Origin of the sequence: Streptomyces millisiae (genome assembly GCF_031845425.1) — a bacterium.
Taxonomy (GTDB): Bacteria; Actinomycetota; Actinomycetes; order Streptomycetales; family Streptomycetaceae; genus Streptomyces; species Streptomyces millisiae.
In genome coordinates this window covers 1-51108 of record NZ_JAVREM010000048.1, presented here as the reverse complement: position 1 = coordinate 51108, position 51108 = coordinate 1, and the positions used below count along the sequence as shown (strand labels likewise).

Here is a 51108-nt window from a genome sequence, read left to right as displayed (position 1 = left end):
ATACGCCATCGTACGTTGCCCGGCCCCGGCCGGCGCCGGTGGCCCGGGCCGCCCGGGGCCGGGCAACGTACGATGGCGTATGAGGCCGGCGCCGTGCCCGCACGCGGCCGGCACCCCCGGTAGGGGCCCGCCGCCTCGTCCTCACGACACCTGGAGAAGCCCCCAGCCATGCCTACGCGCCATGACATCCGCAATGTCGCCATCGTCGCCCACGTCGACCACGGCAAGACCACGCTGGTCGACGCCATGCTGCGGCAGGCTGGAGCCTTCGCCGCGCACCAGCACGTCGACGAGCGCGTGATGGACTCCAACGACCTGGAGCGCGAGAAGGGCATCACCATCCTCGCCAAGAACACCGCCGTCAGGTACCACCCCAAGGGCGGTGGCGAGCCGGTCGTCATCAACATCATCGACACCCCCGGCCACGCCGACTTCGGTGGCGAGGTGGAGCGCGGCCTGTCGATGGTGGACGCCGTCGTGCTCCTGGTCGACGCCTCCGAGGGGCCGCTGCCGCAGACCAGGTTCGTGCTGCGCAAGGCGCTCCAGGCCCGGCTGCCGGTCATCCTCTGCATCAACAAGACCGACCGCTCCGACGCCCGGATCTCCGCCGTCGTGAACGAGACCTACGACCTGTTCCTCGACCTGGACGCCGACGAGGACCAGATCGAGTTCCCCATCGTCTACGCCTGCGCCCGCGACGGCATCGCCTCGCTGACCCAGCCGGCCGACGGCACGGTTCCGGCGGACAGCGACAGCCTGGAGCCGTTCTTCTCCACGCTGCTGGAGACCGTCCCGGCGCCGGTCTACGAGGAGGACGCGCCGCTGCAGGCGCACGTCACCAACCTGGACGCCGACAACTTCCTGGGCCGGATCGCGCTGTGCCGGATCAAGCAGGGCACGCTGCGCAAGGGCCAGACCGTGGCGTGGATGCGGCGTGACGGCAGCACGCAGAACGTCCGCATCACCGAGCTGCTGATGACCGAGGCGCTGACCAGGAAGCCCGCCGAGGTGGCGGGGCCCGGCGACATCTGCGCGGTGGCCGGCATCCCGGAGATCATGATCGGCGAGACCCTGGCCGACCCGGAGAACCCGGTCCAGCTGCCGCTGATCACCGTCGACGAGCCGGCGATCTCGATGACCATCGGCACCAACACCTCGCCGCTGGTCGGCCGTGGCGGCAAGGGCCACAAGGTCACGGCCCGGCTGGTCAAGGACCGTCTCGACCGCGAGCTGATCGGCAACGTGTCGCTGCGGGTGCTGCCGACCGAGCGCCCCGACGCCTGGGAGGTGCAGGGCCGCGGCGAGCTGGCGCTGGCCATCCTGGTGGAGACGATGCGCCGGGAGGGCTTCGAGCTGACCGTGGGCAAGCCGGAGGTGGTCACCCGCGAGATCGACGGCCGGGTGCACGAGCCCGTCGAGCGGATGACGATCGACGCGCCGGAGGAGCACCTGGGCGCGATCACGCAGCTGATGGCCAGCCGCAAGGGCCGGATGGAGACCATGACCAACCACGGCTCAGGATGGGTGCGGATGGAGTTCCTGGTGCCCTCGCGCGGCCTGATCGGCTTCCGCACCGAGTTCCTGACCGAGACCCGCGGCACCGGCATCGCGCACAGCATCTTCGAGCGTCACGAGCCGTGGGCCGGCGAGCTGCGCACCCGGAGCAGCGGCTCGCTGGTCGCGGACCGGTCGGGCGTCGCCACCCCCTACGCGATGATGAACCTCCAGGAGCGCGGCACGATCTTCGTCGAGCCGGGCACCGAGGTGTACGAGGGCATGATCGTCGGCGAGAACTCCCGCGCCGACGACATGGACGTGAACATCACCAAGGAGAAGAAGCTCACCAACATGCGGGCCGCCTCCGCCGACACCACGGAGAACCTGGTGCCGCCCCGGAAGCTCTCGCTCGAGCAGTCCCTGGAGTTCTGCCGCGAGGACGAGTGCGTCGAGGTGACGCCCACCGAGGTTCGCATTCGCAAGGTGGTGCTCGACCAGCGGGATCGCGCCAGGGCGGCCTCGCGCGCCAAGCGGCAGTAAGCCCCGTCGTGTCGGGCGACGGCGGTCGGTCGAGCGGGGCGGTGGGCCGTCCCCGTTTGGCCGGAAATCTCCGTTGCCCGGCGCGGCCGTCAAGTGAATTGACGTGTCCCAGCTAAGACCCTTCGTCCGGTATCCGGACCCTTCGGCTTGATCTGCGTCACATCGGTCCGGATACCGGAGAGTATCGGGCCCCCGTTTGTCCCATTTTGGGCGTTGTCACCTTCCCATCTTCATCAAAATGAAATGGGCCATCGGTGGATGAGACGAAGGTTTATGCGCAACAGTTGTGGGCATTGCGAACCGGACGCGGGTAGACCTCCGCGGACCGGGGTTCCTTATGCAGTGAAAGTGGACTCCAAGGAGGCAACCCATGCGTGGTGCGCGCAGCGCCAAGTGGGTCGTGAGTGCGATAGTCGTGGCCATGGCGGCGACCGCCTGTGGTAGCGACAGCGACGACAACGGCGGCGGGGGTGGCTCCGGTGACGTCAACGCCGATGGCATCGTCCGGATCGACGGCGGCGAGCCGCAGAACCCCCTGATCCCGACGAACACCAACGAGCAGTACGGCGCCCTGGTGATCCAGAACGTCTGGTCCAAGCTGCTCGACTTCGACGACAACGGCGAGATCTTCATGGTCGCCGCCGAGTCCGTCGAGCCGAACGAGGACAACTCCGTCTGGACCGTCACCCTCAAGGACGGCTGGACCTTCCACGACGGCACCCCGGTCACCGCGCAGAGCTACGTGGACGCCTGGAACTGGGCCGCCAACATCCAGAACGAGCAGAACAACAGCTTCTGGTTCGCGGACATCGTCGGCTACGAGGACGTGCACCCCGAGGAGGGTGACCCGACCGCCGACACCATGTCAGGGCTTCAGGTCGTGGACGACACCACCTTCACCATCGAGCTGAGCAACCCGGTCTCGTACTACGACTACAAGCTCGGCTACGACGCGTTCACCCCGCTGCCCGAGTCGTTCTACGACGACCCCGAGGCGTTCGGCGAGCACCCGATCGGCAACGGCCCGTACCAGTTCGAGTCCTGGACCAACAACCAGTCCATCGAGCTGACCCGCTACGACGACTACGCCGGTGAGGACGCCGCCCAGAACGGCGGCATCGAGATCATCGCCTACACCGGCCTGGACGCGGCCTACCAGGACCTGCTCTCCGGCAACCTGGACGTCATCCGCCAGGTGGACCCGCGCGACCTGCCCGTCTACCAGGACGACCTCGGCGACCGCGCGATCGCCCAGCCCTACAACGGCATCCAGACCATCGTCCCGGTTTGGTACAACTGGGAGGACACCGACCCGCGCGTCCTCCAGGGCGTCTCGATGGCGATCGACCGGGAGACCATCACCACCACGGTGCTGAACGGCTCCCGCACCCCCGCCGACAGCTTCGTCGCCCCCGGCGTCTACGGCTACCAGGAGGGCGCCTCCGGCGGCATCACGGACTACGACCCGGAGCGTGCCCGTGAGCTCGTCGAGGAGGGTGGCGGCATCCCCAACAACGAGATCACCATCCAGTACAACGCGGACGGTGGCCACCAGGAGTGGGTCGAGGCGGTCTGCGGCAACCTGATCGAGAACCTCGGCGTCGAGTGCGTCGGTGACGCCAAGCCGGACTTCGCGACCGACCTGGAGGCCCGCGAGGCCGACGAGGTCGTGAGCATGTACCGCGGTGGCTGGTTCCAGGACTACCCGCTGATCGTCAACTTCACCAAGGAGCTCTACGCCTCCTACGCGCAGAGCAACTACGGCCGCTTCAACAGCCCCGAGGTCGACGAGCTCTTCGCCCAGGGTGACGCCGCCGCCACGCTGGACGAGACGGTCGCCGCCTACCAGGAGGCCGAGCGTGTCCTCTGGGAGGAGATGCCCGCCATCCCGCTGTGGTACCAGAACGTCAACGGTGGTTACTCGGAGAACGTGGACAACGTCCGCTTCAACTCCGCGGGCCAGCCGGTGCTGACCGAGATCACGGTCAACAACTGAGCCGCACGGTCAGGCACCAGCAGCGTTAAGGGGGCCGACGGGCCGTTCCGGGAAGGGAACGGCCCGTCGGCCCCGCCGACTGACATGGAGGAACCATGGGGCGCTATGTCGTACGACGACTGCTCCAGATGATTCCGGTGTTCATCGGGTCCACGTTCATCATCTTCATGATGATGTACGCCCTCCCCGGTGACCCGGTCCGGGCCCTGTGGGGCGAACGCGCCCCGGACGAGGCCCAGATGGCCGCGATGCGCGAGAGCCTCGGCCTGGACGACCCGATCCTGGTCCAGTACTGGAACTACCTCACCGGACTGCTCCAGGGCGACTTCGGCACCCAGATCGCCAGCAGACGCGAGGTGATCGAGGTGATCTCCGACGCGCTGCCCGCCACCCTGCGCCTCACCGCGCTGGCCTTCCTCATCACCGTCGTGGTCGGCGTCGGCATGGGCCTGGTCGCCGGTCTGCGGGCCGGCAGGTTCTCCGACCGGGGGATCCTCTTCGTCACGCTGCTGCTGATCTCCGTGCCGGTCTTCGTGCTCGGCCAGATCTTCCAGACCTACCTCGGCGTCCGCTGGGGCTGGGTCACCCCCACCGTCCAGGACTCGGAGAACTGGGGGCAGTTGTTCCTGCCGGCGATCGTGCTGGCCTCGCTCTCCTTCGCCTACGTCGCCCGGCTCACCCGCACCTCCATCGTGGAGAACCGGCGCGCCGACTACATGCGCACCGCCAAGGCCAAGGGGCTCACCCAGCGCCGCGCCGTCGGCGTGCACCTGCTGCGGAACTCGATGATCCCGGTCGTCACCTTCCTCGGCGTCGACCTCGGCAACCTGATGGCCGGCGCCATCGTCACCGAGGGCATCTTCAACATCCACGGCATCGGCGGAGCCGTCTACCGCGCGCTCAACAGCCGCGAGGGATCGACGGTGGTGGGCATCGTCAGCTTCATCATCCTCGTCTACCTCGTCGTGACCCTGCTCGTCGACCTGCTCTACGCGGTCCTGGACCCGAGGATTCGCTATGCCTGAGCCCAAGGAAGTGAAGGCAGCCACCAACGACGTGGCCATCCCGGACCAGGCGGGACCCGTGCCCGTCGCCGTCGTCGAGGGCGCCACCGTCGTGGAGGCCGGGCCCGCGCCGGGCAAGCCGCGCAGCCTGTGGACGGACGCCTGGCACGACCTGCGGCGCAAGCCGAGCTTCGTGATCTCGGCGCTGATCATCCTGGTGCTGCTGGTGATGGCGGCCTTCCCCGGCCTGTTCACCAGCGCCAGCCCCCGGGCCGGCGACCTGAGCAACTTCTACCTCCAGGAACCGCAGCTCACCCACTTCTTCTCGCCCGAGTGGCTCGGCTACAACCAGCAGGGCCAGAGCGTCTACGCCCGGATGATCTACGGCACCCGCGCCTCGATCATCATCGGCATCTCGGTCACCGCGATCGTCTTCGTCTTCGGCAGCCTGGTCGGCATGCTCGCCGGCTACTTCGGCGGGGTGCTCGACACCCTGCTCTCCCGGCTCACCGACATCTTCATGGGCATCCCTTTCCTGCTGGGCACCATGGTCATCCTGGTCTCCTTCGACACCAGGACCGAGTGGACCGTCACCTTCGCGCTGGCGTTCCTCGGCTGGACCACCATCGCCCGCGTCATGCGCGGCTCGGTGATCTCCGTCAAGCAGTCCGACTACGTGGCCGCCGCCCGCTCACTCGGCGCCGGCACCTGGCGGATCCTGCTCCGGCACATCCTGCCCAACGCCATCGCCCCGGTCATCGTCGTCGCGACGATCGCGCTCGGCGGATACATCACCTCCGAGGCGGTATTGTCGTATTTGGGTATCGGGCTCTCGGAGCCGGCGATCTCGTGGGGCGGTGACATCAACCGGGCCCAGGACCAGATCCGGGTGGCGGAGCACATCCTGCTCTACCCCTCGATCCTGCTGAGCATCACCATCCTGTCCTTCCTGATGCTGGGTGACGCCGTGCGTGACGCCCTGGACCCCAAGCTGCGCTGAGGGAGAAACGCGCGTGTCGATCGAAATGACCAAGGCGGAAGTCCCCGGGGTGCCGCTGCTCGAAGTGCGGGACCTCCACGTGGAGTTCCGCACCAGGGACGGCGCGGCCAAGGCCGTCAACGGCGTCAGCTACACCGTCGACGCCGGCGAGACCCTGGCCGTGCTCGGCGAGTCCGGCTCCGGCAAGTCCGTCACCGCCCAGACCATCATGGGCATCCTGGACACCCCGCCCGGGAAGATCACCGGCGGCCAGATCCTCTTCCGCGGCGAGGACATGCTCGCCATGTCCGAGGAGCAGCGGCGCCGGATCCGCGGCGACAAGATCGCCATGATCTTCCAGGACGCGCTCTCGGCGCTGAACCCGGTCCTCTCCGTCGGCTTCCAGCTGGGCGAGATGTTCCGGGTGCACCGGGGCATGTCCCGCAAGGAGTCCAAGGCCAGGGCCATCGAGCTGATGGACCGGGTCCGCATCCCGGCGGCGAAGGAGCGGGTGAACGACTACCCGCACCAGTTCTCCGGCGGCATGCGGCAGCGCATCATGATCGCGATGGCGCTGGCCCTGGAGCCCGACGTGATCATCGCGGACGAGCCCACCACCGCCCTGGACGTCACCGTCCAGGCCCAGGTGATGGACCTGCTCGCGGAGCTCCAGCGCGACTTCAACATGGGCCTCATCCTCATCACCCACGACCTGGGCGTCGTCGCCGACGTCGCCGACAAGATCGCGGTGATGTACGCCGGCCGCATCGTGGAGAACGCCCCGGTGCACGAGCTCTACAAGCGGCCCGCGCACCCCTACACCAAGGGCCTGCTGGACTCCATCCCGCGCCTCGACCACAAGGGCCAGGAGCTCTACGCCATCAAGGGCCTGCCGCCCACCCTCACCGCGATCCCCTCCGGCTGCGCCTTCAACCCGCGCTGCGCGCAGGCCAGGGACGTCTGCCGGAGCGAGGTCCCGCCGCTGGTCGACGTGACGGAGCAGGACGGCGGCCCGATCGGCGGCCGGACCAGCGCCTGCCACTTCTGGAAGGAGACGATCCATGGCTGAGCCGACCCGCGAGCCCATCCTCCAGGTGCGCAATCTGGTCAAGCACTTCCCACTCACCCAGGGCATCCTCCTCAAGCGGCAGATCGGCGCGGTCAAGGCCGTCGACGACGTCTCGTTCGAGCTGTACCAGGGCGAGACCCTGGGCATCGTGGGCGAGTCGGGCTGCGGCAAGTCCACCGTCGCCAAGCTGCTGATGAGCCTGGAGAAGCCCACCTCGGGCCAGATCCTCTACAAGGGCGAGGACATCTCCAAGCTCTCGAGCCGCGCCCTGAAGGCCGTCCGCCGCAACATCCAGATGGTCTTCCAGGACCCGTACACGTCGCTCAACCCCCGCATGACGGTCGGCGACATCATCGGGGAGCCCTTCGAGATCCACCCCGAGGTGGCGCCCAAGGGCGATCGGCAGAAGAAGGTGCGCGAGCTCCTCGACGTGGTCGGGCTCAACCCCGAGTACATCAACCGCTACCCGCACCAGTTCTCCGGCGGTCAGCGCCAGCGCATCGGCATCGCCCGCGGCCTGGCCCTCAACCCGGAGATCATCATCTGCGACGAGCCGGTCTCGGCGCTCGACGTCTCGGTCCAGGCGCAGGTCATCAACCTGATGGAGCGGCTGCAGGACGAGTTCGACCTGAGCTATGTCTTCATCGCCCACGACCTCTCCATCGTCCGCCACATCTCGGACCGGGTCGGCGTGATGTACCTGGGCCGGATCGCCGAGATCGGCACCGACAGGGAGATCTACGACCACCCCACCCACCCCTACACCCAGGCCCTGCTGTCGGCCGTGCCGCAGCCGGACCCGGCGGCCCGCGACGCCCGCGAGCGCATCATCCTCACGGGCGACGTGCCCTCCCCGGCCAACCCGCCCTCGGGCTGCCGCTTCCGCACCCGCTGCTGGAAGGCCGAGGCCCGCTGCGCGGAGGAGACCCCGCTCCTGGCCATCCCCGCCCGCTTCGAGTCCGCCGACACGGGCGCGGCCCACCCCTCGGCCTGCCACTTCGCCGAGGAGAAGGACGTCGTCCACGCCTGACGCCGCTCTTTTTCCCGTCCGCCCACCCGCCATCGGCGGGTGGGCGGCGGTGCGACGCCTGGCCCGCACCGCCTTCCGCGCGGACCAGGCCCGCGGCGTCCGCCGAACGACGCGCTCAAGCACCGCCGCCAGCCGGCCAACGCGCCCGGTGGCGTCGGTCACCCGCTCGATCTCGTCGCCTTCGTGTCCAGGTGAGCTCCGGGCTTGCGGGCGTTGGGTGTGACATCCGCCGTTGTCTCGTTTTCCCGCTTCGGCTCTCTGACCCATGGGCACGCTCCCGCCATGGGCTTACTCACGACCAAGGCGTACTGGACGGACGCTCCCGACTTGCCGGGCCTCAAGATCCGCCGGGATGACAACAGGAACCGAAGTGAGATCAGGTGGGGCACGCCCGTCGACGGCAGCAACCAGAGCGGCTACGACTTCGAGGGTCTTGGCACCAGTGGGGAACTCGGTGGGGACGATTTCCCGCTGGGCGTTTTCACGCACCACAACTACCCGATTCTGTTGGGCTCCTTCGAGAAGTTCTCGCTGACCCTTCAACTCCAGGTGTACTTCCAGGCCCATGACCTCCTGCATGAGTGCAGGCTGGTCTTCGACCATGACGAGACGCCCAACGTGGGTGCGCACTGGCACGATCAGGTCACGCTGCCGGACGTCCACCCGGACGACGCCGTCGTCCACGTCAACGGCGTCGAGTACACGGTGACCATCACCGGCTTCCTGGTGGGTGACGGGCCGCACAAAACAAAGCAGCGCACTTTCGACACCCCCGAGAACGACGAGTTCAGCGCCAAGATCTTCGCCCAGTTCAAGCAGACGGGTCCGTCGGGATCCTGAGCGGAAACCCGCTCAGCGACCCAGCACGTGGTCCACGTCGGCCAGTTGGGCCGCCGTCAGCGGTCCCTTCGCGAGCGCGCCCGCGTTCTCCTCGGCCTGGGCGACCGTGCGGAAGCCGGGAATGGGGATCGTCCGTGGGCTGCGGGCCCAGATCCAGGCGAGGGCGCCCTGCGCGAGGGTGCGGCCGTCGCTCGTGAGGATCTCCCGCAGCGCCTCGACCCGCCGGAGCCAGTCCGGGTCGGCGCCGGCGTTCGCGGTGAACCCCGGCAGCCAGTCGGGCGGGGAGTTGCGGATGTCCCCGCTCTCCAGGGCGCGTCCGGCGGCGTGCTTGCCGGTGAGCAGGCCCATGGCCAGCGGACTGCGGTTGACGCTGGCGAGGTCCGACTCCGCGCAGAGGGCCAGCAGTTCGGGCGCGTCCTGGAGGATGTTCAGGCGGTGCTGGACGGCCGTGCAGTGTGGGCCCGCGGCGAAGACGGCGGCCCGGGCCGGGTCGTCCGTTGACCAGGCGTAGGCGCGGATCAGGCCGTCCCGCACGAACTCCTCGCAGGTGTCCCGGAGTCGGGCGGCGCGTTCGGGGTCGGCGTCGGAGATGTGCAGCTGGTAGAGGTCGACGTGGTCGGTGCCGAGGCGCCGCAGGGAGGCGGTGAGGGCGCGGCGGGCGTGCTCCGGGGAGTCGTCCTGGCCGGTCCTGGTCCTGGTCCGCTCGTCGAAGAGGTTGCCCCACTTGGTGGCGACGACGACCTCGGCACGGCGCCTGCCGAGGGCGCGGCCGAGCACCCGCTCACTGTGGCCCGTGCCGTACGCGTCGGCCGTGTCGAAGAAGGTGACGCCGAGGTCGAGCGCGCGGTGGATCGCCCGCACCGACTCGTCGTCGTCCACCCGGCCCCAGCCCAGGGGCTTCCCGTCGGCGGACTGCCACTCGCCGCCGATGGCCCAGCAGCCGAAGCCGAGGGCGCTCACCTCGATGCCGCTGCGGCCGAGTGTCCTGCTGTACGTGTTGGTCGCCATGGTCGCGGACCCTAGACCTTGGAGTGGACACCAGGACAACCCTCGTCAGCGGCCGCCCGCCTCCCGGGCCGCGTGCTCGACGCGCTCGCGGTGGCTCTCCCAGTAGCCGCGGTCGCCCGGCGGCATGTTGTCGTTGCCCTTCACCATGCCGGCCGCGCCGTCGACGAGCTCCCGGACGATGTCGGCGTGGCCGGCGTGGCGCTGGGTGTCGGTGATGACATGGACGGCGACGCGGTGCAGGGTCACCTCGCGCCGGTCCTCCGGCCACCAGGGCACCCGGCCGACCGCGTCGAGCGGCAGCGCCTCGATCGTGGCGTCCGAGTGGGCCCAGGCCCGCCGGTAGAGGTCGACGACCTCCTCGCGCGACTCCTCGGCCGTGGCCCACATGTCGGCGTTGGCCTCGGCGTTCTCCCGGTAGTAGGAGGGGGTGGGCTCGGCCACGAAGTAGGGGCGGTCGAAGGTGTCGCCGAAGTACCCGAACTCCACGCCGGCGACGTGCTTGACCAGGCCGAGCAGGTTGGTGCCGGTCGGGGTGAGGGGGCGGCGGACGTCGTACTCGGAGAGGCCGTCCAGCTTCCACAGCAGGGCGTCCCGGGCGGACTGGAGGTACCGGAGGAGGTCGGCCTTCGCGCTCTGTTCGTTCACGCGGGGCAGTCTCGCAGCCCCCACTGACAACCGCCGCCCCCTCGGGTCAGTGCTCCTCGGGCGCCGGCTCCAGGACGAAGACCGGGATCTCGCGGTCCGTCTTCTTCTGGTAGTCGGCGTAGTCCGGGTACGCCTCGACGGCCCGGGCCCACCACACGGCCTTCTCCTCGCCGGTCACCTCACGCGCCAGCATGTCCTGCCGCACCGGGCCGTCCTGGAGCTCGACCCGGGGGTCGGCCACCACGTTGTGGTACCAGACCGGGTGCTTGGGGGCGCCGCCGAGGGAGGCGACCACGGCGTAGGAGCCCTCGTGCTCGACGCGCATCAGCGGGGACTTGCGGAGCTTGCCGCTCTTCGCTCCCACGGTGGTGAGGATGACGACCGGCAGGTCCTTCCGCTTCTCGTCGTTCGGACCGACCACGGCTTCCAGCGTCGTGCCCCGCGTACCGCCGGAGCTCTCGTACAGCTCCACCTGGTCACGGACGTACGGCGCGGCGCTCGGTTCGTACTCGCCCTTGAGTGGCATCTCGTCCCTCTCGACGGTTCTGGGGTCTTCACCGAGCGCAACACGACGGGTCGGCTCGGTCATTCCCGGCGGCGCGGCCCGGCTTCCAGGGACGACGGCGGGCCGGGTCAGCCGGCGCGCGACGGCGGCGGCGAGGAGGAACGTGGCGGCCTCGTAGGCCAGCGCGTGGGTGAACGCGCGTGCCGGGTCGTCGGGGGTGGCGGAGTGGACGAGGCCGGCCAGGGTGATGCCGACCGCGCCGCCGAGTTGTTGGGCGGTGGGCAGCAGGCCGGCGACCGAGCCGACGGCGGCCGGGTGGGCGCGGGCGAGCACCGTGGTGAAGGCGTGCGCCGTGAAGAGGCCGAACGCCGCGCCGCCCGGCACGAGGGCCGCGACCAGCGCCCAGCGGGGTGAGCCGAGCGCGGTGGCGCAGGCCAGGGCCGCCATGGTGGCGGCCAGCGTCGCGGCGGCCGGGACGAGCGGGGGACGGCGGCGCGAGAGGCGGGGCGCGGCCCGGCTGCCGAGCATGGCGGCGGCGGCGAAGGGGGCGGCCGTGAGGCCGGCGGCCAGCGGTGAGTAGCCGAGGCCGGACTGCAGGTGGAGGAAGAGCAGGTAGGTGAACGACGGCACGCCGGCGTTGAAGACGAGGACGAGGAGGGCGCCGGTCCGCGCGGTCGGATCGCGCAGCAGGTCGGGGTGGAGCAACGGCTCGCGCCCGGGGCGCCGTTGGAGCGCGGCGAAGCCGGCGAGCGCGGCGGCGCCGGCGGCCAGGCTGGCCCAGGACCAGGCGGGCCAGCCGGCGTCCCGGCCGACGGCCAGCGGCAGGATCAGCAGCCCGAGCCCGGCGGTGGCGAGCGTGGCGCCGGCCGCGTCGACGCGCTGCCGTCCGGCGCCGCGCGTCGCCGGTAGCCGGGTGGCGCCGGCGAGCGCGGCCAGGCCGAAGGGGAGGCCGGCGAGGAAGACGGCGCGCCAGCCGAGGCCGAACACGTCGGCCTGGAGGAGCAGGGCGCCGAGCAGCGGCCCGACCAGGGAGGCGGTCCCCATGGTGGCGACGAGCAGTCCGAGCGCGTGGGCTTGGCGCGCCGCCGGAACCGTCGTGCGGATGAGGGCCAGCACCTGTGGGGCCAGCAGGCCGCTGCCGGCCCCCTGCACGAGCCGGGCGGCGACCAGCGCGCCGGCCGAGGGGGCCGCCGCGTCGGCCGCCGCGCCGAGGAGGAAGACGGCGAGGCCGACGGCGAGGAGCCGCCGGTAGCCGAACCGGTCGCCGAGCCGGGCACCGGTGATCAACAGGCAGGCGTAGGTGAGGGTGTAGCCGGCGAGGACGAGGCGGACGGTGCCCTGGCCCGCGTCCAGGTCCGCCTGCAGGGCGGGGGCGGCCACCTGGACGCTCGTGACGTCGAGCAGTTGGACGAAGGTGGCGGCGAGCAGCACCGGCAGCGGGGTCGCCACGTCTCAGACCCAGCCGTCGAGCGCCGCCAGGAACCCGTCGGGGTTGTCGACATGGGTGAAGTGGCCGGTGCCGGGCACGGTGCGCAGCGTGAAGCCGACCTCCGCGAAGTGGTCGGCGAGCGGGGGCGGCACGAGGTCGCTGGGGTCGGCGAGCAGCACGAGCGAGGGCACGACGGGGAACACCGGCACATAGGCGGTCTCCAGGTAGGCCATCCGGGTCGTGTCCGGGTCCCAGTCGCGCAGTTCGGCCAGCCGGGCGCGGACCGCGTCGTCCGGCCAGGTGGGATGCGCGGCGCGGACGTCGTCGGCGGTCCACGGCTTGAAGGCGCGGAAGGCGGGCTGGAAGGCGCCGTAGCCGACGCCGTTCCACGGGTACCAGGCGGGGTCCTCGTAGACGGCCCTGGCCGGGCGCAGCCGGTCGGCGATCATCGCCAGCAGCACGCCGCCGAGCGAGTGGCCGATGGCCAGGTCCGGCCGGGCGGGCAGCGCGGCGAGCAGGTCGTCGGCCCAGCGCTCCCGGCTGTAGGGGCCACGCGGGGCGCCGCCGTGGCCGGCCAGGTCGGGGGCGAGCACCCGGTAGCCGCGGGCGGCGAGCCAGGGTGCCACCCGCCACCAGGTGGCCGAGCTGCCGGAGAGGCCGTGGATCAGCACCGCGGTGCGGTCCCCGACTCCCCACTCCGTGACGTGCGGTCGGTCGATCGCCATGAGCTCCTCCACCATTCGTGACTTCGACGACTCTCGAAATGAGCGGTCGGCGGAGACGATAGACAGTAGTTCGATGGCTGTCAAAGCCTCGAAGTGCGGGGTACGGTGGCGGCATGCGCGCGCTCCACCATCCCGACCTCGCCTCCGTCGAGCTGGCCACCCTGCTCAACGCGCTCGCCGACCCCGTACGGCTCCAGGTCGTCGGTCAGCTCGCCGCGGCCGGCGGGGTGGTGTGCGGCGGCTTCGACGTCCCGGTGAGCATGTCCACGCTCTCGCACCACCTGAAGGTCCTCCGCGAGGCCGGCCTGGTGCGGGTCACCCCGCAGGGCAGCTTTCGCCAGCACGAACTGCGCCTCGCCGAGATCGAGGAGCACTACCCCGGCGTCCTCCCGCCGATCCTGGCGGCGGCGCGCCGCGGCGAGCGGCCGTGAGCGCGCCGCCGCCCGGGGCGCGGGGCAGACCCTAGCGGCCGTCGGGACGCGGCCGGTGGTGGACGTACTCGACGCGCGTGCCGTCCGGGTGGCGCGCGGAGAAGCCGGCGCCGGTCGGGACCGGTTGGAGCGGCTGGAAGATCTCCGCGCCGGCCGCGAGGAGCCGGTCGTGGTAGGGCCGGACGTCGTCCACCAGCAGGGTCCCGGTGGTGGGGCGGAACGGGGTCAGGTCCTCGGCCGAGCCCTCGATCAGCAGGAAGGAGCCGACCATCGCGAGACGCAGCGTCTGGAAGGAGAAGCGGCCGTCCGCCGGGGTGCCGGTCAGCCGCTCGTAGAACGCGATGGCGGCGTCGAGCCGGCCCGGCTCGAGGAAGACCCGGATGAAGACCCGGGGCTGGGCGAGGGTGGACGAGTCGTTGCGGGTGCGCCAGAACAGTTCGTTGGTTTCTTCCGTCATGTCGGCAGCCTCACCCGGTCGGCGACGGTCAGGAAGGTCACCCTTTATGGGGGTGAGGAGGACTCACAGGATCGTGGACACGGACGTCACCGCGGTGCGGCGCGAGCTGGGCGCGCACCTGCGCGCCCACCGGGCGCTGATCGGCCCGGAGCAGGCCGGCCTGCCGGCCGGTGGCCGGCGTCGGGCCGCCGGGCTGCGGCGGGAGGAGGTGGCCGCGCTCGCCGGGGTGAGCGTGGCTTGGTACACCTGGCTGGAACAGGGCCGGGTGGCCGTGTCGCGGCAGGTCGTCGACGCGGTCTGCCGGGTCCTGCGGATGTCGCCGGCCGCCCACCGGCACGCGCTCGAGCTGGCCGGCTTCCGGTCCCCGGCGCTGCCGGAGGTGGTGGACGGGGTCGTCAGGCCCGAGACGCGCGCCCTGATCGACGGGTGGCCCGACAGCCCGGCGCTGGTGCTCGACGACCGGCTCGACCTGCTGGCCTGGAACGCGGCGCACCGCCGGCTGTGGGGCGACCCGGCGGCCCTGCCCGCCGAGCGTCGCAACCTGCTGCTCTTCCTGGCGGCGGCCCGCGACCGGCTACCGCCGGAGGGCGCCGAGCCGCTGCTGCGCGGCCTCTACCAGCACTTCCGCGCCAGCACGGGGCACGACCCCGAGCACCCGCGCACGGCCGAGATCGTGCGGCTGCTCACCGCCGGACGACCGGACGTCGCCGCCTGGTGGCAGTGCCGCGCCGTGACGGACTTCCCGCCCACGACGGTGACCGTGACCGGCGCGGGGCGGCTGACGTTCACGCTGCTGCGTCCGGTCGCGGACCCGGGCCGTCAGCTGCTGGTCCAGACCCCTTCCGGCGCCCCGCTCAGAACGTGATGACGGTGGCTTCCTCGAGCGTGAAGCGGGCGAACTCGTCGCGGGCGACCGAGAGGCTGAGGCCGCGCCGCAGCAGCTCGGCCTCGGTGCCGTCGGCGCGGGCCGCGTTGACGCAGGCGCCGACCGGCACGCCGGCGGCGATCAGCTCGGCTATCTGCCGGCGGTAGGTGGTCGCCGCCTCCGAGGCGTCGTCGGCGGCGAGGCGGCGCTGGGCCGGGCCGAAGCAGAAGACCTCGAGCTCGACGTCGTTCTCCGCGGCGACCTCCTGGATGCGCCACGCGAGGCGGGTTCCGGTCACGATCGACTCGTCGTCGTCGCGGAACACGTGGATGACCGTCTTCGGCATCGGCCTCACCTCTCAGTCGCCGGGGGACCCCCGACCGTAGCATCCGTCTCGCATCGCGGGATGATCGGTCTCGACATGTGGGCGCGCCGAGGGTTCGGGGTAGGGTGTGATCATGCTTTGACGCCGGCCCGGTCGACCCCGGGCGCCCCCGTGACTCCTTCGTATGTCGCGTTTCCGATCCCGTGACCCACGAAGGAGACCCTTCTCATGACCACGTCGACCCCGATCGACGTCCCCGACGAGTTCGCCGCGGCCTACGGCGGCGAGGACGCCGGGCGGCTGGCCTGGCTGGCGGACCTGCCCCGGCTCGGTGGCGAGCTGATGGAGCGTTGGGGCCTGCGCCCCGACGGCCCCTCCGCCTTCGGCATGGCCTCGCTGGTGCTGCCCGTGCTGCGGAACGACGGCACGCCGGCCGTGCTCAAGCTCCAACAGCTCCGCGCGGAGACCGTCGACATCGCCACCGGCCTCCGCGCCTGGGACGGCGACGGCATCGTCCGGCTGCTCGAACACGACGAGGCGAGCAGCTGCCAGCTCGTCGAACGACTCGACGCCGCCCGGCCGTTGTCGTCGCTCCCCGACGAACGCGAGGCCGTGCGGATCCTCGCCGAGCTGCTGGCCCGCCTGACCTCGGTGCCGGCGCCGGCCGGCATCCGCCGGCTGGCCGACGTCGCGGCCGCCATGGTGGAGCAGACCCCGTCCGCCGTGCCGGCGCTCGTCGACCCGGCCGAGCGGGCGCTGCTGCGTGACTGCGCGGCCGCCGTCGCCGAACTCGTCGACGAGGCGGGCGACCGGCTGCTCCACTGGGACCTGCACTACGACAACGTGCTGGCCGCCGAGCGCGAGCCCTGGCTGGCCATCGACCCGGAGCCGCTCGCCGGCGACCCCGGCTTCGACCTGCTGCCGGCCCTCGACAACCGCTGGGCGGAGGTGGTGGCCGGCGGCGACGTCGCCCGCGCCGTCCGCTACCGCTTCGACCTGCTGACCGAGGTCCTCGGCCTGGACCGCCGGCGCGCCGTCGGCTGGACCCTGGGCCGCGTCCTGCAGAACTCCCTGTGGGACGTCGAGGACGGCAAGACGGCCCTCGACCCGGTCCAGCTCGCCATCGCCGAGGCGTTGCGGCGCTGACGCGCTGGTCGCCGGCCGTCACCCGCCACGCCCCGCGAGGGCGTGGCGGGCGCGCCCGCGTCGGTCAGCGGCCCTGGCCCAGGACCACCGTGCGCCAGGTGAAGCCGTCCGCCGAGAGGCGGTAGTGGCCCGGGTTGGTGAGGTCGGTGAGGAGGAAGCCGGCGGGGGTGACCTCCGGGCGTTCCGGCGGTGCGCCGGGGCGGGAGATCGCCCAGTCGCGGCCGGCGTTGACGCTGCGGTAGACGGCGTCCGAGGCGTACATCAGCAGGCTGCCGTCGGCCGCGGCGATGGGCGTGCCGAGGACGATGTGGGGGATGGTGCCGGGGCGGTAGGTCCAGACGGGCTCCCAGCTGACGCCGTCGTCCACGCTGCGGTGGATGGCGAGGACGCCGGTGCCGTCGCCGGCCCGCGCCGTGCCGCTCTCGAAGACGTACAGCGCGTCGGGTCCGGCCGTCAGGGTCTGGGAGGTGACGCCGGCGGTGGTCGGGAGCGGCAGCAGCTCCCACGCGCGGCCGCGGTCGCGGCTGACGGCCAGGGCGCGGCGGCCGGTTTCCGGGTCGACGCCGGAGGTCCAGAACGAGCCGTCGGGCAGGATGCCGGGCCAGCCCGGGTTGTCGAGCGGGGGCTGGGCGGCCAGCAGCCGGTACTCGGCGGTGTCGGGCATCAGCACCGCGAGCCCCGTCTGGCCGGCCGTGAGGATCGCGCCCTCCGGGATCTCCTCGGCGGTGCCGGCGGCTCCGGTGGTCTCGGCCGGCCGCCAGCTGCGCGCGCCGTCCGTGGTCACCCAGTGCCGCTCGACGCCGTCGTCGAGGACGGCGGAGAGCCGGGCGACGCCGGGCCCCGCGGCCTCCAGTGAGTGCGGGACGTCCCGGCTGTCACCCGCCGGGATCGGCGTGTCGCGGACCTCCCAGGCGGCGCCGTCCTCCAGGACGGCGACCCGGTACGCGCAGCGCTCCGACCGCTCGGATCCGGGGAGTCCCGCGGTGTCCTCGGCGCACTCGGTCACCAGGGCGAAGGCGTTCGTCTCGTCGACGAGGCGGAGCGAGAAGGCCTGCCCGGGAAGCTCGGTTCCCGAGGGCACGGCGGGCGGCTCGGCGGACGGGTCGGTCGTGGGGTCGAGGGAGGGCGGGGGCGTCTCGAAGCCCTCGCGGTCGTCGTTGCGGTCCTGGGCGCTGCCCCCGGGTGTGGTGCAGCCGAGCAGGGTGGCGGTCGCGGTGAGGAGAACCATCGGTAAAACGATTAACCCGCTGCGCATGCTCGGTAGATACCCATGCGCGGCGTCCGGCAAATGGGGGGTTCTGGGCAACTCTCCGCGCGGATCAGGCCAGAAAGAGAGGTTATAGCGAGAGCAAATGATCTTATGTGCCCAATGCGGCTTTCCGGCATCCGAGGAGGCACCGTATGCGCCGAACGCCACGCCTCGCTCGGGTCGCCGCCAGCGGCACCCTGGCACTGGCCGCGGCGCTCGCCGGCGCGGGCTGCGGGAGCGGCTACGGCTCGGGCGGCGGGCCCGACGGGGTGGTCAGGGCCTCCTGGGGCGACCCGCAGCACCCGCTCGAGCCGGCCAACACCAACGAGGTCCAGGGCGGCAAGGTCCTCGACATGATCTTCCGGGGGCTGAAGCGCTACAACCCGGAGACCGGCCGGGCCGAGGACGCCATGGCCGAGTCGATCACCACCGAGGACCAGCGGAACTTCACCGTCCGGATCAGGGACGGCTGGACCTTCCAGGACGGCACCCCGGTCACCGCCCACTCCTACGTGGACGCCTGGAACTACGGCGCCCACGTCGACAACGCCCAGGTCGCGAGCTACTTCTTCCAGTTCATCGACGGCTACGACGAGGTCCACCCGGCCGACGAGGGCGCCGCGGCCACCGCCGACACCCTCAGCGGGCTGCGGGTCGTGGACGACCACACCTTCACCGTCCGGCTCAGCGAGCCGTTCTCGCTGTGGCCCGACACCCTGGGCTACGCCGCCTACGCCCCGCTGCCCCGCTCGTTCTTCGAGGACCACGACGCCTGGCTGGCCAAGCCGGTGGGCAACGGCCCGTACCGGATCGACGAGTACCACGAGAACCAGTCCATGAAGCTGGTCAGCTACGAGGAGTACGCGGGCCAGGACCGGCCCAGGAACAAGGGCGTCGAGCTCCGCGTCTACACCGACAACAACACGGCCTACACCGATCTCCGGGCCGGCAACCTCGACCTGGTCGACGACGTCCCCGCCGCCCAGCTCGCCAACGCGGAGGTCGACCTGGGCGACCGGTACCTCAACCGGCCCGCCGGCATCATCCAGACCGTCGCCTTCCCGCTGCACGACGAGCGCTGGCAGGGCGAGGACGGCCTCAAGCTCCGCCAGGGCCTGTCCATGGCCATCGACCGGGAGGCCATCACCTCCCGGATCTACCACGGCACCCGCACCCCCGCCTCGGACTACACCTCGCCCGTGCTCGGTGAGGACGGTGGCTGGCAGCAGGGCCTGTGCGGCCAGGTCTGCGAGTACCACCCGGACCGCGCACGGGAGTTGATCGAGGAGGCGGGCGGCCTGCCGGACGGCGGGATCACCCTGACCTCCAACGTGGACACCGGCTCCCACCGGCAGTGGATGGACGCGGTCTGCAACAGCGTCAACAACGCCCTGGACGACGGCGGCGCCTGCACCGTGGAGCCGGTGCCGACCTTCGCGGACTTCCGCAACCGGGTCAGTGACCAACAGGTGTCAGGAATGTTCAGATCGGGCTGGCAGATGGACTATCCGCTGATCCAGAACTTTCTCCAACCGATCTACTACACCGACGCCTCCTCCAACGACTCCGGCTACAGCAGCGACGAGTTCGACGAGCTGGTGGACCGGGCCAACGCCAGCGCCGACGAGGCCGAGGCCGTCCGCGCCTTCCAGCAGGCCCAGGAGGTGCTGGTGGGCGACCTGCCGGCCATCCCGCTCTGGTACCAGAACGGCACCGCGGGACACTCGGAGCGGGTCAGCGACGTGCGGCTCAACCCCTTCTCCGTGCCCGTCTTCACCGACATCCGGGTGAGCTGAGGCGGCATGGCGCGCTACCTGGTCAGACGACTCGTCCAGACGATCCCGGTGTTCGTCGGGGCCACCTTCCTGATCTTCGTCATGGTCTACGCGCTCGGCGACCCGGTCACCGCGCTCTTCGGCGACCGCGGCCCGGACCCGGCCATCGCCGCCGCGCTGCGCGCCGAGTTCCACCTGGACGAGCCGCTGTGGCGGCAGTACGTGCTCTACATGGGCCGGATCCTCTCCGGGGACTTCGGCACCGCCTTCAACGGGGAGCCCGTCACCGAGCTGATGAGCCGGGCGTTTCCGATCAGCTTCCGGCTGATGGTGATCGCCCTGGTGCTCGAAATGGTCATCGGGATCGCGCTCGGCGTCATCACCGGGCTGCGGCGCGGCCGGCCGCTCGACACCTCGGTGCTGATGCTCACCCTCTGCGTGATCGCCGTCCCCACCTTCGTCCTCGGCACCACGGCCCAGTACCTGTTCGGCGTCCGACTCGGCTGGGTCAGCCCGGCCGTCAGCCCCGACCCCACGGTGCGCGAGCTGCTGCTGCCCGGGCTGATCCTCTGCCTGGTCTCGCTCGCCTACGTCACCCGCCTCACCAGGACCTCCGTCGCCGAGAACGCCCGCGCCGACTACGTCCGCACCGCCGTCGCCAAGGGCCTGCCGCGCCGCCGGATCACCGTCCGGCACCTGCTGCGCAACTCGCTGATCCCGGTGGTCACCTACCTCGGCGCCGACATCGGCACGCTGATGGCCGGCGCGATCGTCACCGAGCGGATCTTCAACATCCAGGGCGTCGGCTACCAGCTCTACCAGGGCGTCCTGCGGCAGAACTCGGCCACCGTGGTCGGTTTCGTGGTGGTGCTGGTGCTGATCTTCCTGCTGGCCAACCTGCTCGTCGACGTCCTCTACGCCGTGCTCGACCCGAGGATCCGCTATGCCTGATGACCTCCCGGTCGGGCCAGCCACGTCCGGCCCCCAGCCGTCCGGCTCACCGCCGGATCCGGCCGGCTCGCCGCCGCCCGGCCTGGCGGCCGGCTCGGCGCCGCCGTCGCCGGACGGCCCGGGAGCAGCCGGCGTGCAGCCGCCCGGCCCGGGGGCCGGTTCGTCGTCGTCGCCGGACGGCGCGGCGTCCGGCTCGTCGTCGCCGGACGGTCCGGCGGGAGCCGGTGCGTCGCCGGAGCCGGTTGGTTCGCCGCCGTGCGGTCCGGCGGCCGGCTCGCCGTCGTCGCCGGACGGCCCGTCTGCGTCGGAGACCGGCCGGTCGCCGGGGGTGGCTGGCTCGCCGTCGTCGCAGGCTGGCCCGTCCGGTCCGGCAGCAGCCGGCCAGGGGGCCGGCTCGTCGTCGCCGTCGCCGCCGTCGTCCGGTCCGGCGGGAGCCGGTGCGGCGCCGGAGCCGGCTGGCCCGCGGCCGCCCGGCCTGGCGGCCGGCTCGCCGTCGTCGCCGGACGGCACGGCGGGAGCCGGTGTGCCGCCGGAGGCGCGGGGGTTGTGGGCGGATGCCTGGCATGACCTGCGGCGCAACCCCGTCTTCGTGGTCTCCGCGCTGCTGATCCTCTTCCTCACGGTGATCGCGCTCTGGCCGGGGCTGATCGCCACCCAGGACCCGCAGCGCTGCGAGCTGGGCCGCTCGCTGGAGGGCCCGAGCGCGGGCCACTGGTTCGGCTTCGACACGCAGGGCTGCGACGTCTACACCCGCACCGTGCACGGCGCCCGCGCATCCATCGCGGTCGGGATCTGCGCCACCCTGGGCGTGGCCCTGCTCGGCTCGGTGGTCGGCGGCCTCGCCGGCTTCCTTGGCGGCTTCTGGGACGAGGTGCTCTCCCGGCTCACCGACGTCTTCTTCGGCATCCCGATGGTGCTCGGCGCCATCGTCTTCCTGTCCATGGTCACGCTGACCGGCATCTGGCCGGTGGTCGCGATCATCGCGGCGCTCAGCTGGCCGCAGATCGCCCGGATCGCGCGCGGCGCGGTGCTCGCCGCGAAGGAGCACGACTACGTGCAGGCCGCCCGCTCGCTCGGCGCCGGCACCCCCCGGCTGCTGCTGCGGCACATCCTGCCGAACGCCATCGCGCCGGTCATCGTGATGGCGACGATCATGCTGGGCACCTTCGTCGCCCTGGAGGCCACGCTCAGCTATCTGGGCGTGGGCCTCAAACCGCCCAGCGTCTCGTGGGGCGTGGACATCTCGGCCGCCTCCGACGGCATGCAGTTCCGCAACGCCCCGCACATCCTGCTCTACCCGGCGGCCGCGCTCAGCGTCACGGTGCTGGCCTTCATCATGCTCGGCGACGCCGTCCGGGACGCCCTCGACCCCAAGCTCAGGTGAAAGGCGCTGACCGCCCATGCTGCTCGAAGTCCGGGACCTGCGTGTGGAGTTCGACACCCGGGACGGGGTGGTCCGGGCGGTCGACGGGGTCAGCTACGCGGTGGACGCCGGCGAGACCCTGGCCGTGCTCGGGGAGTCCGGCTCCGGCAAGTCGGTGACCGCGCAGGCCGTGATGGGCATCCTGGACAGCCCGCCGGGGCGGATCACCGGCGGCCGGATCCTCTTCCGTGGCGAGGACGTGCTCGCCATGTCCGAGGAGCGGCGGCGCCGGATCCGCGGTGAGCGGATGGCGATGATCTTCCAGGACGCGCTGTCGGCGCTGAACCCGGTGCTCTCGGTGGGCTTCCAGTTGGGCGAGATGTTCCGGGTACACCGGGGCATGTCCCGCAAGGAGTCCAAGGCCAGGGCCATCGAGCTGATGGACCGGGTCCGCATCCCGGCGGCGAGGGAGCGGGTGAACGACTACCCGCACCAGTTCTCCGGCGGCATGCGGCAGCGCGTCATGATCGCGATGGCGCTGGCCCTGGAGCCGGACGTGATCATCGCGGACGAGCCGACCACGGCGTTGGACGTCACGGTGCAGGCGCAGGTGATGGACCTACTGGCCGAGCTCCAGCGGGACTCCGCCATGGGGCTCGTCCTCATCACCCACGACCTGGGCGTGGTCGCCGACGTCGCCGACAAGATCGCGGTGATGTACGCCGGCCGCATCGTGGAGAACGCGCCGGTGCGTGAGCTGTACGAGCGGCCCGCGCACCCGTACACCAGGGGCCTGCTGGACTCCATCCCGCGCCTCGACCACAAGGGCCGGGAGCTCTACGCGATCAGGGGCCTGCCGCCCACCCTCACCGCGATCCCGCCCGGCTGCGCCTTCAACCCGCGCTGTCCCGCGGCGCGCGAGATGTGCCGGGAGGACCCGGTGCCGCCGCTGGTGCGGGTGAGCGGGCCGGACGGCGGCCGGAGCGGGGGCCGGACCAGTGCCTGCCACTTCTGGAAGGAGACGGTCGGTGGCTGAGCCCATCCTCCAGGTGCGGAACCTGGTCAAGCACTTCCCGCTCACCCAGGGGGCGTTGTTCAGGCGCCAGGTGGGCGCGGTGCGCGCGGTGGACGGCGTCTCCTTCGACCTGCGGCCCGGCGAGACGCTGGGCGTGGTGGGGGAGTCGGGGTGTGGGAAGTCCACGGTGGCGCGACTGCTGGTCGGTCTCGAACGCCCCACGGCCGGCGAGATCCGCTACCGCGACGACGACCTCTCCCGGCTGTCGCGGCGGGCCCTGCGCGCGGTGCGCCGGAATATCCAGATGGTGTTCCAGGATCCCTATACGTCGCTGAATCCGCGCATGACGGTCGGGGATATCGTCGGTGAGCCCTTCGAGATCCATCCCGAGGTCGCGCCCAAAGGCGAGCGAAGGCGCCGGGTGCGTGAGTTGCTGGACGTGGTCGGGCTCAATCCGGAGTATGTCAACCGATATCCGCACCAGTTCTCCGGCGGCCAGCGGCAGCGCATCGGCATCGCCCGCGCCCTGGCGCTCAAACCGGAGATCATCATCTGCGACGAGCCGGTCTCGGCGCTCGACGTCTCGGTGCGCGCCCAGGTGATCAACCTGATGGCGCGGCTCCGGGGCGAGTTCGGGCTCTCCTGTGTCTTCATCGCCCACGACCTGTCGGTGGTGCGGCATATCTCGGACCGGGTCGCGGTGATGTACCTGGGAAAGATCGTGGAGATCGGGTCGGACCGGGAAATCTACGAGCACCCCACCCACCCCTACACCCAGGCCCTGCTTTCCGCGGTTCCGGTGCCGGATCCGGAGGCGGCCCGGCGGGGCGAACGGATCATCCTGCGGGGCGACGTGCCGTCACCGGCCGATCCGCCGACGGGATGCCGTTTCAGAACCCGGTGCTGGAAAGCGACGGAGATCTGCGCGACGGCGCCACCGCCGCTGGCCGTGCCTCTGGCGTTCGCGGACGCGACCGGCGCGCGCCGTCACGAGTCCGCCTGTCACTACGCCACTTCGGAGTAGCCGGGCGCCGTCGTGCAACCGGGGCGGTGGACTCTCGGCCACACCGCCCCGGTCTACGGCACCCGCACGGCCGTACCGCCTCAGTCTGGGCCGTTCGCATATCGGTATAGGGTCTGGGGTGTTGCCTCCTTGTTAACACCCCTGGGTCCGTACTTGTCCGCTCATTTCCGAAAGCGCGCGACGCCGTCAAGCACGTTCCTGTGTCAATCCGCGTAACCTTGGCTCACTAATTGACCGTCATAGGTTGATACCACTGCTACCCCTTGACGGCTAACTCGGTGCCTTGCGACAGTCCCGCTCTACACGCATCGCACCGTGGGACCACACGTCGGGGGGACTGATGTCCAGCCAAACCGAGGCCATGGCGGCCGAACTGGTAGGGCGTTCGCCGGGTCAGCTCATGTGGCGTCGTTTCCGACGGGACCGGGTCGGCGTCATTTCCGCGTGCGTGGTGCTCCTCTTCTTCGCGATCGGCCTGCTCGCGCCGCTCATCTCCGCCCTCTACGGCAAGGACCCCTACACCAGGTACGGGCAATTGGAGCCGGGGCTGCTCAACGAGTACGGCTATCCCGTCAAACCCAACGGCGGCATGGACGGGGAATTCTGGTTCGGAATAGAACCGGGCACCGGCCGTGACGTGTTGACCCTGCTTCTCTACGGAATACGCACCTCGCTGCTCATAGCCCTCGCCGTCACCGTGCTCGCCGTCCTCACCGCGATCGTCCTGGGCATCGCGGCCGGCTATCTCGGCGGCCGCTGGGACTTCGCCATCAGCCGGGTCATCGACCTTCTGATGGCCTTTCCGCAGCAGCTGTTCTTCGTGGCCTTCCTGCCGATCGTCACCACCCTCTTCGTGGACCCCAGGGAGGAGACACCCACCTACGTCAAGGTGGTGTCCATCATCGTCGTCCTCTGGGTGCTCGGCTGGATGACCCTGGGGCGCATCCTGCGCGGCGCCGCGCTCACCCTGCGGGAGCGCGAGTTCGTCGAGGCGGCCAGGGTGAGCGGCGCCTCCCCGTGGCGGATCATCCGCAAGGAGCTGCTGCCCAACGTGGTCTCGCCGATGCTGGTCCAGGCCACCTACATGCTGCCCAGCTTCGTGACCACGGCGGCCGCCCTCTCCTTCCTCGGGGTGGGCCTGACCGAGCCGACGCCCGACTGGGGCCGGATGTTCGCCACCGCCGCCGAGGTCTACCGCAGCGACATCACCTACATGTTCTTCCCCGGGGTCTCCATGGTGATCTTCGTGGTCGCCTTCAACCTCCTGGGAGATTCGGTCCGGGACGCGTTCGACCCCAAGACCGTCCGCTAGCCCCGCGACCGCCGCACCGTCGCCTCCGCGAGCCAAGCCGACCAACGAAACGGGCAGGTGGGAACGTACCGATGAGCACCACAGCACGGCCCAGAGCACGCATCGCCGGGGTGGCCCTGGCCATGACCGGGGCGCTGGTCCTCAGCGCCTGCAGCAGCGGCGGGGGCGGGGGTCCCGCGAGCGAGGAGGAGAGCGCGGGGCCCGAGACCTCGGCCGCGATCTCCTTCGGCGACGCCGAGGCGTCCACCGGACCCGCCGAGGAGGTCCCGGGCGCCACCCCGGGAGGCACGATCAACGTGCTCCAGGAGACCTCGCCCGACCACCTCGACCCCGCCCAGATCTACGTCGCGCACGAGTCCAACATCGCCCGGCTGATCCACCGCGGCCTCACCTACGTGCGCCTCGACAACGACGGCGACTACACGGTGGTCGGCGACCTGGCCACCGACTCCGGCACGGTCTCCGACGGCGGCCGCACCTGGACGTACACCCTCAAGGACGACATCTACTTCAACGACGGCACGCCGATCACCTCGGCCGACATCCGGCACACCATCGAGCGGACCTTCGCGCCGTTCATCACCCAGGGCCCCAGCTACATCCAGCAGTGGCTGGCGGGCCCGGACGCCGGCGACTACCGCGAGCTGCTGCCCGAGGGGCCCTACGAGGGCGACCACCTGCCGGACTCGCTCCTGGAGACCCCGGACGAGCGGACCATCATCTTCCGCTTCGCCGAGCCCCAGAACGACCTGCCCTACGCCCTCTCCATACCCGGCTACGCCGTCGTCTCGGCCGAGGGCGACACCCAGCAGGCGTACGACCAGGACCCGGTCACCTCGGGCCCCTACGAGATCGAGGACTTCCGGCCGGGCCGCTCCATGACCCTGGTGCGCAACGAGTACTGGCAGCCGGAGACCGACCCGGCGCGCAACGCCTACCCGGACAGCTACGAGATCTCCTTCGGCCACAGCCTGGAGGACTCCACGGCCCGCCTGATGGCCGACAACGGCGAGAACCAGTACGCCACCAGCTTCAACAACGGCCTCGACGCCGGCAACGGGCCGACCGTCATGGAGGACCCGGAGCTGCGGGAGCGGCTGGTCGACGGCTACCAGCCGTACGTCGGCACCCTCGCCATCAACCTGGACCGGGTCACCGACCTGCGGGTGCGGCAGGCCATCGCCTACGCGGTGCCGCTCAACGGCGTGCTCAACGCCTACGGCGGCAGCATCGGCGGCCAGTACGCGGGCGGCAACATCTCCCCGCTGCTGCCCGGCTACCAGGAGGACTACGACCCCTGGGGCAAGCTGGCCAACCCGCAGGGCGACGTGGAGCGGGCCCGCGAGCTCCTGGAGGAGGCCGACGCGGTCGGCTACGAGCTCAACTACATCCACCACACCGCGCCCCAGGACCAGCAGGCCGCGGTGGCCGTCGCGGACGCCCTGGAGTCCGCCGGCTTCGAGGTCAACCGCACCGAGGTCCCGCCGGAGACCTACTACGACACGATCGGCGTCGTCGACAACGGGGCGGACATCTACCGCAACAGCTGGGGCGCCGACTGGCTCTCCGGCGCCACCGTGATCCCGCCGCAGTTCGACGGCCGGCAGATCGCGGACGGCGGCTCCAACTACAGCCACCTCAACGACGAGCACGTCAACGAGGAGATCGACCGCATCCGGGCGATCACCGACCCGGCGCAGGCGGCCGAGGAGTGGACCGCGCTCAGCCAGTACATCCAGGAGGAGTTCGTGCCCTTCGTGCCGACCTTCTACTACCGGCAGACCATCCTGCACGGCTCCCGGATCGGCGGCGCCACCTTCAACGACGACCTCGGCACCATCGACATGCAACGGCTCTACGTGATCCAGGACTGACCCCGCGGGTGCCGGGCCGGGGCCGCGCGCCCCGGCCCGGCACCCGCCACACGCCTCCCGAGGCCGCTAGCGAAGGCTGCTACCGACGATGCTCCGCTTCCTCATCCGGCGAACGCTCGGCGCCGTCGCCATCCTCCTGATCATCAGCGCCGTCACGTTCTTCCTCTTCTACGCGATACCCCGCAACCCGGCGCTGCTCGCGTGCGGCAAGGGCGTCTGCACCCCGGAACAACTCGCGGTCGTGGAACGCAACCTGGGCATCGACCAGCCGGTCCCCGTGCAGTACTGGGAGTACATGGTCGGCATCTTCGCGGGCCGCGACTTCCCCGCCGGACACTGCCCGGCGCCCTGCCTCGGCTTCTCCTTCCGCAACAACACCCCGGTCCTCGACACCATCCTCGACCGGCTGCCCACCACCGTCTCGCTCACCATCGGCGGCGCGGTGGTCTTCCTCACCCTGGGCCTCGCGCTCGGCATGCTGGCCGCCTGGCGGCAGGGCGGGCTGCTCGACAAGACCATGAGCTCCACCTCGCTGGTCCTCAGCTCGATGCAGATCTACTTCCTCGGCCCGCTGGCCCTCGCCGCCGTCGTCTACAACACCGAACTCCTGCCCCAGCCACGGTACGAGCCGTTCACCGAGGACCCGCTCGCCTGGTTCCAGGGCCTCCTGCTGCCCTGGCTGGTGCTGGCGACCATCTTCACCGCCAACTACACCCGCATGGCCAGGGCCACGCTGATCGAACAGCTCCAGGAGGACCACGTCCGCACCGCGCGGGCCAAGGGCATGGGACCGCGCACCGTGTTCTTCCGCTACGCCTGGCGCGGCTCGCTCATCCCCATCGTCACCATCTTCGGCATCGACCTCGGCTCCCTCTTCGGCGGCGCCATGATCACCGAGTACACCTTCGCGCTGCCCGGACTCGGCCGGCTCGCGGTCGACTCCGTGACCCAGTCCAACCTCCCCATGCTGATGGGCGTGATGCTCTTCGCCGCCCTGATGATCGTCCTGTTCAACATCGTCGTCGACGCCTGCTACGCGCTCATCGACCCGCGCGTGCGGCTCGCCTAGGAGCTGACCGACGTGACCACCACCAGGCAGGAGGCGGGCGGCCCCTTCCTCTCCGTGCGCGACCTGCGCGTGCGCTTCGCCACCGAGGACGGCGCGGTCAAGGCCGTCGACGGGCTCTCCTTCGACCTCGAACGCGGCCGCACCCTCGGCATCGTCGGCGAGTCGGGCTCCGGCAAGTCGGTCGCCAACCAGGCCGTCCTCGGCCTGCACAACCCCGACAACACGACGATCTCCGGCGAGATCCTGCTGGACGGCGAGGACCTCACACGGGTCGGCGAACGGCGACTCGAGCGGCTCCGCGGCAACAAGGTCGCCATGATCTTCCAGGACCCGCTCACCGCGCTCTCGCCCTACTACACCGTGGGCCGGCAGATCGGCGAGCCGTTCCGCAAGCACCGCGGCGCCAGCAAGCGCGAGGCCCGCGAGCGCGCCGTCGAGATGCTCGCCAAGGTCGGCATCCCCAACCCGCGGCGCCGAGTCGACGACTACCCGCACCAGTTCTCCGGCGGCATGCGGCAACGCGCCATGATCGCCATGGCGTTGGTCTGCGACCCGGACCTGCTCATCGCGGACGAGCCCACCACCGCGCTCGACGTCACCGTGCAGGCCCAGATCCTCGACCTGCTGATGGAACTCCAGCGGGAGTTCGGCTCCGCGATCATCATGATCACCCACGACCTCGGCGTGGTCTCCCGGGTCTCCGACGACGTGCTGGTGATGTACGCCGGCCGCGCCGTCGAACGCGGCCCGGTGCGCGAGGTGCTGAACCGCCCACAACACCCCTACACCTGGGGGTTGTTGAGCTCCATGCCCCGGCTGCACGGCGACGTGGACCAGGAACTGGTGCCCATCACGGGCGCCCCGCCCAGCCTGCTCACCCCGCCCCCCGGCTGCCCCTTCGAGCCGCGCTGCGCCTTCCCCGACGAGGTGGCCGGGTCCCCCTCCGGCCCCCACCGCTGCGGCACCGAGCGGCCCGCGCTGCCCGAGGGGCGGGGCGCCGCCTGCCACCTCACGGGCGAGCAGCGCCGCGCCCTGTTCACGACGCGGATCCGCCCCCGACTGCGCTGAAGGACCCACGCACCCATGAGCGACGACAGCACCACAGAACTGATGACCGTGCGCGGTCTGACCAAGTACTTCCCGGTCCGGGGCGGCTTCCCGATCCGGCGGACCGTGGGCGCCGTCAGGGCCGTGGACGGGCTCGACCTCACCGTGCACGCCGGGGAGAGCTTCGGCCTGGTCGGCGAGTCCGGCTGCGGCAAGTCCACCACGGGACGGCTGCTCGCCCGGCTGGTCGACCCCACCGCCGGCACCATCGTCTACCGCGGCCGGGACATCACCACCGCGGGACGGCGGGCCATGGCGCCCATCCGCTCCGAGATCCAGATGATCTTCCAGGACCCCTACTCGTCGCTCAACCCCCGGCAGACCGTGGGCACCATCATCGGCGGCCCGATGGAGATCAACGGCATCGACCCGCCCGGCGGCCGCGAGCAGCGGGTGCGCGAACTGCTGAGCACCGTGGGCCTCAACCCCGAGCACTACAACCGCTTCCCACACGAGTTCTCCGGCGGCCAGCGGCAACGCATCGGCGTGGCACGGGCGTTGGCCCTCGAACCCAAACTGATCATCGCCGACGAGCCCGTCTCGGCCCTCGACGTCTCCATCCAGGCCCAGGTGGTCAACCTGCTGCGCCGGGTGCAGCGCGACCTCGGCATCGCCTTCCTCTTCATCGCCCACGACCTCGCCGTGGTGCGGCACTTCTCACAGCGGATCGCCGTGATGTACCTCGGCAAGATCGTCGAGATCGGCGACCGCGAGGCGATCTACGAGCGCCCCAGGCACCCCTACACCCACGCCCTGCTCTCCGCCGTGCCCGAGATCGACCTCGAGGACCCGGCCGACGGGAGCGAGGGCGCGCGGCCACCGGCGCGGGAGCGCATCCGGCTCGAGGGCGACGTGCCGTCGCCGACCAACCCGCCCTCCGGCTGCCGCTTCCGCACCCGGTGCTGGAAGGCCAGGGAGAAGTGCGCCACCGAGGAACCGCCGTTGGTCGCGCTCTCCGCGCGGGCCCCCGGCCACCTCACGGCCTGCCACTTCCCCGAGGAGGGCACGACGCTGGCACCTTCCACCTCGGCCGCCCCGCCCTTCACGCCCTGATCAGGAGACGATCATCTCCACGCCGGGGGCGTGCGCCCCTCCGCTGCACCCGTGCACCGAGACATGCTCAGGGAGATGATCGTTATGATCCATCGCGCGTGGTGGGTAAGACACTTCCAAGCAAGAACGGAAGCGTCCGTCGGCCTGCCCTGAACCGGGCACGACTACATGGAGGTGATCTTGAGTGGCGCTCTCCGTATCCGCGGTGTTGCTGCTCGCGGTCATTGTCGTACTGCTGGTCAGGAGGGCCGGCCTCAACGTCATGCACGCCATAGTGTGCGTGCTGTTCGGCTTCTACCTCTCGAGTTCCAACATGGCTCCGACCATCAACGACTTCACCAACGGCATCGCGAACATGATCAGTTCCCTCAGTTTCTGAGGCACGCGCCGGCCGCCGGCGGACCCCCCGGGGGGTTCCGGTCGCCACCGGCCGGCGACGTAAGCTCGCCCGCATGAGTTCCGGCCAGGCGGGTGTGCTTCTGGTCCACGCGCACCCCGACGACGAGTCGATCAACAACGGCGTGACCATGGCCGCCTGCGTCGCAGCCGGCGTCCGGGTCACGCTCGTCACCTGCACGCTCGGCGAGGAGGGCGAGGTCATCCCGCCCGCCCTCACCCACCTCGCCGCCGACCGGGACGACCGGCTCGGCCCGCACCGGGCGACCGAGCTCGCCGCCGCCATGCGCGCCCTCGGCGTCCGCGACCACCGCCTCCTCGGCGGCGCCGGCCGCTGGCGCGACTCGGGAATGCTCGGCCTCCCGCAGAACGACCACCCCGACGCCTTCTGGGGCGCCGACCTCGACGCGGCCGCCGCCGACCTCGCCGCCGTCATCGACGAGGTGCGCCCCCGGGTCCTCATCACCTACGACCCGAACGGCGGCTACGGCCACCCCGACCACATCCAGGCCCACCGCGTCGCCATGCGCGGCGCCGAGGTCGCCGACCACCGGGTCGAGCGGGTGCTGTGGAACTGCGTGCCGCGCGGCGAGGCCGAGACCCGGCTCGCCGCACTGCGCGCCACGGGCCCCGGCCGCTTCGCCGGCGTCGCGGAGGTCTCCGACATCCCCGGCGTGGTGGCCGACGACCAGGTGGCGCTCGCCGTCCCGCCGACGCCCGCGACCCTGGCCGCCAAGCGGGCCGCGATGGCCGCGCACGCCACCCAGATCGAGGTCGAGGGCGACGTCTTCGCCCTCTCCAACGGCCTGGCGCAGCCGCTGTGGGCGACCGAGTACTACCGGCTCGCCGCGGGCACCCCGCTGCCGCCCGGTGCCACCGACGTCCTCGCGGGACTGACCGGACTCACCGGACGCACCGGCCGTGACGGGGAGGCGGCGTGAGGATCCTGGCGTACCTCGGGCTCGGCCTGCTCGGCGCGCTGGCCGGAGTGGCCGGCTCGCTGCTCCAGGGCGGCCTGGTGCCGCTCGGCCTGCTGCTCGCCCTCGGCGGCGCGGCCGGCCTCTTCTGGGGCGGCGCCCTGCTCACCCGCACCAGGGCCGGCGCCGGCTTCCCGGCCGCCGGCTGGGCGATCGCGGTGCTGCTGCTGACCGTGAGCCGCCCGCAGGGCGACTACGTCTTCGCGGCCGGCGCCGGCAGCTACCTCTTCCTACTCGGCGGCATGACCCTGGCCGTGGTCTCCGCGGCCCTCGTGCCCTCGGACCGTCCGCTGCCGCTCTTCTCGGCCGAGGCCATGGCCCGGCCCTGGCCCGGCAGAACCGGCCGGAACGAGGACAAGTCGCCGCGAAGGTAGCCTTGTTGGGCCTCGCGTGGGGGAGGCCGCGGTGAACCGCGCGGCCCGCCATCACGTGTACGCATGTGCCAATCCTGTGGTGGGGCCGTTCCGTGGCTCCGTCCCCAGTATCGTGGGGCCAGTCGTCCACGCCCGGCCCGCCCGGGACGGTCGGCGATGGCCAACCGGGAGATCCTGCCTTGAGTCGAGAAACTGACAGCCCATCCCCCAGTCCCCTGGGGGGGGATGGTGACGCCCGCCCGGGAGCCCCGCAGGCGGAGGAGAAGAAGACCGAGACCACGCTGACGACCCGCGCCAGGATCAACATCCCAGGATCCCGGCCCATTCCGCCCATCGTGGTGCGGGAACCCGTCAACGAGGCGGCCATGCGCGCCGCCACCGCCACCCCGTCCGCGGCGCCGGCCGCCAGTGAGCCGCCGGCCGCCCCGGGCGCCGTCGGCGGCGGCAAGACCTCGGCCAAGAAGACCAGTTCCTGGTTCGAGCCCCGCAAGGCACCGCCCAACAGGCCCGGTTCCACGGACCACACGCCCTCCGGAGGGCACCCGGTCGTCACCGAGACCCCGCCCGACGGCATGCCGGGCCTCGGCGCGCCCGCCGGCGGCGGCTGGGCCGGCGTCCCGCAGCGCACCGACACCCCGGCCGCCGGCATCCCGCAGCTGCCGCCCCGCCCGGTGGGCACCGGTCCTGCCGGGCCGACGGCGGGACCGATGGCGGGCACCATGCCGCTGCCCGCCAGGGAACCGGTGCCGGTCGGCGGCCCGCTGCCCCCGGCCCTCGGGGACCAGGAGCCGGACGGCTCCACCATGGACCTCGGCGGGCCCTTCCCGCCCCCGCCGCCCTCCGACGTGCTCGCGGCCACCGGGCCGATGCCCAGGATCACCGACACCGGGCCCCTCCCGCAGGTGCCGTCCGCCGGTTCGCCCCGGCCGCCGGCCCCCGCCCCGGAGCCGGCCGACGAGCCGGAGCCGCCCGCGCCCAAGCCCGCCGCGCCGGCCAGGCGCAAGGGCCGCTCCAAGATGCGGCTGCTGGTCGTCGCGGTGGTCGGCATCGCCGTGGTCGCCTACGGCGTCGGCCTCTTCATGAGCCCGAAGGACGTGCCCGCCGGCACCACGGTGCTCGGCGTCGACATCGGCGGCCTCAGCTCGCAGGAGGCGCAGGCCAGGCTCGACAGCCAGCTGGAGGCGGCCAACGAGACCCCGCTCACGCTGCTCGTCGGCGACCGGGAGATCGAGCTCAAGCCGAGCGTCGCCGGCCTCGCGGTGGACACCGAGGGCACGGTGCGGGCCGTCTCGGGCCAGGACTACAGCCCGGTGGCGGTCTTCGGATCCCTGGTCGGCGCCGAGCGCGCGGAGAACGCCGTGTTCGCCGTCGACCGGGAGAAGCTGACCGTGGCGCTCGACGGCATCGCGACCGAGTCCGGCGGCGCGGGCCCCGTCGAGGGCACCGTGGTCTTCGAGAACGGCGAGGCCATCGGGCGGGCCGGCGAGCCGGGCAACGCCATCGACGTGCAGGCCGCCGCCGACGCCGTCGAGGCCGCGTTCCGCGAGCGGGCCGCCACCGGCCGCAACCCGGTCGTCGAACTGCCGGTCAGCGCCCAGGAGCCCGCGGTCGGCGAGGAGCAGATCCAGCAGGCGCTCACCGAGTTCGGCGAGCCCGCGATGTCGGGCTGGGTCTGGCTGATGGCGGGCGGTCGGGAGATCCCGATGAGCCCCACGACCATCGACGACTTCCTCTCCATGCAGGCCGGCGAGTCCGGCGCGCTGCAGCCGGTGATCGACATGGAGGTGCTGGCCGCCACCTACGGCAGCACGTTCGACGGCGTGATGATCGACGCGGGCGCGGGGCCGGTGCCGATGACCCCCGAGCACGCCGCTGCCGCGCTGATCCCGGCGCTGCGCGAGACGGCCACCGTGGACGAGGGGCCCGGCCGGCGGGAGGCCGTCGTGGAGGGCGCGGTCAGCCCCTGACCCGGCCCTACGCCCGGTCCGGCGCCGTCCGGTAGTGGTAGTGGTGGTGGTCGGCGAAGCCCAGCGCGTCGTAGAGCGTGCGCGCCGGCGCGTTGTCGACCTCCACCTGGAGATAGGCGGCGCTCGCGCCCTCCGCGAGCGCCGCGCGGGCCAGCTCGCGCATCAACGCGGTGGCCAGCCCGGCCCGTCGGTGGGCCGGGTCGACGCGGATCGCGGCGAAGCCCGCCCAGCGCCCGTCGACCACGCAGCGTCCCACTCCGGCGACCCGCCCGTCGCCCGCCCTGGCCACCGCGAACAGCGGTCGCGGGCCGCCGGCCAGCACCAGGCGGGCGGCCTCCGGCGCCTCGGCCGCGCGCGGGAAGCCGGCCAGCCAGTCGTCCGTGAGCTCCCGGCCCACCGTCACCCTGGCGTCGGGCGCCGCGTCGGCCAGCGGCGCGAGCGCCGCCACCCGCACCGTCGAGTGCCCCGCGGCCGGCCAGCCGAGCCCGTCAAGCTCCGCCGCCAGCAGCTCGCCCGAGCCGTCGGCACCCGTGGTGAGCTGCAACGAGAGCGGCAGCCCCCGGGCCGCGTACCAGGCGCCGAGCCGGTCCGGATCGGGCCGCGAACCGCCCAGCGGCACCGCCGAGTTGGCCCGCCGCGTCCAGCCGCCGCAGGCCCGCGCCAGCCAGCCGCCGACCTCCTCGGCGTCGGGCCCGCCCCAGCCGCGCGCGGCCACCCACACGAGCTCCTCGGCGCTCGCCGCCGGCGTCCCGCGCCGCCGTGCCGGGGTCGGCGGCACCACCTTCCCGGCCACCAGATCGGCCTCGGCCAGCCGCACCGTCCGGCCGTCCCGCCGCGTCACGCTCAGTACACCGCCGGCCCACGAGGTGAGCACGCCCACGGTGTCCGTGAACCGCGCGGACTGCTCCCGCGCGCCGGCAAACGTCCGCACCGACACGCGTCTTCCCACGTCAGCGGGGGTAATCCGGACAACGAGATGTCCGCTCCTGGTGAACTCCGCCGTCAAGCCAGCCCCCTGAAGGTCACGCTGCTGTTCTGACCGGAGATACTAGGGCTGAGCACCGACGACGCCGCGCTCCCGCGCGCCATCAGGCGGACCGCCGCCCCCTACCGAGGAGGACAGACAGCGTGACCTACGTCATCGCGGAGCCTTGTGTCGACCTGAAGGACAAGGCATGTATCGAGGAATGCCCTGTCGACTGCATCTACGAGGGGGAGCGCGCCCTCTACATCCACCCCGACGAGTGCGTCGACTGCGGTGCTTGCGAGCCGGTCTGCCCGGTTGAGGCCATCTTCTACGAGGACGACGTCCCCGAGGAGTGGAAGGACTACTACAAGGCCAACGTCGAGTTCTTCGACGAGCTGGGCTCCCCCGGTGGGGCCAGCAAGCTCGGCCTGATCGAGCGCGACCACCCGCTGGTCGCCGCGCTGCCCCCGCAGCAGCACGACGAGTGACCCTTCGAACCGATGTCGTGAGTCACCGGTCCCGCGCGGCGTCAGCCGTGCGGGACCGAGCTTTCAGAGAGTGAGCCACCCCGTGTCGTCGTCCCGCGTCTCCGCCCGTCTCCCGGTCTTCCCCTGGGACCGGCTCGAACCGTACAAGGCCACGGCGGCCGCACACGGCGGCGGGATCGTCGACCTGTCCGTGGGCACCCCGGTCGACCCGGTGCCCGAGCTGATCAGGCACGCGCTGGCCGGCGCGGCCGACAGCCCCGGCTACCCGACGGTCTGGGGCACCGCCGCGCTGCGCGAGGCGATCCTGGGCTGGCTGGCGCGGCGCACCGGGACGGTCGGCCTCGACCACCACAACGTGCTGCCGGTGATCGGCTCCAAGGAGCTGGTGGCCGCGCTCCCCGCCCAGCTGGGGCTCGGCCCCGGCGACCGGGTCGCCTACCCGGAGCCGGCCTACCCGACCTACGAGGTCGGCGCCCGCCTCGCGCGCGCCGAGCCCGTGCCCTACCAGGGCGACCCGACCGAGCTCGACCCGACCGGGCTGCGGCTGCTCTGGCTCAACTCGCCGGGCAACCCGACGGGTCGGGTGCTGTCGGCCGAGCGGCTGCGGGCCGTGGTGGCCTGGGCGCGCGAGCACGGGGTGCTGCTGTTCAGCGACGAGTGCTACCTGGAGCTCGGCTGGGAGAGCGACCCGGTCTCCGTGCTCCACCCGGACGTGTGCGGCGGCGACAGCACCGGCATCGTGGCCGTCCACTCGCTCTCCAAGCGCTCCAACCTGGCCGGCTACCGCGCGGCCTTCCTGGCCGGCGACCGGGCCGTGCTGGGCGAGCTGCTCGGCATCAGGAAGCACGCCGGGATGATGCTGCCCGCGCCGGTCCAGGCGGCGATGGCGGCCGCACTCGGCGACGACGCGCACGTCGCCGAGCAGCGCGCCAGGTACGCGGCCAGGCGCGCCGCGCTGCGGGAGGCGCTCACCGGGCGCGGCTTCCGCGTCGAGCACAGCGAGGCCTCGCTGTACCTCTGGGCCACGCGCGACGAGCCCTGCTGGGACACGGTCGCGGAGCTGAGCAAGGAGGGCATCCTGGTCGCGCCCGGGGAGTTCTACGGGGCGGCGGGGGAGCGGTTCGTGCGGGTGGCCTTCACCGCGACGGACGAGCGGGTCGCCGAGGCCGTGCGCCGGCTGAGCTGAACCGGCCCGCGCGGCGGCGCCCTGCCGCCGCCGCGCGAGCGCGGAGCGCTAGAGCAGTGAGATGTCGTTCATCTTGTCGTCGACGGTGGGCACGCTGTCGAGGATCTGCTGGGTGGTCGGCGGCTCGCCGGTGACCGTGGTGACGGCCTCCTGGAGCATCGGGCCCGCGTCCCTGGCGGCCCGCTCGCCCAGATCACGGACCACCGGCATCACGACGGGCATCGCCGCCTCGACCACCGGACCGGCCAGCTCCTCCAGCACCGGCGTCGCCACCCCGTCCACCGCCTCGGTCGCGTCGTTCACGCTCTGCTCGTCGAGCGAGAGCAGCTGGGTCGCGTCCAGACCGTTCACGTTGGGGTCGAGCAACGGCCCGGCCGCGCTGGCCTGGCCGGCCGCGCCGACGACGGGCGCGGCGCTCGCCGCCAGCAGCAGCGCCGCCTTGGCCATGCGGGTCCTGAGGGGGTTCGACATGAGGCTCCTTCACCCTGGGTAAGGCCGTGTGAATGATGCCGTTACGGCGCTGTGCCTATCGGTCCCGGGCGGGTGGAAGTTGCGGCTCCCGACGGTAAAGGATTGGTAATGCGTCGCATTATCGGGGCCGCGGTGGCGCACGGAAAACGGGCGCCCGGCGCGCACCGCACCCGCCGGTGAATTCGCGAACCGCCCTTTGCGACAAGGGCCGTCAACGGCGTGGCCGACGTAACTCCGGCAATATTCCGGTAGTTACTCCGCCGCGAGCCCGAGCCGCAGTTCCGCGCCGGAATCCGCCGCCGTCCGGCCGCCCTCCGCGCCCGCCTGCCGCCAGCCCTCGCGGGACCGGTCCGCCTCCCACACGAGGCTCCCGAAGGTGATCCGCTCGATGCCCAGCTCCGCCGAATGGGCCAGCGACCAGTGCGCCAACTCCCAGCCCCGGCCGGTCTCCTCGGAACCCGGCACCGACACCGTCAACAGCGCCCCGTCGCCGACCGTCTCGACGCCCTCGCCGAACTCGCGCACCATCCGCTCGTTCACCGCCGCGACGCTGCCGGTCACCCGCTCCTCGGCCGCCGTGTCCACCGTGCAGTTGAGCGCCGCGGCGGCCCGCCCGGTCAGCGCGGCGGCCAGTAGCGACGCGTTCGGCTCGTGCTTGGCGTACTCGTCGGGGAAGGCGCTGCGCTGCACCTCCTGCGCCGCCTCGGTGAGCGGCATCGTCTCGTACTCCGAGACCTCGACGAGACGCTCGTAGAACGCGCCCGCCGCGTACACCGGGTCCATCACCTCGGCCTCGGTGCCCCAGCCCTGTGAGGGACGCTGCTGGAAGAGGCCGAGCGAGTCCCGGTCCCCGAAGTCGATGTTGCGCAGCTCCGACTCCTGCATCGCCGTGGCCAGGGCTATCGTCACCGCACGCTCCGGCAGCTCGCGTGCCGAGGCCACGGCGGCGATGGTCGCGGCGTTGGCCGCCTGCTCCGGGTCCATCGTGTACGACTCGTCGCCCTCGCCCGTCACCACGCAGTGCGGCGGACCGCTCTGGTCCGACTGCTGGTACACGAAGACGTAGGCCCCGAGCCCCGCCAGGACCACCACGGCGGACACGCCGCGGGCGACCCGGCGACCGCGCTTGACGCTCGTCCTTTCTGGCACCCGAAGAGACTAGCCGGTCCGGGTACCGTGACCCCATGGAACCGCCCCCTCAGGACCTCGACCTGGACCTTGACCTGGACGCCGCCGCGCTGACCGCGCGACTCGTCGACATCCCGTCCGTCAGCGGGACCGAGCGGCCGCTGGCCGACGCGGTGGAGGCCGCGCTGCGCCGGCTCCCCTGGCTGCGCGTCGACCGGTACGGCAACAACGTGGTGGCGCGCACGGACCTCGGCCACCCGGAGCGGGTCGTGCTCGCCGGGCACATCGACACCGTGCCCATCGCCGACAACGTGCCGTCCAGGATCGACGACGACGGCGTGCTGTGGGGCTGCGGCACCAGCGACATGAAGTCCGGGGTGGCCGTGCAGCTGCGGATCGCGGCCACCGTGCCGCGCCCCAACCGCGACCTCACCTTCGTCTTCTACGACAACGAGGAGGTCGAGGCCGAGCGGAACGGCCTGCGCCACCTGGCCGCCGAGCGACCCGACTGGCTGGCCGGCGACTTCGCGGTGCTGCTCGAACCCTCCCTCGGCGAGGTCGAGGGCGGCTGCCAGGGCACCCTGCGGATGCTGCTGCGGCTGCGGGGCCAGCGCGCCCACTCGGCGCGCTCCTGGATGGGCGCCAACGCGATCCACGCCGCCGCCCCGGTGCTCGCCAGGCTCGCCGCCTACGAGCCGCGCCGGCCCGTCATCGACGGCCTCGAGTACCACGAGGGGCTGAACGCCGTCCGCGTCGAGGGCGGCGTGGCCGGCAACGTGATCCCCGACGAGTGCGTCGTCGCGGTCAACTACCGCTACGCCCCCGACCGCGACGAGCGGGCGGCGATCGCGCACGTCGAGGAGGTCTTCGCGGACTGCGGCGTCGCCGAGTTCGTGGTCGAGGACCACTCGCCCGGCGCGCTGCCGGGGCTCTCGCACCCGGCGGCTAAGGCGTTCATCGTGGCGGTGGGCGGCGAACCGCGACCGAAGTTCGGCTGGACGGACGTCTCCCGTTTCAGTGCCCTTGGTGTTCCCGCGGTCAACTACGGCCCGGGCGACCCCAATCTGGCCCACAAGCGGGACGAGCGGGTGCCCGTCGAGATGATCCTGCGCTGCGAGGAGCGGCTGCGCGCGTGGCTGTCCGACGGCGGCGGAGAGAGGAAGGAGTCGGAGTGACTGAGGTGACGGACGAGGAGGGCCCGAGCCGGGAGCAGCGCCTCGGCCCCGTGGTGCGGCGGCGCCACCAGGTGATGCCGGGCACGGCCGACCAGCGGCTGCTGGACACCAGGGGCCCGTCCGACTGGGTGCACCAGGACCCGTGGCGGGTGCTGCGGATCCAGTCGGAGTTCGTCGAGGGCTTCGGCGCGCTGGCCGAACTCGGCCCCGCCGTCAGCGTCTTCGGCTCCGCCCGCACGCCGGTCGGCTCCCCCGAGTACGAGATCGGCCGCCGGATCGGCCGCGGCCTGGCGGAGGCCGGCTTCGCGGTGATCACCGGCGGCGGCCCCGGCGCGATGGAGGCCGCCAACCGCGGCGCGAGCGAGTCGGGCGGCGTCTCGGTGGGCCTCGGCATCGAACTGCCCTTCGAGCAGGGGCTCAACGAGTTCGTCGACATCGGGGTCAACTTCCGCTACTTCTTCGTCCGCAAGACGATGTTCGTGAAGTACGCACAGGGCTTCCTGGTCCTGCCGGGCGGCCTCGGCACACTCGACGAGCTCTTCGAGGCGCTGACCCTGGTCCAGACGCGCAAGGTGACGCGCTTCCCGATCGTCCTCTTCGGCACGGACTACTGGCGCGGCATGGTCGACTGGCTCCAGAACACGGTGATCGCCCAGGGCAAGGCGTCCGCCAAGGACGGCGAGCTCTTCCACCTGACGGACGACGTCGACGAGGCGATCTCCCTGGTGACCAAACCATAACGGCCTGCCGGGCCGGCCTGCCGGCCTACCGATCCGAAGGACCCGCGCCCCCCACGCCCCTGCGGCCGCTGCGCCGCCCCCGGCCTCCGGCCGCCCGCCCGGGCCCCCACGGGCCCACCCGGCTCCGCCGGGCCCGCGCCGGGCGCCGGCCCCGGCCGCTGCCGCGCGCTCGGCGCGGCGCGCCACACCGCCGGCTTCGCCGGGCCGGCGGTGTGGCCGGGCGGCGGGCTTGTGCGCTCCGGTTCGCCGGCCTCGCCGGTCTGGCGCGGAGCGCCATGCCCGCGCGGAGCGCGAAAAGGGCGGGGGGGTGGGGGAAACCGGCGTGGCCGGAGCCGCCGCGCGTCGTGTCAGGCGAGGCCGCGGCGCGTCGCCGCCGGCGCGCGGTGGCCGGCGATGCTCGCCACCATGTTCAGCACCTGCCGCGTTTCCGCCACCTCGTGCACCCGGTACACCCGCGCCCCCAGCCACGCCGAGACGGCCGTCGTCGCCAGCGTGCCCAACAGCCGCTCCCGCACCGGCAGGTCCAACGTCTCGCCGACGAAGTCCTTGTTGGAGAGCGACACCAGCACCGGCCACCCCGTCGCCGTCATCTCGTCGAGGCGGCGCGTGGCCTCCAGCGAGTGGCGGGTGGACTTGCCGAAGTCGTGGCCCGGATCGATCAGCACCGCGTCCCGCCGGACGCCGAGCGCCACTGCGCGCTCGGCGAGGCCGACGGTGACCCGCAGGACGTCGGCCATCACGTCCTCGTAGGCCACCCGGTGGGGTCTGGTGCGCGGTCGGGCGCCGCCCGCGTGGGTGCAGACCAGGCCGACGTCGTGCCGGGCCGCGACCTCGGCGAGGCGTGGGTCCACGCCGCCCCAGGCGTCGTTGAGCAGGTCGGCGCCGGCCTCGCAGACGGCCTCGCCGACCTCGTGCCGCCAGGTGTCCACGCTGATCACCACGTCGGGGTGCCGGCGCCGCACCTCGGCGACGAAGCCGACCGTGCGGCGGATCTCCTCGTCCGCGTCCACCTCGGCGCCGGGGCCGGCCTTGACCCCGCCGATGTCGATGATGGCGGCGCCCTCGGCGACCGCCCGCTCCACCCGGGCCAGCGCCGCCTCGTCGCCGAAGGTGGCGCCCCGGTCGTAGAAGGAGTCGGGGGTGCGGTTGACGATCGCCATGATCACGGGCTCGTGGGGCCCGAACTCGCGTGTCCCAAGGCGCAGCACGCGCTGCGTTCGCTCTTCTCTCCGCACAACCCACGAACCTACCTCCAACCCGTGCGGCCCATGCCGTGGGTGCGGCATGCGACCATCGCACCGAAGGCAGAAGGGGAGGCAGGCATGTTCTTGTTTCTGGTCGCCGCCATGGTCGTGGTGATCGCCGCCGTCACGCTCGCGGTGCTCGGCAGCGGGGACGGCTCGGGCGGGCCGGCCACCGGCGGGCTCGCGGACGCGTTGCCGGACCGGCTCGACGATCCGCTGCCCAGGGACCGCCCGGTCGGCCCGGCGGACGTGGTGCGGGTGCGGCTGCCGGTCGCGCCACGCGGCTACCGGATGGCCGAGGTGGACGACGTGCTCGACCGGCTGGCCGCCGAGCTGGCGGAGCGGGACGCGCGGATCACCGAGCTGGAGACGGCGCTGGCCGGGGCGCAGGCCCTGGCGCTGCACAAGGACCAGGGACCGGCCGCCGAGCGCGACTGAGCGCCGCGGGCTACCTGCCGTCGAACGTGGGGCGTTCCTTGGCGAGGAACGCGGCGACGGCCGCCCGGTGGTCGGCGGACGAGCCCGCCGTGGTCTGCAGCCGGCTCTCCAGGTCCAGGGTCGCGGCGAGCGAGTGCTCGGCCGCGAAGGCGAGCGCCTCCTTGAGCGCGGCGTAGGCCACCGTCGGGCCCGCGGCCAGGCGGGCCGCGACCTCCCTGGCCGCGGCCGGCAGTTCGGCGTCCGGCACCACGCGCTGCGCGATGCCGAGCCGTTCGGCCTCGGCCGCGTCGACGCGGCGCGGGAAGAGGAGCAGGTCGGCGGCGCGGGCCGGCCCGACGACGCGCGGCAGGGTCCAGGAGAGGCCGGAGTCGGCGGTGAGGCCGATGGCGGTGAAGGCCGTGTTGAACGAGGCGCCGGCGGCCACCACGCGGTAGTCGGCGGCGAGCGCGAAGCCGAGCCCGGCGCCGGCCGCCGGCCCGTTGACGGCGGCGACCACCGGCTTGGGCATCTCGGCGAGGGTGCGCGCGATGGGGCCGTAGTGCTCGGCCACCGTCCGCATGGCGGCGTCCGCCACCCGCTCGCCGGCGAGCGCGTCGGCGTGTTCCGCGAGATCCTGTCCGACGCAGAAGGCGCGCCCGTTGGCGGCCAGCAGGACGGCCCGCACGCCGGGGTCGCCGGCCGCTCTGCGCACCGCCGCGAGAAGGGCCTCCTTGGTCGGGAGATTCAGGGCGTTCAGCGCTTCCGGGCGATTCAGGGTGACGGTGGCGAGACCGTCGGTCGCTTCGTAGAGCACGGTGTCGGCCATGTCTCACAGGATGTCCCAGGCCTCGGCGCTATCGCGGTCAATCGCCGAATTGAGTGGTTTTGGGATCCCGCGTTGCCGAAGGGATACCGCCCGATGTTGGTCATCGGGACCGTCCATGCGGGATAATGGCCGGAAGCAATGTGTTCGAGGCCGGTGACCCCCCGGGGCACCGGTCGCGATGAGCTTGGTTCAGGAAGGGGAACGAGCATGGCGGCCATGAAGCCGCGGACGGGCGATGGTCCGCTTGAGGTGACCAAGGAGGGGCGGGGCATCATCATGCGCGTTCCGCTTGAGGGCGGTGGCCGACTCGTCGTCGAGCTGACCCCGGACGAGGCGGTGGCACTCGATGAGGAGCTCAAGAAGGTGACCGGCTGAGTCCCCCCAGACCTCGTCTGGGCGGCATCCCGAGCCGCTGGGCCGATCCTTCGTACTCGGCGCCGCCCCGGACCCCCGGGGCGGCGCCGTTTCGCGTCAGGGGGTCCAGGCGCGGGCCGCGCACAGCAGCCCGTCGCCGACCGGCAGCAGCGCCGGCATCAGTTCCCTGCTCTCCCGCACCGTGCGCAGCAGCTCCCGCAGCCTGCGCACCTCGGTGGGCTGGGCCGCCGAGTCCACCGTGCGGCCGCCGGCGAACACCCCGGCGAAGCAGACCAGGCCGCCGGGCCGCAGCAGCCGCAACGATTCTGCGAGGTACTCCAGGTACTCGAGGCGGTCGCCGTCGCAGAACACCAGGTCGTAGCCGCCGTCCGTGAGCCTGGGCAGCACGTCGAGGGCGTGGCCCGGGATGAACCGCGCCCGGTTCGGCGCGTGGCCGGCCATCCGGAACGCCTGCCGCGCGAACTGCTGCCGCTCCGGCTCCGTGTCGACGGTGGTCAGCACGCCCTCGGGGCGCATCCCGCGGAGGAGGTACATCCCGGAGACGCCGGTGCCGGTGCCGATCTCCACCACGGCCCGGGCGCCGCCGGCGGCGGCGAGCAGCCGCAGCGCGTCGCCGTTGCCGGGCGTGACGGCGCGGACGCCGGCCTCCCGCGACCGCTCCCTGGCCCAGGACAGCGCCGCACCCTCGGCGGTCTCGGCGTCCGGTGCGCCATACGCCTCGGCGAACGCCCAGCTCGTCAGCCGGTTGCCGGTAATGGCCCTCTCCTGTCCCCGTCTGTCACGCGCTTTGAGGGTATCGACTTCCTGGGGGAACAGGACGCGCGGAGTGCTCGTTGGACCTTGTGCACCCGGGCGTTCCGCCGGCCGCGGCGACCGCGGCGGGGGAGGGCCGGGGAAAGCGGTGAATATTTCTTATCCGGAGCTAACGGGCGAGGTGGCTATGGTAGGGACCCGACTGGACACCACCAGAGCCGACAGGGGAGGTGCGGCCACGTCCGCTGGCCGCGGAGTGCTGAGACGCATTTTGCGGTCCTCCGGCGGGCCGAATTCTGTGACAGACAACGCTGACGCTGACCGGGGACAGGCCACCGGCGTGGCCATCGACGGCGAGACCGCCACGAGTGCCGTCGCGACGTTCACCACCGGAGGCGACGGCCAGAGCTGGGCACCGCCCAGCTGGGAAGAGATCGTCAGCACCCACAGCGCCCGGGTCTACCGGCTCGCCTACCGCCTCACGGGCAACCAGCACGACGCCGAGGACCTGACGCAGGAGGTCTTCGTCCGCGTCTTCCGCTCGCTGTCCACCTACACCCCGGGCACGTTCGAGGGCTGGCTGCACCGCATCACCACCAACCTGTTCCTGGACTCCGTCCGCCGCAAGCAGCGCATCAGGTTCGACGCCCTCGCTGAGGACGCCGCCGACCGGCTGCCGAGCCGTGAGCCCACCCCCCAACAGCACTTCAACGACACCCACTTCGACGCGGACGTGCAGCAGGCGCTCGACACCCTCGCGCCCGACTTCCGCGCCGCCGTGGTGCTCTGCGACATCGAGGGCCTGAGCTACGAGGAGATCGCCACCACGCTCGGCGTGAAGCTCGGCACGGTCCGCAGCCGCATCCACCGTGGCCGTTCCCACCTGCGCAAGGCCCTCAAGCACCGCTCGCCGCGCGGCCGTGGCGTGGCGGCGCAGCAGCCCCTCCTCGCCACGGTGCCCGGCCCGTCGCTCGTGCGGGAAGGCGGGGCCGCCGAGTGAGCAGTGCCGCGGAGACCGGCCCGGCTGACCACCACCTCGGGGAGAGCCTGGCGGCCCTGGTCGACGGCGAGCTGTCGCACGACAGCCGCGACCGGGTGCTCGCCCACCTCGCCACCTGTCCCAGCTGTAAGGCGGAGGCGGACGCGCAGCGTGAGCTGAAGAGCGTCTTCGCCAGCAGCCCGCTGCCCGTCCCGTCGGCCGGGCTGCTCGCCAGGCTCCAGGGCCTGCCGGCCACCGCCGGCAGGGAGCGGGCCGAGCCCGGCTCGCAGGAGCCGCCAGGTCCGCCCGAGGGCGCGGGCTCCGGTGGCTTCGGCCTGGGCCTGCTGCCCGGCGGCAAGGACGGCGAGTCGCTGCTCGGCCCGCCCAGGCTGGGCTCGGAGCGAGGCTTCCGCATACACCAGCCGGGCTCGGCCCGGGGGCACCGGAGCCACCGGCTCGCCTTCGCCGCGGCCGGCGCGGTCTCCGTCGCCGCGTTCGCGCTCGGCGGCGTAATGGGCGGGGTCGGCGCGTTCACCTCGGCCGGCGGCGGCTCCTCGGCGCCCAGCACGGTCTCGCCCGGCAGCCTCAACCCCCTCGCCGTGGCGCGCACCGCGGCCGGCCGCTCCGACAAGGACATCCGCCCGGTCTCCGTGCTCACCGCGCAGTCGGTCGGTCTGAGCGGCTCGGTGGGCCCCATGGTGACCAACGGCCAGTTGCTTCCCCTGCTGACGCTCGAGCTGACGCCCGGCCCCGTGGCCCCCACGTCCGCCGGCTCCGCGGTGGCGGCGGAGTCCGGCGTTCCGGGAGTCGTGAGCCCCCGCTGATTTCGGACGACTGACCTGGTTCAATTCAGTCTTCAGTCAGTGTTCAGTGCAGTGCCGGGCTCCCCGCGCCGGAACGGCGCGGTAGGCGCGGAACAGCAGGGCGTCGCCCGAGTGGGGGCGGCGCCGACGACGATGGGGATCAGCTGCGATGGACAAGGGGAATGGCCTGCCCGGCCGCCAGGGAGGCTCCCAGGCCCACTGGGGGGCCGCCGGGCAGCGGCCGGACGGCGACGCCGACTCCCGTCCCGGCCATGACCCGTACGGCACGCCGCCGTACGGCCAGCCGGGCCCCTGGGCCCCCGCGCCGCCCGTCCAGCGCCCCAACCCGACGCCGCCCGCCGGCACCTTCGTGCCGCCGCCCGGCGCCACCACCCCGCCGGCCGGCACCGGCCTGCCCCCCGGGGCCTTCCCGCCGCCGCCCGTGGCGTCCACCACCGGCACGACCGCGCTGCCCGGCGCCCAGCCGGCCGGCCGCTACGACCCCTGGGCCGTCTCCCACGCCATGCCCCCGGCGCCCGGCGCGCCGGCCGGGCCCGAGCCGGAGCCCGCCGGCCGCCGGCCCGTCCGCCTGGTGGCCGCGGCCGCGCTGATCGCCCTGCTCGCCGGCATCCTCGGCGGCACCGTCGGCATCTACCTGGAGCGCAACGGCGCCTTCAGCGACGTGCGGCTCCCGCAGACCCGCGCCGAGTCCAACCCGCCGGCCGAGGGCAGCATCGCCGGCATCGCGGACGCCGTGCTGCCCGCCGTCGTCACCCTGCACGTCTCGGGCGGCGGCGCGGCCGGCACCGGCACCGGCTTCGTGCTCGACGACACCGGGCACATCCTCACCAACGCCCACGTGGTCCGCCCCGCCGGAGCCAACGGCGTGATAGAGGTCACCTTCGGCAGCGGCGACACCGCCCGCGCCGAGGTCGTCGGGCAGGACAGCGGCTACGACCTGGCCGTGGTCAGGGTCACCGGCGTCTCCGGGCTCACCCCCGTCGAGCTCGGCGACTCCGACGCGGTGCGGGTCGGCGACCCGGTGGTGGCCATCGGCGCCCCCTTCGACCTGGAGGGCACCGTCACCTCGGGCATCATCAGCGCCACCGAGCGGCCCATCACCGCCGGCGGCGAGGAGGTCGACGGTTCCGACATCAGCTATGTCAACGCGCTCCAGACCGACGCCCCGATCAACCCGGGCAACTCGGGCGGCCCCCTGGTGGACGTCAACGGCCGGGTCATCGGCGTCAACAGCGCCATCCGCACCGGCGACAGCGGCGGTCTGGAAGGCGGCGCCCAGGGCGGCAGCGTCGGGCTCGGCTTCGCCATCCCCATCAACCAGGCCAAGGACGTCGCCGAGCAGCTGATCAACACCGGCCGCGCCACCCATCCCGTGATCGGTGTGACGCTCGACACCGGCTACCTCGGCGACGGCGCCCGGGTCGGCAGCTCGACCGGCGACCCGGCCGTGGTGCCCGGCGGCCCGGCCGACCAGGCCGGCGTCGAGGACGGCGACGTGATCACCGCCGTGGACGGCGACCGGGTGCGCAGCGGCGACGAGTTGATCGTGAAGATCCGCAGCCACCGCCCGGGCGACGAGCTGACGCTGACGGTGGAGCGCGGCGGGGAGAACCTGGAGCTGGTCGTCACCCTCGGGGAGTCGGCCGGTGAGTGACCGCCGGGTCCCACACCGACCGTTCACCCCCCGGTGGGGTCCGGTATCTCCCGTCCGGCGCCGCGGCCAGGTACCGTTTTGCATCAACCGCTTGCATGAGGGAGCTGACGGATGTTCTTCGACATAGGGTCACTGGAGTTCATCACCCTCATCGTCCTCGCCATCCTCGTCTTCGGGCCCGAGAAGCTGCCGAAGATGATCCAGGACGCGGCCCGCGTCCTGCGCAAGATCCGCGAGTTCTCGGACTCCGCCAAGCGGGACATCAGGGAGGAGCTCGGCCCCGAGTTCAAGGACTTCGAGTTCGAGGACCTGAACCCGCGGACGTTCGCCAAGAAGCACCTGCTCGACAAGGACGAGTACGGGCTCAAGGAGCTCACCAGCAGCCTGGACGTGCGCAAGGAGCTGACCGAGGTCAGCGACGCGATCAACGGCCGGGCGACCACCCCGCGCACCAGCCTGGACAAGGCCGGCCTCGACGAGACCGTCCTCGGCAAGGCCGACCTGTCGAAGCCGGCCACCGGCGCCGCGGCGGCCGCCGCCGGCAGCGGCGGGGCGGTCAACCTCGACAAGGGCGCCAGGCCGGCCGCCGAGGCCCAGCCCGCCGCCCCCTTCGACGCCGACGCCACCTGAGTGGAATCCACCGCCTTCCCGGGGTAAGGCTCCGCCCGGGCTCCCGGCATGCCCGGACACCTCCGATGCGGATGGCTATCCTCCCTATGTCCGGGGTGTGCCCAGGACGAGGGCAACGAGGAGGCGTCGCGTTAGATGGAGACCACCAGTCAGGCAGAGCCGCAGGACGCGACAGGCGGCCCTGGTGAGTCCGGGGACGAGACCCCGCAGGGGGTGCCGGGGGCGCGCCGCGCCGTAGAGGGGTTCCTGTCGGCCGGCTTCCCCTGGTACGGGCTGGACGAGGCGTTCAGCGGGCCGCGCTGGCTGATGCAGGTGGGCATGGCGGCGGACGGCACCGTCGAACACGGCTCGACGGGCCACGGCGACGAGCCCTCGCTGCGCGCCGAGCTCGGCCACGACGACCAGCGGTTCGCCGTCGTGGTGACCGTCGCCAGCCGCCCGGTGCGGCGCAGCCCGGACGGCACGGGCGTGCTGGAGGCCACCTCGGTCTCCTCGGCCGCCTGGCTGGCCGGCTCGGGCCTGCTGTCCTGCACCTGGCCGGCGCAGATGGAGCGCGTCCTGCGGCAGGACTGGCTCGAGCAGCAGACCGCCATCGCCTGGGAGCTCGCCGACGACCTGAACGGCGGCGGCTGGTCGATGCTGTCACTGCCGGTGGACGGGGTGCCGACCGACTTCCACTACCGCGAGTCCGAGTACGGCTGGGTGCTCGCCGGCGCTGCCCACCGCGAGGTGCACATCGGCGCCTACGGCCGCGGCATGAGCGCCTACGGCCTCGGCTTCGCCGTCGTCAAGGACATCGAGAGCTACGCCTAGCCGCTGGCCGCGACCGACCCGCGCCGACCGGCGCGGGTCAGAACTTGGCGCGCGGCGTGAGCCCGAGCGAGAGCCCCGCCAGGCCGCGCCGCCGCCCGCCGAGCGCGGCGGCCACCTGGCGCAGCGAGGCGCCGGCGGGCGAGTCCGGGTCGGACAGCACGACGGGCTTGCCCGCGTCGCCGCCCTCCCGCAGCCGCACGTCGATCGGGATGGTGCCGAGCACCGGCACCTCGGCGCCGGTCGCCCTGGTGAGCCCCTCGGCGACCCGCTGGCCGCCGCCGGTGCCGAAGACGTCCACCATCTCCCCGCAGTGCGGGCACGGCAGCCCCGACATGTTCTCCACCACGCCGACGATCTTCTGGTGCGTCTGCACCGCGATCGAGCCGGCGCGCTCGGCCACCTCGGCCGCCGCCTGCTGCGGGGTGGTGACCACCAGGATCTCCGCGTTGGGCACCAGCTGCGCCACCGAGATCGCGATGTCGCCGGTGCCGGGCGGCAGGTCGAGCAGCAGCACGTCGAGGTCGCCCCAGTAGACGTCGGCCAGGAACTGCTGCAGCGCCCGGTGGAGCATCGGGCCACGCCACACCACCGGCGCGTTGCCCGGCGTGAACATCCCGATCGAGATCACCTTCACGCCGTTCGCCGACGGCGGCATGATCATGTTCTCCACCTGGGTGGGGCGGGCGTCCGTGCCCAGCATCCGGGGCACCGAGTGGCCGTAGATGTCCGCGTCGACCACGCCGACCTTGAGCCCGTCGGCCGCCAGCGCCGCCGCCAGGTTCACCGTGACCGAGGACTTGCCGACCCCGCCCTTGCCCGACGCGACCGCGTACACCCTGGTCAGCGAGCCCGGCTTGGCGAACGGCACCTCGCGCTCCGCCTGGCCGCCGCGCAGCGTCGTCGCCAGCTCCTTGCGCTGCTCGTCGCTCATCACGTCGAGCTCCACGCGCACCTCGCGCACGCCGGGCAGCGCGCCCACGGCGTCGCGCACCCCACTGGTGATGGTGTCCCGCATCGGGCAGCCCTGGACCGTCAGATACACCCCGACGCCCACGGTGCCGTCCGCCGCGATGTCGATCGACTTGACCATGCCGAGGTCGGTGATCGGGCGGTGGATCTCCGGATCGTTCACCCGGCTCAGCGCGGAACGGACGGCGTCCTCGGTGAGGAGGGGAGTATCGGTAGCCATGCCCCGATGGTACGGCCGACGCGCCGTCACGGGAGCGCCCCCGCCCCCGGCCCCGTGCGGGGGCGCGCCGGCATGCCGGTACGCTGCGCCTCACCGGCCCGTGACCTCGACGAGAGGCAGTCGACGTGACATCTTCCGTGTCCTCAACCTTCCCCGGTTGGCGCAGGGTTGTGACGGCCGTGGGGTGCGCCGGCTTACTCGCGCTGGGCACGGTCGGCTGCGGTGGCGGAGAGGAGGACCCGGACGCGGGCACCAACGGGCTCGCGAGCCTCACACCGGCGGAGATCGAGGAGCGCGCCGTGGCGGCGGCGGACGAGGCCAGGACGGTACGGCTCTCCGGCACGGTGATCACCGAGGGCGAGTCGTTCCGGCTCGACGTGCGGCTCGGCCTGGACGGCGGCTTCGGCGAGGTCTCGGCGGAGGGCGGCGAGACCTTCGAGCTGCTGCGGGTCGAGCAGGACCTCTACATGAAGGCCGACGCGGCCTTCTGGGAGAGCGAGGGCATCCCCGAGGAGCTGGAGTCCGACCCGGCGGAGACCCTCGAGGGCATGTACGTGCGGGTGGTGGAGGACGACCCGGCCTACGAGCAGCTGAGCGCCTTCACGGACATGGACGTGCTCCTCGAGAACCTGCTGACGCTGGACGGCGAACGCGAGGTGGGGGAGCGAAGCGAGGTCGACGGCGCGCAGACGATCAGCGTGCTCGCGGACGGCGGCGCCGGCGGCACGCTGGACGTGGCGCTGATCGGCACGCCGTACCCGCTGCGGCTCCAGCGGCCGGGGGAGGCGGGCGAGCTGCTGATGTCCGACTGGGACGAGGACTTCGACCTGCACGCGCCGGAGGACGACCAGATCCTCGACTACGGCGACGAACTCGTGGAGTAGCGGTCCGCCGGGCGTCGGCCCGCCGGCCCGACCGGGCGGCGCAGCCGCCGAGGCCGGCCTGGCGGCCGTGCGGGGCCGCGCCCACCCACCCGCCCTCCGGGCGGGTCGTCGCGCGGCCCGGCGGCGCAGCCGCCACGGGCCCGCGGCCCTGCCGGACTCACCGCGCGTAGCGCGGTCGGGCTGGCTCCGCCCGGCGCGGAGCGCGCCAAAGGCGCGGGTGGGCGGGGAACCGGCGGGAAGCGCCGACGGCACCCGGCGACGCAGCCGCCACGGGCCCGCGGCCCTGCCGGGCTCACCGCGCCTAGCGCGGTCAGGCCCACCACCGCCCCGGCGCGGAGCGCACCAATGGGGCGGGTGGGCAGGGAGCC

General features: G+C 72.4%; 50 protein-coding genes. 36 read left to right on the top strand and 14 right to left on the bottom strand.

All coding sequences use genetic code 11. The annotated features are described in order from the left end of the window. Positions 1 to 168 precede the first annotated feature (168 nt). The 7 genes from typA to RNC47_RS26285 all read left to right on the top strand — a co-directional run bounded on the left by typA (position 169) and on the right by RNC47_RS26285 (position 8955). Positions 169 to 2037, top strand: a complete 1869-nt coding sequence (gene typA, locus RNC47_RS26315; protein ID WP_311602162.1) for a translational GTPase TypA — start codon at positions 169 to 171, stop codon at positions 2035 to 2037. A gap of 370 nt (positions 2038 to 2407) precedes the next feature. After that, positions 2408 to 4033 carry a peptide ABC transporter substrate-binding protein gene (locus RNC47_RS26310; RefSeq protein ID WP_311602160.1) on the top strand — a complete coding sequence of 542 codons (1626 nt, stop codon included), beginning with the start codon at positions 2408 to 2410 and terminating at the stop codon, positions 4031 to 4033. Positions 4034 to 4128: 95 nt separating this feature from the next. After that, positions 4129 to 5058 (top strand): ABC transporter permease, encoded by a 930-nt coding sequence (locus RNC47_RS26305; RefSeq protein WP_311602158.1) that lies wholly within the window; start codon positions 4129 to 4131, stop codon positions 5056 to 5058. Next, on the top strand, positions 5051 to 6037 hold the full coding sequence (locus RNC47_RS26300) for an ABC transporter permease (RefSeq protein WP_311602156.1): 987 nt from the start codon (positions 5051 to 5053) through the stop codon (positions 6035 to 6037). Before RNC47_RS26305 ends, RNC47_RS26300 begins: the two co-directional genes overlap by 8 nt. A gap of 25 nt (positions 6038 to 6062) precedes the next feature. Then, positions 6063 to 7085, top strand: a complete 1023-nt coding sequence (locus RNC47_RS26295) for an ABC transporter ATP-binding protein (RefSeq protein ID WP_311602170.1) — start codon at positions 6063 to 6065, stop codon at positions 7083 to 7085. Further along, entirely contained in the window at positions 7078 to 8115 is a 1038-nt protein-coding gene (locus RNC47_RS26290; RefSeq protein WP_311602155.1) for an ABC transporter ATP-binding protein, read from the top strand. The genes RNC47_RS26295 and RNC47_RS26290 overlap by 8 nt, the downstream gene beginning before the upstream one ends. A 282-nt stretch (positions 8116 to 8397) precedes the next feature. Further along, positions 8398 to 8955, top strand: a complete 558-nt coding sequence (locus RNC47_RS26285) for a choice-of-anchor K domain-containing protein (RefSeq protein ID WP_311602154.1) — start codon at positions 8398 to 8400, stop codon at positions 8953 to 8955. A gap of 12 nt (positions 8956 to 8967) precedes the next feature. Here RNC47_RS26285 and RNC47_RS26280 read toward each other — a convergent pair whose 3' ends face one another. Genes RNC47_RS26280 through RNC47_RS26265 form a run of 4 tightly spaced genes read right to left on the bottom strand, consistent with a single transcriptional unit; the run spans position 8968 to position 13267 of the window. Next, the gene (locus RNC47_RS26280; protein WP_311602153.1) at positions 8968 to 9963 is read right to left on the bottom strand and encodes an aldo/keto reductase; all 996 of its coding nucleotides are present in this window, start codon (positions 9961 to 9963) and stop codon (positions 8968 to 8970) included. A gap of 45 nt (positions 9964 to 10008) precedes the next feature. Continuing rightward, positions 10009 to 10608, bottom strand: coding sequence for a DinB family protein (locus tag RNC47_RS26275; protein ID WP_311602152.1), 600 nt, complete (start codon positions 10606 to 10608; stop codon positions 10009 to 10011). 46 nt (positions 10609 to 10654) lie between these two features. After that, the gene (locus RNC47_RS26270; RefSeq protein WP_311602150.1) at positions 10655 to 12562 is read right to left on the bottom strand and encodes a nitroreductase/quinone reductase family protein; all 1908 of its coding nucleotides are present in this window, start codon (positions 12560 to 12562) and stop codon (positions 10655 to 10657) included. 3 nt (positions 12563 to 12565) lie between these two features. After that, entirely contained in the window at positions 12566 to 13267 is a 702-nt protein-coding gene (locus tag RNC47_RS26265) for an alpha/beta fold hydrolase (protein WP_311602149.1), read from the bottom strand. Positions 13268 to 13380: 113 nt separating this feature from the next. On the opposite strand from RNC47_RS26265, the gene RNC47_RS26260 reads away from it, so the two are divergent. Beyond that, on the top strand, positions 13381 to 13698 hold the full coding sequence (locus RNC47_RS26260) for an ArsR/SmtB family transcription factor (RefSeq protein ID WP_311602148.1): 318 nt from the start codon (positions 13381 to 13383) through the stop codon (positions 13696 to 13698). Between the two features lie 31 nt (positions 13699 to 13729). Here the strand turns inward: RNC47_RS26260 and RNC47_RS26255 are convergent, their stop codons facing one another. Then, positions 13730 to 14155 (bottom strand): VOC family protein, encoded by a 426-nt coding sequence (locus RNC47_RS26255; RefSeq protein WP_311602147.1) that lies wholly within the window; start codon positions 14153 to 14155, stop codon positions 13730 to 13732. Between the two features lie 73 nt (positions 14156 to 14228). Between RNC47_RS26255 and RNC47_RS26250 the strand changes: the two genes are divergently transcribed. Then, positions 14229 to 15020 carry a helix-turn-helix domain-containing protein gene (locus tag RNC47_RS26250; RefSeq protein WP_311602146.1) on the top strand — a complete coding sequence of 264 codons (792 nt, stop codon included), beginning with the start codon at positions 14229 to 14231 and terminating at the stop codon, positions 15018 to 15020. Here RNC47_RS26250 and RNC47_RS26245 read toward each other — a convergent pair. Further along, positions 15010 to 15366, bottom strand: a complete 357-nt coding sequence (locus RNC47_RS26245) for a DsrE family protein (protein WP_311602145.1) — start codon at positions 15364 to 15366, stop codon at positions 15010 to 15012. The two genes, RNC47_RS26250 and RNC47_RS26245, sit on opposite strands and share 11 nt — an antisense overlap. 207 nt (positions 15367 to 15573) lie before the next feature. On the opposite strand from RNC47_RS26245, the gene RNC47_RS26240 reads away from it, so the two are divergent. Beyond that, positions 15574 to 16491 carry an aminoglycoside phosphotransferase family protein gene (locus RNC47_RS26240; protein WP_311602144.1) on the top strand — a complete coding sequence of 306 codons (918 nt, stop codon included), beginning with the start codon at positions 15574 to 15576 and terminating at the stop codon, positions 16489 to 16491. A 64-nt stretch (positions 16492 to 16555) separates the two neighbouring features. On the opposite strand, the gene RNC47_RS26235 is transcribed toward RNC47_RS26240, so the two are convergent. Further along, positions 16556 to 17719 carry a WD40/YVTN/BNR-like repeat-containing protein gene (locus RNC47_RS26235; RefSeq protein ID WP_311602142.1) on the bottom strand — a complete coding sequence of 388 codons (1164 nt, stop codon included), beginning with the start codon at positions 17717 to 17719 and terminating at the stop codon, positions 16556 to 16558. A gap of 173 nt (positions 17720 to 17892) precedes the next feature. Here RNC47_RS26235 and RNC47_RS26230 point away from each other — a divergent pair, with 173 nt between their 5' ends. The 14 genes from RNC47_RS26230 to RNC47_RS26165 all read left to right on the top strand — a co-directional run bounded on the left by RNC47_RS26230 (position 17893) and on the right by RNC47_RS26165 (position 33997). Beyond that, complete coding sequence (locus RNC47_RS26230) at positions 17893 to 19536, top strand: peptide ABC transporter substrate-binding protein (RefSeq protein ID WP_311602141.1); 1644 nt, start codon at positions 17893 to 17895, stop codon at positions 19534 to 19536. A 6-nt stretch (positions 19537 to 19542) separates the two neighbouring features. Next, entirely contained in the window at positions 19543 to 20466 is a 924-nt protein-coding gene (locus RNC47_RS26225) for an ABC transporter permease (RefSeq protein WP_311602140.1), read from the top strand. Positions 20467 to 20941: 475 nt separating this feature from the next. Further along, on the top strand, positions 20942 to 21850 hold the full coding sequence (locus RNC47_RS26220) for an ABC transporter permease (protein ID WP_311602168.1): 909 nt from the start codon (positions 20942 to 20944) through the stop codon (positions 21848 to 21850). 16 nt (positions 21851 to 21866) lie between these two features. Further along, complete coding sequence (locus RNC47_RS26215; protein ID WP_311602138.1) at positions 21867 to 22865, top strand: ABC transporter ATP-binding protein; 999 nt, start codon at positions 21867 to 21869, stop codon at positions 22863 to 22865. Then, on the top strand, positions 22828 to 23868 hold the full coding sequence (locus tag RNC47_RS26210) for an ABC transporter ATP-binding protein (protein ID WP_311602137.1): 1041 nt from the start codon (positions 22828 to 22830) through the stop codon (positions 23866 to 23868). The genes RNC47_RS26215 and RNC47_RS26210 overlap by 38 nt, the downstream gene beginning before the upstream one ends. Before the next feature lie 340 nt (positions 23869 to 24208). After that, positions 24209 to 25180 carry an ABC transporter permease gene (locus tag RNC47_RS26205; RefSeq protein ID WP_311602135.1) on the top strand — a complete coding sequence of 324 codons (972 nt, stop codon included), beginning with the start codon at positions 24209 to 24211 and terminating at the stop codon, positions 25178 to 25180. Between the two features lie 71 nt (positions 25181 to 25251). Beyond that, positions 25252 to 27054 (top strand): ABC transporter substrate-binding protein, encoded by a 1803-nt coding sequence (locus RNC47_RS26200; protein WP_311602133.1) that lies wholly within the window; start codon positions 25252 to 25254, stop codon positions 27052 to 27054. A gap of 88 nt (positions 27055 to 27142) precedes the next feature. After that, positions 27143 to 28123 (top strand): ABC transporter permease, encoded by a 981-nt coding sequence (locus RNC47_RS26195; protein ID WP_311602131.1) that lies wholly within the window; start codon positions 27143 to 27145, stop codon positions 28121 to 28123. A gap of 3 nt (positions 28124 to 28126) precedes the next feature. After that, a complete protein-coding gene (locus tag RNC47_RS26190) occupies positions 28127 to 29191 on the top strand; it encodes an ABC transporter ATP-binding protein (RefSeq protein WP_394814884.1) in 1065 nt (354 codons plus the stop codon). A gap of 15 nt (positions 29192 to 29206) precedes the next feature. After that, a complete protein-coding gene (locus RNC47_RS26185) occupies positions 29207 to 30283 on the top strand; it encodes an ABC transporter ATP-binding protein (protein WP_311602129.1) in 1077 nt (358 codons plus the stop codon). A gap of 184 nt (positions 30284 to 30467) precedes the next feature. Next, positions 30468 to 30662 carry a hypothetical protein gene (locus RNC47_RS26180; RefSeq protein ID WP_311602128.1) on the top strand — a complete coding sequence of 65 codons (195 nt, stop codon included), beginning with the start codon at positions 30468 to 30470 and terminating at the stop codon, positions 30660 to 30662. Between the two features lie 73 nt (positions 30663 to 30735). After that, on the top strand, positions 30736 to 31620 hold the full coding sequence (gene mshB / locus RNC47_RS26175; RefSeq protein WP_311602127.1) for an N-acetyl-1-D-myo-inositol-2-amino-2-deoxy-alpha-D-glucopyranoside deacetylase: 885 nt from the start codon (positions 30736 to 30738) through the stop codon (positions 31618 to 31620). Beyond that, complete coding sequence (locus RNC47_RS26170) at positions 31617 to 32030, top strand: DUF6113 family protein (protein ID WP_311602126.1); 414 nt, start codon at positions 31617 to 31619, stop codon at positions 32028 to 32030. The genes mshB and RNC47_RS26170 overlap by 4 nt, the downstream gene beginning before the upstream one ends. Before the next feature lie 335 nt (positions 32031 to 32365). Further along, positions 32366 to 33997, top strand: a complete 1632-nt coding sequence (locus RNC47_RS26165) for a hypothetical protein (protein ID WP_311602124.1) — start codon at positions 32366 to 32368, stop codon at positions 33995 to 33997. Positions 33998 to 34004: 7 nt separating this feature from the next. Here RNC47_RS26165 and RNC47_RS26160 read toward each other — a convergent pair whose 3' ends face one another. Next, complete coding sequence (locus tag RNC47_RS26160; RefSeq protein WP_449657354.1) at positions 34005 to 35003, bottom strand: GNAT family N-acetyltransferase; 999 nt, start codon at positions 35001 to 35003, stop codon at positions 34005 to 34007. Positions 35004 to 35125: 122 nt separating this feature from the next. Between RNC47_RS26160 and fdxA the strand changes: the two genes are divergently transcribed. Next, positions 35126 to 35452, top strand: coding sequence for a ferredoxin (gene fdxA, locus RNC47_RS26155; RefSeq protein WP_132934125.1), 327 nt, complete (start codon positions 35126 to 35128; stop codon positions 35450 to 35452). Between the two features lie 70 nt (positions 35453 to 35522). Beyond that, positions 35523 to 36638 carry a succinyldiaminopimelate transaminase gene (gene dapC / locus RNC47_RS26150; protein ID WP_311602121.1) on the top strand — a complete coding sequence of 372 codons (1116 nt, stop codon included), beginning with the start codon at positions 35523 to 35525 and terminating at the stop codon, positions 36636 to 36638. 48 nt (positions 36639 to 36686) lie between these two features. Here dapC and RNC47_RS26145 read toward each other — a convergent pair whose 3' ends face one another. Both RNC47_RS26145 and RNC47_RS26140 read right to left on the bottom strand, forming a co-directional pair. Next, the gene (locus RNC47_RS26145; protein WP_311602120.1) at positions 36687 to 37109 is read right to left on the bottom strand and encodes an ATP-binding protein; all 423 of its coding nucleotides are present in this window, start codon (positions 37107 to 37109) and stop codon (positions 36687 to 36689) included. A gap of 252 nt (positions 37110 to 37361) precedes the next feature. After that, positions 37362 to 38258: a hypothetical protein gene (locus RNC47_RS26140; protein ID WP_311602118.1), complete on the bottom strand. Its 897-nt coding sequence runs from the start codon at positions 38256 to 38258 to the stop codon at positions 37362 to 37364. A 35-nt stretch (positions 38259 to 38293) separates the two neighbouring features. On the opposite strand from RNC47_RS26140, the gene dapE reads away from it, so the two are divergent. Beyond that, the gene (gene dapE, locus RNC47_RS26135; protein ID WP_311602117.1) at positions 38294 to 39412 is read left to right on the top strand and encodes a succinyl-diaminopimelate desuccinylase; all 1119 of its coding nucleotides are present in this window, start codon (positions 38294 to 38296) and stop codon (positions 39410 to 39412) included. A 5-nt stretch (positions 39413 to 39417) separates the two neighbouring features. Then, positions 39418 to 40152, top strand: coding sequence for an LOG family protein (locus tag RNC47_RS26130; RefSeq protein WP_311602166.1), 735 nt, complete (start codon positions 39418 to 39420; stop codon positions 40150 to 40152). Between the two features lie 347 nt (positions 40153 to 40499). On the opposite strand, the gene folP is transcribed toward RNC47_RS26130, so the two are convergent. After that, a complete protein-coding gene (gene folP / locus RNC47_RS26125; protein WP_311602116.1) occupies positions 40500 to 41312 on the bottom strand; it encodes a dihydropteroate synthase in 813 nt (270 codons plus the stop codon). A 162-nt stretch (positions 41313 to 41474) separates the two neighbouring features. Here folP and RNC47_RS26120 point away from each other — a divergent pair, with 162 nt between their 5' ends. Beyond that, a complete protein-coding gene (locus RNC47_RS26120) occupies positions 41475 to 41834 on the top strand; it encodes a DivIVA domain-containing protein (protein WP_311602114.1) in 360 nt (119 codons plus the stop codon). 10 nt (positions 41835 to 41844) lie between these two features. Here RNC47_RS26120 and RNC47_RS26115 read toward each other — a convergent pair whose 3' ends face one another. Then, positions 41845 to 42639, bottom strand: coding sequence for an enoyl-CoA hydratase/isomerase family protein (locus tag RNC47_RS26115; RefSeq protein WP_311602112.1), 795 nt, complete (start codon positions 42637 to 42639; stop codon positions 41845 to 41847). A gap of 207 nt (positions 42640 to 42846) precedes the next feature. On the opposite strand from RNC47_RS26115, the gene RNC47_RS26110 reads away from it, so the two are divergent. Next, a complete protein-coding gene (locus RNC47_RS26110; protein WP_019434894.1) occupies positions 42847 to 43014 on the top strand; it encodes a DUF3117 domain-containing protein in 168 nt (55 codons plus the stop codon). Between the two features lie 96 nt (positions 43015 to 43110). Here RNC47_RS26110 and RNC47_RS26105 read toward each other — a convergent pair whose 3' ends face one another. After that, entirely contained in the window at positions 43111 to 43830 is a 720-nt protein-coding gene (locus tag RNC47_RS26105; protein ID WP_311602164.1) for an O-methyltransferase, read from the bottom strand. Between the two features lie 124 nt (positions 43831 to 43954). Here RNC47_RS26105 and sigE point away from each other — a divergent pair, with 124 nt between their 5' ends. The 5 genes from sigE (at position 43955) to RNC47_RS26080 (ending at position 48667) form a co-directional block, all read left to right on the top strand. Further along, on the top strand, positions 43955 to 44767 hold the full coding sequence (gene sigE / locus RNC47_RS26100) for an RNA polymerase sigma factor SigE (RefSeq protein WP_311602108.1): 813 nt from the start codon (positions 43955 to 43957) through the stop codon (positions 44765 to 44767). Continuing rightward, positions 44764 to 45570 carry an anti-sigma factor family protein gene (locus tag RNC47_RS26095; protein WP_311602107.1) on the top strand — a complete coding sequence of 269 codons (807 nt, stop codon included), beginning with the start codon at positions 44764 to 44766 and terminating at the stop codon, positions 45568 to 45570. Before sigE ends, RNC47_RS26095 begins: the two co-directional genes overlap by 4 nt. A gap of 148 nt (positions 45571 to 45718) precedes the next feature. After that, positions 45719 to 47224 (top strand): S1C family serine protease, encoded by a 1506-nt coding sequence (locus RNC47_RS26090; RefSeq protein ID WP_311602106.1) that lies wholly within the window; start codon positions 45719 to 45721, stop codon positions 47222 to 47224. 111 nt (positions 47225 to 47335) lie between these two features. Further along, positions 47336 to 47854: a sec-independent translocase gene (locus RNC47_RS26085; RefSeq protein WP_311602104.1), complete on the top strand. Its 519-nt coding sequence runs from the start codon at positions 47336 to 47338 to the stop codon at positions 47852 to 47854. Between the two features lie 135 nt (positions 47855 to 47989). Further along, entirely contained in the window at positions 47990 to 48667 is a 678-nt protein-coding gene (locus tag RNC47_RS26080) for a hypothetical protein (RefSeq protein WP_311602103.1), read from the top strand. A gap of 37 nt (positions 48668 to 48704) precedes the next feature. On the opposite strand, the gene RNC47_RS26075 is transcribed toward RNC47_RS26080, so the two are convergent. Next, positions 48705 to 49856, bottom strand: a complete 1152-nt coding sequence (locus RNC47_RS26075) for an Mrp/NBP35 family ATP-binding protein (protein WP_311602101.1) — start codon at positions 49854 to 49856, stop codon at positions 48705 to 48707. 170 nt (positions 49857 to 50026) lie between these two features. Here RNC47_RS26075 and RNC47_RS26070 point away from each other — a divergent pair, with 170 nt between their 5' ends. Beyond that, positions 50027 to 50740: a hypothetical protein gene (locus tag RNC47_RS26070; protein WP_311602099.1), complete on the top strand. Its 714-nt coding sequence runs from the start codon at positions 50027 to 50029 to the stop codon at positions 50738 to 50740. Positions 50741 to 51108 lie beyond the last annotated feature (368 nt).

Coding starts and splice junctions, on each gene's coding strand:
- RNC47_RS26280 (WP_311602153.1), bottom strand. CDS start 9,963: ATGGCGACCAACACGTACAGCAGGACACTCGGCCGCAGCGGCATCGAG.
- RNC47_RS26115 (WP_311602112.1), bottom strand. CDS start 42,639: ATGGCCGACACCGTGCTCTACGAAGCGACCGACGGTCTCGCCACCGTC.
- dapE (WP_311602117.1), top strand. CDS start 38,294: ATGGAACCGCCCCCTCAGGACCTCGACCTGGACCTTGACCTGGACGCC.
- RNC47_RS26225 (WP_311602140.1), top strand. CDS start 19,543: ATGGCGCGCTACCTGGTCAGACGACTCGTCCAGACGATCCCGGTGTTC.
- RNC47_RS26185 (WP_311602129.1), top strand. CDS start 29,207: ATGAGCGACGACAGCACCACAGAACTGATGACCGTGCGCGGTCTGACC.
- RNC47_RS26300 (WP_311602156.1), top strand. CDS start 5,051: ATGCCTGAGCCCAAGGAAGTGAAGGCAGCCACCAACGACGTGGCCATC.
- RNC47_RS26200 (WP_311602133.1), top strand. CDS start 25,252: ATGAGCACCACAGCACGGCCCAGAGCACGCATCGCCGGGGTGGCCCTG.
- RNC47_RS26265 (WP_311602149.1), bottom strand. CDS start 13,267: ATGGCGATCGACCGACCGCACGTCACGGAGTGGGGAGTCGGGGACCGC.
- typA (WP_311602162.1), top strand. CDS start 169: ATGCCTACGCGCCATGACATCCGCAATGTCGCCATCGTCGCCCACGTC.
- RNC47_RS26305 (WP_311602158.1), top strand. CDS start 4,129: ATGGGGCGCTATGTCGTACGACGACTGCTCCAGATGATTCCGGTGTTC.
- RNC47_RS26235 (WP_311602142.1), bottom strand. CDS start 17,719: ATGGTTCTCCTCACCGCGACCGCCACCCTGCTCGGCTGCACCACACCC.
- RNC47_RS26075 (WP_311602101.1), bottom strand. CDS start 49,856: ATGGCTACCGATACTCCCCTCCTCACCGAGGACGCCGTCCGTTCCGCG.
- RNC47_RS26245 (WP_311602145.1), bottom strand. CDS start 15,366: ATGCCGAAGACGGTCATCCACGTGTTCCGCGACGACGACGAGTCGATC.
- RNC47_RS26240 (WP_311602144.1), top strand. CDS start 15,574: ATGACCACGTCGACCCCGATCGACGTCCCCGACGAGTTCGCCGCGGCC.
- RNC47_RS26290 (WP_311602155.1), top strand. CDS start 7,078: ATGGCTGAGCCGACCCGCGAGCCCATCCTCCAGGTGCGCAATCTGGTC.
- RNC47_RS26085 (WP_311602104.1), top strand. CDS start 47,336: ATGTTCTTCGACATAGGGTCACTGGAGTTCATCACCCTCATCGTCCTC.
- RNC47_RS26120 (WP_311602114.1), top strand. CDS start 41,475: ATGTTCTTGTTTCTGGTCGCCGCCATGGTCGTGGTGATCGCCGCCGTC.
- sigE (WP_311602108.1), top strand. CDS start 43,955: ATGGTAGGGACCCGACTGGACACCACCAGAGCCGACAGGGGAGGTGCG.
- RNC47_RS26145 (WP_311602120.1), bottom strand. CDS start 37,109: ATGTCGAACCCCCTCAGGACCCGCATGGCCAAGGCGGCGCTGCTGCTG.
- RNC47_RS26295 (WP_311602170.1), top strand. CDS start 6,063: ATGACCAAGGCGGAAGTCCCCGGGGTGCCGCTGCTCGAAGTGCGGGAC.
- RNC47_RS26090 (WP_311602106.1), top strand. CDS start 45,719: ATGGACAAGGGGAATGGCCTGCCCGGCCGCCAGGGAGGCTCCCAGGCC.
- RNC47_RS26260 (WP_311602148.1), top strand. CDS start 13,381: ATGCGCGCGCTCCACCATCCCGACCTCGCCTCCGTCGAGCTGGCCACC.
- RNC47_RS26080 (WP_311602103.1), top strand. CDS start 47,990: ATGGAGACCACCAGTCAGGCAGAGCCGCAGGACGCGACAGGCGGCCCT.
- RNC47_RS26255 (WP_311602147.1), bottom strand. CDS start 14,155: ATGACGGAAGAAACCAACGAACTGTTCTGGCGCACCCGCAACGACTCG.
- RNC47_RS26110 (WP_019434894.1), top strand. CDS start 42,847: ATGGCGGCCATGAAGCCGCGGACGGGCGATGGTCCGCTTGAGGTGACC.
- RNC47_RS26285 (WP_311602154.1), top strand. CDS start 8,398: ATGGGCTTACTCACGACCAAGGCGTACTGGACGGACGCTCCCGACTTG.
- mshB (WP_311602127.1), top strand. CDS start 30,736: ATGAGTTCCGGCCAGGCGGGTGTGCTTCTGGTCCACGCGCACCCCGAC.
- RNC47_RS26205 (WP_311602135.1), top strand. CDS start 24,209: ATGTCCAGCCAAACCGAGGCCATGGCGGCCGAACTGGTAGGGCGTTCG.
- RNC47_RS26310 (WP_311602160.1), top strand. CDS start 2,408: ATGCGTGGTGCGCGCAGCGCCAAGTGGGTCGTGAGTGCGATAGTCGTG.
- RNC47_RS26230 (WP_311602141.1), top strand. CDS start 17,893: ATGCGCCGAACGCCACGCCTCGCTCGGGTCGCCGCCAGCGGCACCCTG.
- RNC47_RS26215 (WP_311602138.1), top strand. CDS start 21,867: ATGCTGCTCGAAGTCCGGGACCTGCGTGTGGAGTTCGACACCCGGGAC.
- RNC47_RS26195 (WP_311602131.1), top strand. CDS start 27,143: ATGCTCCGCTTCCTCATCCGGCGAACGCTCGGCGCCGTCGCCATCCTC.
- folP (WP_311602116.1), bottom strand. CDS start 41,312: ATGGCGATCGTCAACCGCACCCCCGACTCCTTCTACGACCGGGGCGCC.